Below are 57671 nucleotides of genomic sequence, written 5' to 3'. Positions count from 1 at the left end.
TCGCGGCGTACGGCGCGGGTGCTCCTGGCTCACCCCCACCAATTCCTATCTCAATCGAGATCGCCTTCACCGCGTCCCCGAGCAGCCGCTTCGCCATTGGCATGTGAACACCAATATAGTAATCCACATCAAACCGGTCCCCCGGCTTGCTCGGATACAGCACACTGATTTTGACCATTGCTTTACCCTTTACGATTTCGGGGGCCCGTCTCTTGCAGTTGGGGACCGGTGATCCGGATTCGACTAGTACTTCTGCACCTTGGGGTCGATCTCGTCACTCCACGCCAGAATCCCACCTGCCAGATTCACCACCTGGGGATAGCCACTCTGCTTCAAGAACTCCGCAATCTTCTGCGAACGCGCACCCGACCGGCACTGCACGATAATCTCCCGATCCTTCGGAATCTCGCTCAGCCGGTTCGGCACATCATTCTGCGGAATCAGCGTCCCGCCGATCTGCGCAATTTGATACTCATAGGGCTCGCGAACATCCAGCAGGTACACGCTCTCGCCCGCATCGCGCCGGCGCTTCAGCTCTTTCACCGTGAGCTGCGGAATCCCGTTCTTCACGGCCTTGTCTTCCTTCGACTCCGGCATGATCCCGCAGAACTGCTGATAATCGATCAGCTCCTTCACCGTCGGATTCTCGCCGCAAACCGGGCACTCCGGATTCTTCCTCAGCTTTAGCTCGCGGAACTTCATCCCCAGCGCATCCACCAGCAACAACCGCCCGATCAGCGGACTTCCCTTGCCCAGGATCAGCTTGATCACTTCCGTCGCCTGGATTACGCCCAGGAGTCCCGGCAGGATACCTAGTACGCCGCCTTCGGCGCAGCTCGGCACCAGCCCAGGCGGTGGCGGCTCCGGATACAAGCACCGGTAGCACGGCCCATCCTCCATTCCGAACACGCTTGCTTGCCCCTCGAACCGGAAAATCGACGCATACGCATTGGGCTTCCGCAGAAGCACGCTTGCATCGTTCACCAGGTAGCGCGTCGGAAAATTATCCGTTCCGTCGGCAACGATGTCGTAGTCCTTCAGGATCTCCAGCGCATTCGCGCTCGACAGCATCGTCTCGTGCTTCACCACGTTCAGCGCCGGATTCAGCGCCGTCAACTTGTCCGCAGCCGAGTCCAGCTTCTTCCGCCCAATGTCTTTCGTCGAGTGGATGATCTGCCGCTGCAAATTGCTCGCGTCCACTACGTCGAAATCGATCAACCCCAAGGTACCGATTCCCGTCGCAGCTAGGTAAAGCGCCAGGGGCGAACCGAGTCCGCCCGTGCCCACGCACAGCACCTTGGCAGCCTTCAGCTTGCGCTGACCTTCCATGCCCACCTCGGGCAGAATCAGGTGGCGCGAATAGCGGGATAAATCATCGGTCGTAAGTTCAGGCAGAGTGGTCGGTTCGGTAGCAATAGCCATCAGAATTTGATCTCATTCATTGGAGAATCAGGAGCGCTCTTTCGATTCGGAAAAGCCGCTCGACGCTAGTTAGCAGCGCCCTCTTAGGTTAACAAACAGAAGAACGGCCCCGGCGCAAACCGCAGCCGTCCTTGCACCAAACCGGGCCCTAACCCTTCAACATCTCAGCGCGATGCAGGTTTCGTAGCGGCCGCAGGTGCAGGTTTTGCGGTTGCCGCCACAGCCGATCTGGGGGCCTTCGGCTTCCAGAAGTCCGCATCGGCCTTCATCGTCGCCTCGTCCACATAGCTTTGTTTCGGATTGATGGAGAACAGCTCAGTTTGCACGCTCTCCACCGTCTCGCCGAGCATTTGATTCAGCTTGGCCGCAGCCTCGCTGTCCATACTTGCCCACATCTTGTTGACTGCCGCCATCTCCCGGTCGATCTCGGCGAGTGAATCCCTGTGCGTGAACGATAGGTATATACCGCCCTGGCCGCCGTACATCAATCCGTAGGTTCCCCAGTGTGTATTGACGCCGGCCTTCTCGCAGGCTTCCTTGTACAACTTCGTGAGCTCATGGAACTGCCTGTCGTGCCCAAGCTTCACGTGGAATGCCGTCACCTCGTAGTACCGTGCATGCGAAAAGTCAGGACGCGGGTGGAAACTCAAATCGTCGTCGTAGACAAGTACCGCCGAGTCCATACCCTCCAGCAATTCTCCATCGGCAGCAATCGCGCGATCCAGTTCCGCCCCCAGCGAAGCATTCGTCGCAAAGACCTTGTTGTCGTTCTCCCAAGCCTCAAACGACGGATACCGCGTCATGTAAAGAGCCCGCGACTTGCCCGACATCGAGGTCAGAGCTATATAGTGGCCCTGCAGTTTGCCCTTGTTCATCAAGTTCACAAAAGCTGCCTCAGATCTGTCGTGCACGGCTCCGCTCTTGCCTGGCTTCAGCCATTCACGGTTGATCTGGATCACGGCGGGTGGTTTCATCTCGCTCGAGTCCTGCGCAACAGCAATGCCGACTCCAGCAGCTAATAGCGAAACACAAAGGATCGGTCTGATTTTCATGCGTAACCTCCTGGCTTTCGCGGAGATCACTTGCAACCCCGGGGGGAGGTCCTCAAGTACGAAGCGCGGGTGATCTGGGACGTGGCCGAAGCATAGTCCCGGTCCCCGCGCTTGTAAAGAACAGTTTCCTACTTAGATTTCCGCCACTAGTGTCCGGCAAAGCACGGCTTCAGATCTCGCCGAAGCGTGTAGGTATGAATCACCAGACTCGAGTCATCAATCACCGCGCTTGATACCTGCTGCATGTCCTCAATCTGGGTCGCAATCAGTACACCGTTGACCACCTTCGTCTTCGTGATGACGAAATCCGCCGCGACATTCGCCGTCGCGCCGCCCGGAAGCGCGATCACCAGATTCATCGTCCCTCGGCCGTCGGCGTTCACCGTGTACGTTCCCGAAATCCCGATCTGGCTGATGCTCCGCGTCGTGCTGCTCGGACCGGGCTGGTTCGCAGTCGCTGCTCCGTGTATGTTGCCGCGCCCGTCCATCACCTCAAATCCGAGAGCCCGCGCAATGTTGGGTCCGTAAGTTGCAACTGCACCATAGTCTCCGCACACAGTCGCCACTGAAAACTGCTGGTCGCCGCGTCCGCGCTCCTGCGCCTGCGACTTCTCACACGCCATCACAGAAGCAACTGCAACCACCACGCAAATCCAACCACTAAAAATCTTCTTCATCATCGCCTCCGAGGTTTTTGGGCCATTCCAAGCGGACTTCGAGAATACCACCCGCCAAACGCAGTTCGGACCGTGCAATATCGGCCGGGTGCCCATGTTTCCTTCTTTGGGAGACATGGGAAACGACGACGGGAGATCTGACCTCATCCCCGTTTGCGACCGCCCCTGCAGCTATGCGACCCTAAAACAAAGGATTAAGCCGATGCCAAAAAAGCCAGTGCGCCCCACCTTCGACCAGTGCATGGGAACCCTCCGCGAGCGCGGGTTCGAGGTCTCCGCCTTCAACGGAACCCCCAACGGCACCCTCGTTGCAAAATACGGCGCTGCTGCCGTTTTGGTCCCCGCGGCGAATCCCGAAGGCGGTCCGGCCACCTTCTTCGAGGGCCCCGGCATCCTCGTCCGCGGCCACATCGCGCGCCTTCTCGATCGCGGCTACCAGAAATTCATCAAGACGGACGAATTCGAGTTCCCCGCGACCGCCGCACAGCTCCACGCCATCCATCAGTTCCAGGAAGAGCTCACGCAGGCCATCGGCGGCATCAGCCTGTACAACCAGTCTCTCGGCACCACCAGCGATCTCTACGAGTACGACCGCCTCCGCGGTCGCGAACAGGATCAGGAGTTAATCGGGAAAAGGCCTTGGGAGCTGACCCAGGGTCACTAGCAACCTCATGGTTTTCGCCTCTTCTCACCCCTGTGGGGAGGAAGCCACAAGAAGCTTGCCAGTAGAGGCCAGCGCTTCATGCAGTCGCTGATTTCCGCGCCTCGCCCTGCGGCTTCTTCTTCACCCAGTTCCAGATGGAAACCGCGCTAGCAATCACACAGATTGCAATGAACCCGATCATCGTCCATTCAAAAGCTGGCGATTTCGCGATTTCGAGTACAGCTTTGCCGAACTTGAGCGCCAGGATTGCGAGAATCGTGAACCGCAATCCCCGCGCGAGAAAGTTGACCGCGATAATGCGCCATATCGGGTAGTCTAGGGCGCCAACGGCCGCAATCACGGTTGTGAATGGAAACGGGGGCGGTGCAATTCCTGCAAGAAACACCGCGATCGCGGAACGCTCTCCCACACGCTTTCTCAGCTTCTCATAGCGGCGATCTCCGGCAATTCTCCGAATGCCTTCTTCGCCGAGTTTGCGCGACACCAGTGCGAGGAGGATTGCACCGAGACACGAACCGACTGCAGCCGAGATGACATACAGCGCTATTCCCTTCGGGTGCTGCGCCACAAGCCCAACAACGACGAGGTCATTGCCGAACGGCAACACGAGGAAAGACGAGTCTAAGATCCCCATCACAAGCGGTCCGAAGTACCCGATATGGAAGAGAAAATGGAGCAACGGAGCGAAGAACTTCATCTGGGCTCCGAAAGGGAAATACCTTCGAATCGCATGTAGTACTTCGATGCGGGCGTCGGCTCGTCTCAGCCGGAGAGTTTTGCGCCCCAGACGCTCGAGAGCTAGAAACTTTAAAAGGCCCGGAGGTGATCCGGGCCTTTTAAAGTTTGGTTTTTCCCCTGGCGACTACGAGGCCATACTCGCTACTCGATTTTTGACTTGATTGTTGATCCACTCGAAGGTCCTGCGAAGGCCTTCTTTCAGAGGGCGGGACGGAGCCCATCCGAGTTTCTCAGAGATGAGCCTGTTATCGGAGTTGCGCCCGCGCACACCGAGCGGCCCGGGAATGTGGCGGATGCGAAGCTTTTTGCCGGCAATCTGCATTGCCATCTCGGCAAGCTGATTGATCGAAACCATCTCTTCCGAGCCAATGTTTACTGGACCGGCGAAACCGGAGTCCATGAATCGCCGCACTCCCTCCACACACTCGTCGATATAGAGGAACGAACGCGTCTGCTTCCCGTCGCCCCAGATTTCGATTTCGCCCCCGTCGGGAGTTTCTGCCACCTTGCGGCAGATTGCCGCAGGCGCCTTTTCGCGGCCGCCTTGCCAGGTACCCTGGGGCCCGAAAATATTGTGGAAACGAGCCACATGGATCTCGGTACCGTAGTTGCGGGAGTATGCGGCATACAGGCGCTCGCTGAATAGCTTCTCCCATCCGTATTCGCTATCTGGCGCCGCGGGATAGGCAGAAGCTTCCGAACAGACCGGATTATCTGGGTCTTCCTGGTTATAGGCAGGGTAGATGCAAGCTGACGAAGAGTAGAAGAACCGCTTCACTCCTGCCTTGCGGCCCTCTTCCAGAATGTTGAGATTGATGCTGGCCGAGTTGTGCATCACATTCGCATCATGGTCGCCGGTGAAGATGTACCCGGCTCCTCCCATATCTGCCGCGAGTTGGTAGACGTCCTCAATGCTGTCTACTGCCCGGTGCGCCACTTGCGGGTCGCGGAGATCGGCCTGGATGAACTCGTGACAGGCAGTCTGGGAGAACTCTGGATGTTTCAGGTCCACGCCACGGACCCAGAATCCCTCACTGGCCAGACGCTTTGCGAGATGACTCCCGATGAATCCGCCGGCACCGCAAACTAAAACACGCTTCACAGATTGCTCCTCGATAGACAGCACGCCCGCGAGCGCTGCGAGAAGGATGTTGCACCTCCTCGTGCTTTAGGGGTGGTGTTCTGAATGGAAGACACAACGATGGTTGAGTTTGAGGGTACGTGCTCTTACAGAGCCAGTTCCCCTCCCGCTCAACAAGGCGGGCTGGTGCCTTCCTTTACAAGGTAACAAAGATGCGGAGCTCAGAACCAAATGTCGGCACGGACCCTGTAGACGGAGGTCACGATGCGCGCTCGAACTGGCTGGAATCGGCGGCCAAAGGCAGGCCCTTGAGGAATTGAGCCAGTTTGGTGAGATCGACTCGGCTGTTGGACCCAGTCGGACCTTCTGCCTCCTGTTCGGCTGCATCCTGAAGAAAGGTGAATCCCACCCCGTCATCGCCGGCTCGCACGACCGACGCCTGAACGGTCAGGCTCCGCCCAATACCGCCATCGTCCGTGCGTTCGAGGGTTACAGGAAACGAGGTGCCGGGTACCCAGCGTTCCTCGGTAATCATGTAAAAGCCAGCCACGCTGACGTCGCCTATCTTATATTCCTTGGACGAGCGCACCATCCCGAGCCACGCAATGAGAGGTGGCATGGTGTGACGGTTCGCAACGCGCTGATCCGGGCAGATCCAGCGGATCAGGCGTTTCATCAACGGCTCCTTTGCAGGGGGTAGCATAATGGTTCTCTCCGACGGGGGATTCGCAGAATCGATGGCCCTGATCTCAGCGAGTTTCGGATGCTTCTCAGCCGGTCGAATATCTTCGTTGGTTTCTAAATTCATAGTGGCAGATTCCTCTCCCACGCACCAGCGGGAAGTGATTGGATTTATCGGGTCAGCATTGAACGTAGCACCGTGCACGGTAAGCCTCCCATACCTCGTAAGTTGCGCGAAGGGAAGGACCTGGGGAACCATGCAGAAATTACTTCGGTGATATGAACTTTCGTGCGGCGGATGGGCTAGAGGAACCGGGCGAGAGCGAACTTATCCGTGGCTTGGGATGGCTGGATGTCGTGGCTAATGTGGTGCAAAGCCTCTGGCATGATGAACTCCGCGGCAACTCCATCGGACCCACGGCGGACGATGCGGGAAAGAACATTGATGGACTGCTTCTTCTCGCCGGAGGCGCACGGCTTCTGGAGCGTCATCTGAATCATGGTGCCGGGCATCCATCGGTCCTCGGTGAGCAGATACATGCCGCTCATGCTGATGTCGGCTACATTCTTGGGCCTTGGAGCTCCGCCCGTGAAGTAATGGGCCACCATGCCGGGGACATACCGTCGCCCGGCTCTGCGGCGATCGCTGGGAGAGGAAGTGGGATGAAGCCACTGCCGGAACTTCGAACGGAAGCCGCTGGCAGGGGGTTCCGCCTTCGGTTTGGCAGGTGCCGGGGTCGGCGCTGCTTTCGATTTGAAGGCCGGCAAACTTGCCTCTTTCGGCGGAGCCGGTTTAGGCACCGCAGGGGGGGCTTCCGCGGGAGAACGCTGGGGAGCCGCCGTGGGGGCGGACGCCGCGACTGACTTCGCAAGCGGGACCGCCGCTCCGGAGGCATCGGAGGCCCGCGAAGGCCTAGACTGCTGAACCCTCTGGAGCTTCTCCTGAAGCGATGCGACGAAATCTCCAGGCTTGTGGGCCTCACAGCCGGATGCGTTCCTGCCTGCTGGTCTAGCTGGACTCATCACCGGTTGCATCGCCGGTGCGACTACTTCGGCCTTTGGCCCCGATTCATCCGCGGGCAAAGAAGAAAGCGCGATCGGAACCTCTGCTGCCGGGGCTGCTTTGTCCGGCACCCTGGCGGTCCAGCGACTCTTTGCACTTTCTACCGGCTTTGTACCCACTTCCCCGCTTGGGCTCAGTGCTCTGGGCGCTGGCGGAGGCGATTTAGCACCTGTCGGCGCAACTGCCGTGGGCATACTGACTTGCCACATGCTGTACGGCGCGGCGGTGAACGTAGTGGCCGGGAAGGTTTGTGCGGCGGGGGCCTGAACGCTGGGAGACAGGTCGGTGTTCCTGGAGGAAGCCGGCTTCGCCACAGACCTCTCAGGAACCTCGCTTTCAGGTCGTTCGCCGGCCTGCGGCTTTGCGGCAGGCGACGACGTGCGAGGTGCTGCTGATGTATCTGAGTGTGATTTGCCTTTTCGCCCGTTCTGCTTTGTCGGCTCCGGAACAGCCTCCCGCGGAACTGGCGCGACCTTCGCGAGTTCGTGAGGTTCCGGACGAGCCGCTCGAGGCTTTGCGGGAGGCGGAGCAGCCGCGACCCAATTCGAAAACAGATCTTCGGGGTCGATTCGGTGCTCGATCACAGCCGGCAAGACAGCGCGGGACGGATCGAGAACCGCCTCTGTCACGGCCATGGATGGGCCGGGTACCGAATCATCAAGGCTGCTGGTGAAGGGCTTCGGCTCTGTGTTCCGGGTCTCCGCGACCTTTGCAACCGCTGTGAGAACCGACTGCTCGAACGGGGTTGCATGAGCCGCAGAAGCGATTGGCCTCTCCGGAGTGAGTTCAATGGTACCTGGTTTCTCTGGTCGGGCCCCGGAACTCAAGGCAGGTGCGGCGGCCCGAGGTACCGGTTCAGCCGCGTCCGGAGCTGGCATTGAGGATACGGCCAGCAATCCCTCAAGTTCATCCGACGCGCACACAATAAGATGGTCGCCTTCTGCGGTCTTCGTGCGATGCAGTGTGTCGGACGGAAGAATTAGCGCACTGGCGGCCTCCGCATTGAAAAGCGGGAAGTCGATTCCAGGGCCCATCTCGGCGGTCTGGAGAACCCGGTACTCCTTGTCGAGATAGATGAGGTCGAATGGAAAAACGCGGGGCACAGCAGGCGTCCCGTGAAGCGGCGTAAGCCAGAGGCCGGCGGTTGAGTCCATGCCCATCCCGCTCACCACGATGTCGAGCAGCCTGAGAGGCTGGTTTCCGCTGTCGGCTACGGTCAGCTTCGGGTTTAGGAGGATCCCGCGTGCCAAATTGTATGCAGAGAAGCCTCTGGTTTTCATATGCACGGTTTAGGGATTAGCCTTACGTCCCTTCGCACGGTCTCTGGGTGCCCGGTTTTGCCGCTTAGGCATCGGAGTGCCGGCGGGGTGCCTTCGGGCGGGCTGAAACCGATCGTAGGATCGGATTCTCTCAGGTTAGGCAGTCAAATTCAACCAGAACATGAGAAAGAGGATGGGAGATGCCACCGAGTAAGGAATTGCGGGCTGAGGAACGGCCCCCCCGGGGGGAGGGGGGTGGCCTGACGTACATCAGCCGGACGCGTCTGGGGTCGTGTCCGGCTGATGGGAGGGAAGATCTGGGAGAAAGGAGTTCAGGCTACAGCACAGTCAGACGGGTGACGACGGTGCAATATGGCAGGTGGGTCGTTCTCTTCACTTGCTTGCCGTCATCGGGATCTTCGGTCACGCCCACTTCGGGCTTGAGGACTTCCATGAGCTTTTCGACGCGAGTTTTTTGAGCACAGAGCTGCTCAAAGGCCTTGAGGATCTTGCGCAGTTCGGTAGATGCCTCGTCGTATGCGAAGCGGTAAACGTCTTTCCGTACATTCTCTTTCATGGGTCTCTCCAGCTGCTGCCTACGATTCAAAGTCTAGCTATTCAGGCCGAATCGTTCATCGCACGATCGTGGTAACAAAAGTACAACTAACATCGTGGGCCTTTTGACCCGTCGGGGCGGTCTGGGTGACAGGGAGCACCTGTGCACCGCACCGCGGTAATGTGCGGACGCCTAATGAACCTGGAAATCGCCCGTAAAGAGTCATTTCCCCGGCACCTGTTGCGATCGGAGTTGCTGCCAGCACATGGCGATGCGGAATCCGTCGGAACCCTCGATGGGAAGCATATTTGCGAGCGCGTAGCAGAAGTTGGCCAGCGCAAACAAAGGAATTTTGACGGCCAGGGCTATGAGTAGAACGTTCGCCAAGGGCCCAGCTGCGGAAACAAGCAGGTTTTGGAGAGGGGTACCGTGCTGACGCACCGTATAGAGCCCCTTGTTCCACTTCATCCCGACATTCTTAATCCGCAGCCCCAGTAGAAGAGCCGCCACGAGGTGTCCGCACTCATGCAGCAGCATTGCCAAGACACCGAGCCCCAGGCCCTGGGCGAACGGAAACAGCCATCGCACGACGGACATCTCGCCGGCCTCCAAGAAGGATGAGTTCATCATTGAACATCCGATCCGGATTTCTGCCGTAGGAGTGCGTTGAATCATGCACCAAAGTCAGAGTAGAAAAAATCAGGCAGGCGATTGTCAGATTGGGAAACGGCTGAGCCCCGGCAGAGGGTTTGCTGCCGAGGCTCCGATTTGCAACGCGACGCTGAGGTATAGATCTATCTAATATTCGGCCCTTTAGACCAAGACTATGAAGGTCGCCACAATCTCTCTGTTAGGACGCTGTGGTGGAGTGCTTGTCGGTCTTGATCTCGATCTCGTTGACGACCTGCTGCACGTTGGGAACCTTTTTCGCGAGATCCTCGGCTTCCTTCTTCTGTTTGGCAGTCTTCACGGATCCCTTCAGTACCAGGGTTCCGTTCTTTGCCGAAGCATGGATGCTCTGATCATTGAGGCCTGCATGGGCCTTGATCATTGCCTTGTAGTTGTCTTCGATGGCGCTGTCGAGGTTGGATGCTACTGAGCCCGCGTTGCCTTCTCCCGGAGGACGGACGCCGATCTCGTTGGCAATGGTGTAGTCGGGAGCTGCCTGCTTCGCCGCGTTCTCGGCCTGATTCTTCTGATCCTCAGTCGGAACGTCGCCCTTCAGGGTCATGACGCCCTTGTCGCGATCCTGAGACACGCTTACCGCGCTAAGGTTGTTATTTTTGAGAGCATCGTTGACCTGAGACTTCTCGTCGGGGTGGGCTGGCTTGTTGCAGCCGGCGACAATCAAAGCTCCGGCCAGCACGGCGGCCGAGCTGCGCAGGAAATGGCGGTGCGTGTTTGTAAGTTTCATATAGTCCTCTCCTAATTTCACTCTGGGGCAAAGGCACAACTTCTTACAGCAACTCAGATGTGAACCCGACTTGGGTTGGTTGTACCTCGTGAAATTACGAGGTGTGCGGAAATGCACAAGATCGCATTCAATCGCCCATTGTGCGTCGGTCCCACCAGCTCAACCTTTGTGACCGCACCTTCATTCGGCAACTTTTCGGGTGCGTTTTCTTCTGTTCTGCAGGTGAACGGAAGGGTCTGCAAATCTTGCTTTTGCAACACTCTCAGGTGATTGCCATCACAGTGCAGCAGATGCTCGCGAGAGCAACATGTACCGGGTTTCGGAGGATTCTCTCTAACGGTCGAAGTTCCCGCTAACCCTGCAGATGTTAAGTGTTTCACCTCGGAGACAAAACATCGTGAGCTGGCGTGAGGAATACCGGAGTAAGTGCCTGAGCGCCGCCGACGCCGTGAGGTCAATCCGCTCGGGTGACCGGGTCTGGGTCCAGCCCAGTTGCGGAACACCTAAGCCGTTGATCGAAGCACTGGTTCTACGCGCGCCGGAACTGTTTGACGTAGAGCTCGTGCATATGAAAACGCTCGGGGAAGCCGTGTACACACGGCCGGAGTACGAGGGCCATTTTCGGCACCGCGGATTGTTTCTCGGCGACAACGTGCGCGAGGCTGTTGCCGCAGGCCGGGCGGATTACACGCCAATATTCCTGAGCGAGATCGAGGGGCTGTTTGAATCGGGCGCACTGCCACTTGATGTTGTCCTGATGCAGGTATCGCCGCCGGACGCGCACGGATTCGTGAGCCTGAGCACGACGGTCGATTGCACAATGACGGCAATCCGCTGCGCGAAAACCGTGATTGCCGAAGTGAACGAGCGGGCACCCCGAACACACGGCGACACGGCACTCCACGTGAACCAGATCTCGATGTTCGTCGAGACATCGAGGCCTCTCCTTGAATTGCACACCGAGCCGTTTACCCCGATGCACATGAGCGTGGCGCGAAACGTGGCTTCGCTGATTCCAGATGGAGCTACACTGCAGCCCGGAATCGGAGGTATCTCGGAAGCCGTGCTGCATTGCCTCGGAGACAAGCGCGATCTGGGAATCCATACGGAAATGTGTCCCGATGGAGTGGTGGACCTTATGGAGGCGGGGATCATCAACGGAAGCCGCAAAACCCTCCATCGCGGAAAGGCCGTAGCGGCTTTCGTGCTGGGATCGCAGAAGCTATTCGATTACATCCACGACAATCCAAGCTTCGAATTTCGCTCGATCGCTTATGTCAATGATCCATTTGTCGTCGCGCAAAACGAGCGCATGGTGGCGATCAACTCGGCACTGCAGGTAGATTTGACGGGGCAAGTGTGCGCGGATTCGCTGGGCACGAGGCCCTTCAGCGGTTTTGGCGGGCAGGTAGATTTCATGCGCGGAGCAGCGCGATCGAAGGGTGGTGTGCCGATCATTGCGTTGCTGTCGACGGCATGCAAGGGCACTGTGTCGCGCGTTGTGCCGGTGTTGGAGCCGGGTGCTGGGGTGGTGACATCTCGAGCGGATGTGCACTACGTGGTGACCGAGCATGGGATCGCGTATTTGCATGGGAAGACGTTAAGGGAGCGCGCGGAGGCACTGATTGGGATTGCAGATCCGCGGTTCAGGCAGGGGCTGGAGGATTTTGCGGTGAGGTCGCACTACATGGAGCGGACGGCTGTGTGTGCTTAGTGGGATCGACGGAGATGGTCTCCCATGTCTCCAAAGGCGGGAGACATGGGGCACCCGGCATGGTTTCCCAAGTCCCCAAGTGCGAGGGACCTGGGAAACGGCTTCATGGGACATGGAGGCATGATGGACGCAGAGATCAGAGGCACGAAACGGGATCGAGGGTTGCTGCGTGTTGATGTGAACGAGTGCAAGGGATGCGGGCTGTGCATTGAAGCGTGCCCGCCGAAGACGATCCATCTGAGCGAGGGGCTCAATCACTACGGTTACCGGACCGCTACCTACAACGGCACGGGCTGCACAGGGTGCGGGATCTGCTTCCTGGCTTGTCCTGAGCCGGGCGCGATTACCGTGTTGCGGTTGCGGCGCGGTGTTGCTGCTCAGCAGGAGGAGGCTCTGGCGTGCGCAAGCAACTGATGAAGGGCAACGAAGCGATTGTGAAGAGCGCGATCCTAGCGGGGTGCCGGGCATTTTATGGCTATCCGATTACGCCGGCGAGCGAGATTGCGGAAGCGGCTGCGCTTTACATGCCGCAGACCGGCGGGGTCTTTCTGCAGGCAGAGAGCGAAGTTGCGGCGATCAATATGCTGTATGGCGCTTCGTCGGCGGGCGTGCGGTGTATGACCGCTTCGAGTGGGCCAGGAATCAGTCTGATGCAGGAGGGAATCAGCTACATGGCGGGCGCGGAACTGCCATGCGTGATTGCGGACATCACGCGGGGCGGTCCCGGGTTGGGCAACATTGCTTCAGAGCAGAGCGACTATCACCAGGTAGTGAAGGGCGGCGGCAACGGGAACTATCGGACGATTGTGCTGGCGCCTTACTCGGTGCAGGAGATGGCCGATCTGACAACGCTCGCATTCGAGCTGGCGGATCGCTACCGGAACCCGGTGGTGATTCTTGCGGATGGTTTCGTGGGGCAGATGATGGAGCCGGTCGAATTTGCCGCGAAAGCGATCTTGCCGGAGCGGCCTTACTGGGCAGTTGCCGGAACAGAAGAGACGCGAGCGAAGATGATCACCTCGTTGCACATGGGGGCGGACGATCTTGAGGGACACGTGCTTAGTCTGGAGGCCAAGTATCGGAGGGCCGAGCAGAGCGAGGCGCGCGCTGAGCACTGGTACACGGAGGATGCGGAGGTTGTGCTGGTCGGGTACGGGATTGTGGGACGCATTTTGAAAGCGGTCACGGCCGAGCTTCGCGCGAAGGGGCTGAAGGTCGGAATGCTGCGTCCGGTGACGTTGTATCCGTTCCCGAAGGCCGAGTTCCAGAAGCTGGCGGAGAGGGCGCACTCGTTTGTGGTGGTGGAGATGAGCAATGGGCAGATGATCGAGGACGTGCGGCTGGCGCTGAATGGTTCGCGTCCAGTGGAGTTTCTGAGCAGGGTGGGTGGCAACGTTCCTTCGCATGAAGAAGTGCTGAAGTTTGTGATGGCACATGCAGAGAGAGAGCAGGTGGCGCATGTCTAGCTTTGCGGCGATGGAGTACGAGGTGGTGCATTCGAAATCGAAGGTCTTCTACGAGACCTACAAGCGGAAGGACGAGCTGAAACACCAGACGCACTATTGCCCGGGATGCGGGCATGGGAACGCACACAAGCTGCTGGCAAAGGCAATTGAGGAACTGGGGATTCAGAATCGAGTTGTGCTGATCAGCCCGGTGGGGTGCTCGGTGTTCGCGTACAACTACTTTGATGTGGGGAACGTGCAGGCTGCGCACGGGCGGGCTCCGGCTGTGGGGACGGCTGTAAAGCGAAGTCATCCCGACAGCATCGTGATCAGCTATCAGGGCGATGGAGATTTGTCGGCGATTGGCTCGGCAGAGATTCTGCATGCTGCGAATCGCGGCGAGAACATGACGGTGATCTTCGTCAACAATGCGATCTACAGCATGACGGGCGGACAGGCAGCGCCGACCACGCTGCTGGGACAGAAGAGTCTGACGACGCCTTTCGGACGCAGCGCTGCGAATGAGGGATATCCGCTGCGCGTGAGCGAACTGCTGGCGACTCTGGAAGCTCCGGTCTACATCGAGCGCGTGGGGCTGGGAGACAACAAGCAGATTGCGCAGGCCGCGCGGGCGATCAAGAAGGCGGTGGAGAACCAGGTGAAAGGGCTCGGGTTCTCGCTGATTGAAGTGCTGTCGCCTTGTCCGACGATCTGGAAGATGTCGGCCGTGGACGCGCAAAGGTGGGTACGCGAAGTGATGGAGAATACGTATCCGCTGGGCGTGGTCGTAGATCGGACTAAAGAGCGGGAGCCGCGGGTCGCTGCAGAAAGGGCGCCGAGGTTGGAGGAGATTCCAGCGATTCTCGGGATCAAGCGTGACGATGAGCCGAAGGTTCCGCTTGCGTGCAATGAGCGCAAAGCTGTCGATCTGCATGTGCGGGTAGCGGGGTTTGGCGGACAGGGTGTGTTGCTGCTGGGTGAGGTGCTGGCAGAGGCGGGGCTCGACGCGGGACTAGAGGTTTCGTGGCTGCCGTCGTATGGGCCGGAGATGCGGTCGGGAACTTCGAACTGCCATGTGCGCGTGTCGCAGGCGCCGATTGATTCGCCGCTGGTGACGGTGCCGAACTTCCTGGTTGCGATGAATGAGCCTTCGCTGCGGAAGTTTGACTTGAGTGTGAAGCCGGGCGGATGGGTTATCTACAACGGCGATGAGTTTCCGGAAGACTGCGTTCGGGGAGACGTGAACGTGCTGGCGCTGAACTTTACGAAGGCCGCGAATGAATTGAGCGATCCACGCGCTGCGAACATGGTGATGCTGGGTGTGCTGCTAGAAATCTCGAATGCGTTGCCGCAGGCGAGTATCGATGCGGCACTGCGGACACTGGTGAAGAGCGCGAAGTGGTACGAGCTGGACGAGCGCGCGCTGGCGCGGGGGCGGGAGCTATTCCGTGAGTCGAGCAGAGGAGTTGCGGTGTGAACGCGAGTGCTGATCCGAGTCTGATTGTTTATTTCAATGGCAAGTACATGCCGCTGCGCGATGCGCAGGTGAATATATTGACACATGCGCTGCACTACGGGACGGGTGTGTTTGAGGGCATCCGGGCGCACTGGGTTCCGACGGAAGACGAGCTGTTCATCCTGCGGATGCATGAGCACTACGACCGCTGGAAGAAGAACTGCGGGATTCTGAGGATTGGTGTTCCGGCGTCGACGGCTGAGTTGTGTGCAATCACGGTCGAGCTGATGCGGAAGAACGGGTTCCATACAAATGTCTACGTCCGGCCCCTGGCGTTCAAGAGCGCTAAACGCATCGGAGTGAGTACGGATGACGAGAATGCGTTTGCGATTGTGGCGCTGCCGTTCGGGGAGTATCTGCACTGCGACAATGGAATTCACGCTGGAGTGAGCTCGTGGCGTCGCATCGAGGACAATGCTATACCGGCTCGGGCGAAGATCTGCGGTGCCTACGTGAACAGCGCACTGGCGAGCGATGATGTGCGGCTGGCGGGCTACGACGAGGCGATCTTCCTGAACGAGAGCGGGCATGTGGCCGAGGGCGCTACGTGCAACCTGTTCATGGTGCGTGATGGAAAGGTGATCACGCCGGCAGTGACGGAGAATGCGCTGGAAGGAATCACGCGCAATTGTGTGATGGAACTGGCGTTTCGCGAGATGGGGCTGCGCGTAGTCGAAAGACCGATCGATCGCAGCGAACTTTACGCGTGCGACGAATTGTTCTTTACCGGAACGGCTGTGGGACTGGCGCCGATTGTGCGCGTCGATCACAGGCAGGTGAAGGACGGAGTTACTGGACCGGTGACGCACGCGCTGCGAAGGCTCTACTTCGATGCGACACGCGGGCACCTCGAGGCTTACTGGAACTGGCTTACTCCGGTTTACCAATCGCGTATGAGGCACGAGCAGGAACTGGTCTCCATGGCAGATACGATCTGAAAGCGATGCGATCTGGTGCAGATCTGATCGATGGAGCGGTTCCGACTCCGGCCTGCGCTGCTGAGGTATTCGGTGCGGCCAAGGAGGAACATAATGCTGGCTACAAAACTGGTTGATAACGCCTACGACGTTGCACTGGAGAACTTCGATGCCGCAGCGGACGCCCTGGGCCTGGATAACGATACGCGGGAGATGATCAAGTATCCCGAGCGCGTACTGACGGTATCGGTGCCGGTGCGCATGGATGATGGAACAATCAAGCGGTTCCAGGGTTATCGCGTACAGCACTCAACGGCGCGCGGCCCCGCAAAGGGCGGAATCCGCTTCCATCCGCAGGTGACTCTGGATGAGGTGAAGGCGCTGGCTACGTGGATGACGTGGAAGTGCGCCGTCGTGAACATTCCGTTTGGCGGCGGCAAGGGCGGAGTGACCTGCGATCCGAAGCACATGTCGCAGCACGAACTCGAGCACATGACTCGCCGCTATACAAGCGCGATTCTGCCCCTGATCGGGCCGCAGCAGGATATTCCTGCGCCTGATGTGTACACGAATCCGCAGACGATGGCGTGGATCATGGACACGTACAGCATGACGAAGGGATACACGATTCCCGGCGTTGTAACGGGCAAGCCAATCAGTCTGGGCGGATCGCTGGGACGCAATGAGGCGACGGGACGCGGTGTGTTCTACACGATCGAGTGTGCGTGCGAGCACCTCGGTATTCCGCTGAAGGGCGCGACGATTGCGGTTCAGGGGTTCGGCAATGCTGGTTCCGTTGCAGCGCAACTACTGCATGAGGCAGGCGCGAAGGTCGTCGCAGTGAGCGACTCTGCGGGCGCGATCTACAACAAGGATGGGCTTGATATTCCCGAGCTGATCCACATGAAGACGATTGCCGGTCATGTGCATGGATTCCCGGGCAGCGAGCCAATCGATCCTGCGGCGCTGCTGGCCTTCAAGTGCGACATTCTGGTTCCAGCGGCGCTGGAGAATGCGGTGACGGCGGAGAACGCCAGTTCGGTAAGCGCACGGATTATTGCCGAGGCGGCGAACGGGCCATTGACTCCGGCTGCCGATCGCATTCTCGAGAGCAAGGGCGCGTTTATCATTCCTGACATTCTGTGTAATGCGGGCGGCGTGACTGTATCGTACTTCGAGTGGGTGCAGGATGAGCAGCACCTCTTCTGGGAGGCGCAGGATGTGTACAACCGGCTGGAGAAGGTGATGAAGACATCGTTCCGCGATGTGCTGAAGATTCACCTGGACCGCGTTGTGCCGATGCGGATTGCTGCGAACGTGCTGGGGATCGGGCGTGTGGCGGAGGCGATTCACATCCGGGGAATCTATCCGTAAGGCGGGGACGAGGGGACAACGTAACGACGAATTCATCCGTAATCGACGGACTTGTGTGACTACACCTGGGCGGCACGTGCCTGTGCCGCCCTGATTTCTTTACAGCAGGGAACAAGGAAACAAGTGACGAGGGAACCAGGACCGGCCCGTTTCAATCGGATTGCACTGGGATCGCTTGAACACTCGCCTCTACCCACGATTTTGTCTCGATTGTTGCGGCTGAGTTTGCGAGGCGGCGGTAGGAGTCGAGGCGGGCGTTGTGGTCCCAAGTGTCGGTTACCGCGATAACCTCGTCCGCGCCGGTGCGAGAGAGAAGATCTTTGAGGCCAGCTTTGACCGTTGATTCGGACCCGATGATGGCTTCGCGTAGACGGCTTTCGACGGCGGCTCGTTCGAAGTCGTTCCAAAGCGCGTCCATGGAGTCGACTGGAGGTAGGAGTTCGGCCGGCTGGTTGCGGATGAGGCGGAGGAAGCGCTGCTGCGGAGTTGTGAAGAGGCGGCCGGCGGCTTCGTCCGATTCGGCGACGATGACAGGGACGGCGACGATGAGCCAGGGCTGGTCGAGTGTATCGCTGGGCCGGAATTTCGTGCGGTATAGGTCCGCGGAGTGCTGAAGCATCTCGGGTGCGAAGTGGGCAGCAAAGGCGAAGGGCAGGCCGAGATGCGCGGAGAGGCGAGCGCTGAAGTCGCTCGAGCCAAGCAGCGTGATGGGGACGTCGCTGTTCTGGCCGGGGGTGGCTCTGACGGCCTGGTGTGGGATACCGGGGCCGAGGTAGGTGCGGAGCTCGGCGAGGAGTTCGGGGAAGTCATCGCCAGATTGGCGCAGGTCGCGGCGGAGGGCGCGCATGGTGTGGAAGTCGCCGCCGGGAGCGCGGCCGAGGCCGAGATCGATGCGGCCGGGGTAGAGGGCTTCAAGGGTGCCAAACTGCTCGGCTACTACGAGCGGAGCGTGATTGGGGAGCATGATGCCGCCGCTGCCGACCCGGATGGTGGAGGTCGCTGAGGCAATGTGTCCGATGAGGACGGCGGTCGCGGAGCAGGCTAGGCCGTCGATGGAGTGGTGCTCGGCGAGCCAGAAGCGGCGGTAGCCCCACTGCTCGGCGTGGCGAGCAAGATCGACGGATCTGGCAATCGCGGGAGCTGGCGTTTCGCCGGGGTGCATGCCGACGAGGTCGAGGATGGAAACGGGGAGAGGCATCAGGTATTGGATGTTTGCGGCTGTAAGGAGATTCATGGTGCGAAAGCAAAGCGAGTTCGCGCCTCATCGAACAGAAAGCCCGCCGATGAGGCGGGCTTTCTGGTAGTCAAATGCGCCTGAATGCTTACGGGGTGGTGGGTTGCACGCAGTAGCTCGGCATGGTGGTTGCGGTGTAAGCGGAGCAGTAGGTCTGGTACCAGAGGTCGGTGGGCTTCATGTGGAGCAGTTCCCAGCCGCCAAGCTGGTCTTCGTAGTTGGCGTTGATGGGCGGGTTCAGCAGGTTGAATGGGTTCGCTGTGCCGATGTAGAGCTGCGACCCGAGTTGCAGCATGTTGCGAACGCCGTAGTTGCTGAAATTTCCCATACCGTCCAGATCCACGACGTATGCCGGGTCACTGGAAGAATGGATCCGCAGCAGGTCAGCTCCCTCGAACTCTCTGGCGGCAGCGATGACCTCCGGCGGGATCGTGTTTGCATCGGCGGTCGAGATGGATGCCGCACCGAGATCAAGATCAGGAAGCGCCGCGGTGGACTGCTGACCGTTTGTGAGGTCGAAGAGAGACTCAAACAGAATGTACGACCAGTCGAAGGTGCCGATGAAGAGCTCTCCGTTATAAGTCGTCATCCACCAGGTGTAGCTGTTGAAGGGATTGTTGTAGCCCGCAAGTCCATACAGCGCGGGTGTTCCGCTCATGTTGTTGGGCACGATCGCCCACTCACAGGTGGGGCCGGTGTTTGTGCATCTGCTTGTAGTCCCCTGCTCGACGTATTTCGGCAACCTCTGGTTCCCGTAGAGGAGCTGGATCTGCGGGGTTGCTGAATCAAGGAACTTGCCCCGGAACATCGCAGTCGGTCGATAGCTGCCGAGGAAGGCGTAGTCGCTCGGAGCGTTCTTGTACATCGACGCGAAGGCCTGAGCCTGTGCTCCTGGCGGCGTCATGGTTGACCAATAGAGCCAGCCGTCGTGAGCGGCGAGCGCACCGCCGCCCATCGCACCTGAAGGTTCTACTTCATAGTCGGAGTACTTCCAGATCGGCTTCCATTGAGCGGCTGTCGCCGTTCCGATCTTGCTGATGCCCGGGCTCATGTAGAGTTGGGTTCCGTACGCTGTATCCGTGCCGCCGGGACCACTCTGGTTTCCACCCCAGGTGGTGACGAATAGCCTGTCTTGATAGCGAGCTAAATAGGCGGGATCGGCGTTCAGGATACCGACTGTTTCGAAATTGAACGGGTTTGCCGCACTCCCGATCCAGTGCAGGATGTATCCACTCGTTGCGCCGAAACCAATTTGATTGACCGTGTTTCCTGCAACTCCGACATAGAGGTTGTTGTTCGTTACGAGCCACTGGCGGATGTTGGTGTACTTCGGATGCGCTGCGTCAGAGCCGTTGTAGAAGGCAGAACCGATGAAGGTTCTTGTTCGGCCATTGAATGCGAACATGCTGACGCCGCCCTGCGCGATGCCGGCGATCAAGACAACGTCACCAAGCGAGCCCGCTGAACGAAGGCCGGTAGTGTGCATGAGGTTGTACTTGTCCGCCGGATTGATGCTGTTGAACACCTGCGGAGTCATATCGGTCAGCTGAGCGGTTTTGGTGTCATACAAGAAGATGCGAGGCGGACGCACGTCCTGGGCCAGACCCTGGCACTCCACCGTATTCATGGCGAAGTTGGCTGCACCCATTCCCTCGGCAACCAGACACAGTGTGTTGGCGATGGTGCCGAACCAGAGATCGTGTCCCCAGCTTGTGAACCCCCACAGGTAGGCCTGGTTCGTCTTAAGTTGGCCAGGTTTCCTGGACAGGCTGTTGGTACACGCGCCGTTCACAACGGTCGTCGGGTCAAGGTCGTTCGGATAGTTGGCAAAGAACGACTGCTGACTGAGCGTGGGGTTTGACGGGTCGAAGCACTCGTCGGGTTGCGCTTTGGCGAGGCGGCTGTACTGATAAAACTTGCCGTCGGGGGCGGGAACCGACACGCCGTAGTTGTCGCTCCAGTATTTTTGCACTACGTTCTGCGCCTGCGATGTGCAGGACGCGAGTGCGGCAATACTGAGAAGAACCAAAATTCGTCTGAGGCCCATAGCTTTCTCCTGCTGGGGGTTAAAGAAGTTCGCGTGTGGACACACGCCTGGGTTGGAGAGTTGGGCGAATCGTTCACCTGCATTGCGACACTCGACGATCGTCTGCGTTCTCGACGGCGGATGAGGTGAGCAGATAGTTTCGACTTTCTGTGATCGGGGGGTGTGCGGTACGAGAGAGGCGCTCTTCGGGGATCCAGAAGTCCGGCAGAATCAAAGCACCAAAGGCAATGCAGTTAAGTGACCGCGGATACGGGACGGTGTGACGAGCGCTGAATCATCGAGAAGGCGCGGCAAGTGAATCAGAGCCGGTTTAGCGATTCGAGCGACATGGGTGGAAGGTAGGTGCCGAGGAGTTGGCGGGACCACCACGCACCGGTCTGGCGTTTTTGTTCGGGGGTGGTGTAGCGGTAGCGATAGAAGAGGGCGCGAATGTTAGCGGGGGGCGCGTTGGGGAAGGGATTGGGGCCCATGAGGCTGAGGAGGGCGCGGTCGTTGGTGAGCAGGCGGTAGATCAAGTTGAAGAACCAGCGGCTATAGTCGGGGACGCGGATTCCGCTGGGGGTGACTAGGACGGAGAAAGGGAGGAACCAGATGAGCCAGTCGAGGCGGAGGTGGTAGGGAGCGACTTGGGGAGGGGTGCGATGGGGGTCGCCGGGCTTGGCTTTGAAGGCGTATTCGTGCCATTGGGTGGCGGGGGTGATGACGCGGTCAGTTGTTCCTTCGATGACGATCTCGTAGCGCTCACGGCCGACCTGGCCGAAGGCTCCGTAGGCTCCGACGAGGTGGAAGGGGTTGTAGCTGTAGTTCATCACCTGGTGCGGGGATATGAGATTGAGAGCGGGCTTGATGCTGAGGGCGATAGTGGCGGCGGCGAGCAGGGAGAGGAGGATGTCGAAGGCAAGAGGGCGCGGGGCGAGTGCTGATGTGTGAAGCGGAATTACTGCCGAGACAATGCGGTCGTCGAAGGCGGAGAAGCCGAGGACGACGGTGAGCCAGTTGAGCCAGGAATAGTTGCCGCTGATGATGAGGAGCAGTTGCTGTGCGATGAGGAGCGCGCCGGCGATGGCGGCGATAGGCTGTGGGGCAAAGAGGAAGAAGGGAATGATGACCTGGATGAAATGACTTACGAGCGCGGAGAATCGGTGCATTGACTTCGGCGCGCGGTGAAAGTACCAGCTGAGCGGGTTGGGGAGGGGTTGGGTTTCGTAGTGGTAGTAGAGGCACGTGAGGTCGCGCCAGCAGGGGTCGTGTCGGAGCTTGATGAGTCCGGCACCCATTTCGGTGCGGAAGAGCATCCAGCGAAGGATGAGGATGGGGATGATGGTGGGCTGCGTGTGGGTTGGGCCAAGGAATGCAGTGAAGAAGCCGGCTTCGAGGAGCATCGATTCCCAGCCGAAGCCGAAGAAGTTCTGGCCGACGTTCACGACCGAGAGGTATAGCACATACAAAACCAGCCATAGGGCCATCGACAGAGCGACCGGACAGCGTTCGGTGATGCCTGACAGGGCCAGCACCGAGAGGAGGAGGCCAGCCCAGCCAACTGCATCGACGAGCCGGTCAGAGTATCGCCAATGAAAGAGACTGGGAGTTTCGCGCCATGTAGTCCGGCGAAGGAAATCCGGAGCAGGAAGGAGACCGCGCTCCCCGAGCAGAGGCTTGAACTGATTGATGACCGTCAGGAAAGCTACCAGATAGACGACCGCCATTCCGCGTTGAATCAGCAGGCGGGCGAGGACGAGGTCGCCGAAGTAGTTGTGGAATGAGGCCATAGCTCCGGTCGAAGAAGTTGGATGAGCAAGTTCAGATTTTCGACGTCTCTTGTTCTGCTTCGATCAACTCTCCGGACGCGTGAATCATAGGACATTCAAGCTTGCACTCCCCACCCGACCCCTGGCGTGCAATCTGAGGCTAGTTCGTTAAGAATTGTTAAGGTGGGCGGGATTCAGCTTCGGCATGCGAGACTTGAATGCCGTAGAGGTATTTAATTTGCCGCTCGCGGTTGAAACAAAGCAGATGGAAGTTCTGGACCGCCAGAGACAGCTCTCGCTGTTGCTTGTAGACGACGACGTGGAGCTGTGCGGCATGATGTCGGAGTTCTTTGCTCAGGAGGGCCACCGACTCGAGTGCATTTATAACGGCCGCGAGGGCCTCACTGCGGCTCTGAACGGCTCCTTCGACCTGGTGATCCTGGATGTAATGCTCCCCATCCTTGATGGCTTCGAGGTCCTGCAACGCCTGCGTCGTCGCAAAGACCTCCCGGTCATCATGTTGACCGCCCGCGTCCAGCAGCAGGATCGCATTCGCGGTCTTGACGCGGGCGCGGATGACTACCTCCCCAAGCCATTCGACCCCGATGAGTTGCTGGCTCGGATCCGCGCCGTCTTGAGACGGTCCGAGTCCCTGGCTCGCGCAGAGGCAGAAGAGATCTCCATCGGCAACATTCGCTTGCGTCCCAGTACGCGCGAGACCTGGCTTAATGACCACCTGGTCGACCTTACAGCGGCTGAATTCGATCTGCTCGAGATGCTGATGCGAGCAGCCGGCCGTGTCGTCTCACGCGACGAGATTACAGCTGCACTCTTTGAGCGCCAGGCTACTCCCTATGACCGCTTTCTGGACGTGCATATTAGCCATTTGCGAAAGAAGCTTGAGGGTGGGCGCGGCTTGATCCGAACCGTCCGTGGAGTGGGATATGTCTTCACCGGCGCAGCCTAAGGTCTTGCTGCGGCACTCCCTTTATGTGTGGGTGCTGCTGGCGATGGTAGGAATCCTGTCCACTTCCTTCATTGTTTTCCGGGCCATTTCGCAAAAGGTACAGGCCGAGAGAATCGATCCGGTCTACGACCAGTTCGACGAGCTCCAACTCGAGAGTGCAAGAGCAATCCTGCAGCGCTGGGGTCAGGACTCGTTGGCGGGGTACATGCACCGGCTAGACGGGCTATTTAGTGGATCGCACTACCTTCTGGATGGGAACGGGAAAGACCTTGTCTCCGGGGTTGACCGATCGGACATGCTGCCGAAAGCGCCCGCTGTGAAGTCGCGCGAGGCCTTCCATGGCCATTGGGAGATCACCCATCGCTCCGCGGACGGCAAGTTCTGGTTTGCTGCCGAGGGCTCCCAGCCACGATGGAACATCCGGGGCTTTCTGCCCTACTACTTCCTCGTCATCGGAGCGACCGGTATTCTGTGCTGGATTGCTGCTGCAGGAGTGATCTCCCCCATTCGGCGGATCGCAAATAGTATCGCCCAGTTCGGGCAGGGCGATCTAAGTGTCCGCGTCGAGACGGACCGGCCTGACGAAATTGGTCAGCTCAGCCGATCCTTCAATGACATGGCAGAACGCATGGAGAGGCTCATTACCAGCGAGCGACGGCTTCTGAGCGACATCTCGCACGAATTGAGGTCCCCGCTCGCCCGGTTGAAGTTTGCCATGAAGCTGGCGCGTACCAGCAGCGATCCGGCCGCAGCATTGGAACGCATCGAGCGGGATGTCAACCGCATTGCCTCCCTGGTTTCCGACATCGTGGCCATTAACGGCGTAGAGGACAATCCAGCGCTCGGTGAGCAGAAGGAAATCTGCATTCGCGACATCATTGACGAGGTCACCGGCGACTGCAGCCTGGAAGCGCAAGCGCGCGGTTGCAGGATTGTGGTAAGCGGCGACGTGTGCGGACAGGTACATGGCAACCCTGAGCTCTTGCGCCGCGCCGTCGAGAATATCGTGCGCAATGCCATCCGGTACTCCCCGGAGAAAACAGCCGTCGAGGTCACGCTGAGCGAAGATCAATCTGACGCGCACATCACCGTCAGGGACTACGGCCCGGGGGTCCCAGACCAGGCCATGGAGCGCATCTTCGATCCATTCTTTCGCGTAGAAGAAGCCCGGAACACGAATGGCGGCGGCTCTGGACTGGGCCTCTCCATCGCCAAGCGCGCAGTGCGCGTTCACCGCGGAGAGATTGTTGCTAAAAATGCAACTCCTGGGTTGCGGGTCAACATAACAATCCCGTTGACACGCGCAATCGCGCATGTGAGCTAAGTCACTTCGAGTGTGTTCAAGCGCTTAATGTTTCTTAAGCTGCGATTTGCCAAACGTGTTGTTCACTATCCACAGTGCCTCTTCTTTTCTTATTTGGTCCTAAATCCATCGAGGCATCGGAGGAGAACATCATGAAGCGTGTGTTTGGATACGCCCTTATGCTCGCGCTCGCGGTCGCCCCGGCGATGGCAGCCAAAAATTCGCAGTCGTTCAACCTTGGTCAGGATGTGAAGGTGGGCAACACGGACATTCCTGCCGGAAACGTGAAGGTGAGCTGGACCGGTACTGGCGATGCGGTGCAGGTGACCCTGGCCTCGAACGGCAAGACGGTTACCGTTCCTGCAAAACTGGTTTCAGAGAAGAACGGACACAAGGGATATGTCGTCAACAACAAGGGCGGGGTGGATCAGCTTGAGACGATCCAGCTCAATGATCTGAGCCTTCAGCTGCAGGGCGGAACGGCGTCCGGTCAATAGTTCGACTTCCTAAGCTATCGAAACGAGCCGCAGACGAGGCTTTCTTTTCCTGGTTCTCATGTGACTGCATTCCTTTGATCCCCTTCCGATAACCGGAAGGGGATTTTTTGCAGGATAGGCGGCTGGAACTCTAACCAGTTCTGCGGCTTATCTTCGGGTCGCGCTCACAGATTCAGGCCCGATTTGGCCCTGCGGTAAGCTTCAAGGTATACTAGGGATTCGGCAAGCTGCAGGGTGGGTGTGTCTTCATTCGCCCATCGCCCGTCTCACGCGGACGGATGAGAGCTGCGGGTAGCGACTCTAGCTGGCGCGGAAATCTGAAGACAAGTTTGGAGCTAATGAGATGGCACAGGTTTGTGATGTTTGCGGCAAAGGGCCGCAGTTCGGTAATAACATTTCGCACGCGCACAACGTAACCAAGCGGCGCTGGAACGTGAATCTGCAGGCGGTGAAGGCGCTGGTGAATGGCGCTCCAAAGCGCATCCGTGTGTGCACAAGCTGCATCAAGAGCGGCAAAGTCCAGAAGGGATAGCCGGACGCGCTACGGCCCGATCTTCTTCAATTCCTGGCAAACAAATGAAAACCCCGTCTAATGACGGGGTTTTCTCGTTCCAGGGTCAGAACGCGAGTTGGGCTGAGTTGATCTTCCCAGCGCAACTCAGGACGGCGACGTCTCACCATCCTTTTCGCGGGTGAATGTCAGTGAAGCGGAGTTGATGCAGTAGCGGAGTCCCGTAGGACGGGGCCCATCCGGAAACACGTGCCCCAGATGCCCTCCGCAGCTGGCGCATGTGACCTCGACGCGGCGCATGCCGAAGGAGCGGTCCTCATGTTCGTCGATGGCCCGTGAATCGGCTGGAATAACGAAGCTGGGCCACCCACAACCGGAATCGAACTTCGCTCCGGATAGGAACAGCAGGGCCCCGCAGCCCGCGCAGTGGTAGTTTCCCGTCTCGTGGTTCTCCGTCAGAGATCCCGTGAACGGACGCTCAGTTCCCTTCTCTCGCAGAACGCGATACTGCTCTGGAGTCAGCATCTTGCGCCACTCAGCATCGCTGCGAGTGACTTTCGCGGACGCGTCGGGCGGCTGTGGTGTGTTGGTCATTCAGGCTCAGACCTCCGGGGAAGATAGATGTTCGATCCGGCTGAGAGGATTCAGCCGCCGATTTCGGCGATCAATTCGATCTCGACGAGAGCGTCCTTGGGCAACCGAGCCGCTTCGATTGTCGTGCGCGCAGGAGGAACAACGCCCTGCGGTGCTAAGTATTCAGCATAGACCGCATTCATCGCGGCGAAGTCATTCATGTCTTTGAGGTAGACATTGGCTTTGACCACGTGGTCGAGCGTGGTGCCGGCGGCTTCAAGAACAGCCTTGAGATTTTCGAGAGTTCGACGCGTCTGCTCCGTGATTCCGCCTGAAATGAGCTGTTGCGTGTTGGGGTCGAGCGCGGCCTGTCCGGCGGTGTAGACGAAATTCCCGCAGCGAACCCCCTGGGAGTACGGGCCTACGGCCTTTGGCGCTGAGTCTGTGAAAACGGCGGTTTTGCTCATGGAGCAATTCTAGTGGGCGAGGGGTGGAAGCACGGCAGACCGATTGGTTTCAATGGGCCAAATCGGGTCTGAAGTGCAACTCCCATCCGGCTCATGAGAGCCGGACGGGATGAAGTTGAGCAGCTTAGACGAGCTTTGCGTCGAGCGTGATTTCAGTGTTGTTGGCGAACAGCTTCGAAATCGGGCAGCCTGCTTTCGCGTTTGCAGCGGCCTTGTCGAAGGCTTCCTTCGAAGCATTCGGAACGCTCGCAGTCGTCGTCAGCGCGATCTTGGTCACCGCAAACCCTGCATCGGTCTTTGCCAGCGTGACGGCGGCCTGCGTCTCGATCTTCGAGGGGGTCAGGCCCGCTTCGCCAAGCTGGGCACCAAGCGCCATCGAGAAGCAGCTTGCGTGCGCTGCAGCAATGAGTTCCTCAGGGGTGGTGCCGCTGGCCGCGCCCTCAAAGCGGGTCGCAAACGAGTAATTCGCGTTGTTGAGTACGCCCGTTGCCGTTGAAATGGTGCCCTTGCCTTCCTTCAGTGAACCGGTCCAAACCGCACTTGCCTTGCTTGCCATAGATATCCTCCTTCGGGGATTGATCTTTGATCCATTGATCAAGTTGATCGATTTGTTCTGGGGGTAGCCGCCTGAGAGAAAACGATGACGGCGTTGCTTGAAAGTCGCCAGTTGCCGCCAAGTCAGGTGGCAGAACCGCTCCATTCCATGCTAAAGCATCCGGCCGGAGTGGCCCACCCGCGCTGTGGAGACCCGCCGTGGCGGCGCTGTCAGGCCGCAGGTATCAAGCTCGACATCGCGGTTATGTAAAGAATGCGTTAATCTCTGACCTATGCTTCCCCAAAGGCCGAGTGTCTTCGACGATCAGAGTGCTGCGCGTTCGGCGCAGAGCGCAACGGCTACCGCAATCAATCAGGACGACTCACCCATCGATCATCACTGTCAGATCTGTCCTACCTGCTCACATCGTCTGAGCGGGCATAAATGCAAGCTGGTGTGCACGCATTGCGGCTACTACCTGAGTTGCGCGGATTACTACTGAACAGCTGAAGGAACCCAGATTTCTGAAAAATTACACGCTCATCTTCCAGGGCGCTCGGTAGTCGCGCGTTGTCAGCTTGCTCGCTTCCGCATCGCCGACGATCTTCTCCTCCTTCGCGTCCCACCGAATCTTCCTGCCCGTAAGCATCGCGATCGTACAAAGATGACCTGGAATCGCTGAATGATGGCCCACCTCTACAGGTGTCACCGTTGATTGCCGTGTCCTGATGCAGTCGAGGAAGTTTTGCTGGTGGTTGTCAGACGTATAGAGCTTCACCTTGCGCAGTTCTCTCGGCAGATACTTGCCTCTTTTCAGATCGGGATTCGACACATCGAATCCATCGCGGTCCACCCACACCCAGCCTTCCGAGCCGATCCATTTGGTACCCATCTTGATACCCGGATCTCCACCGGCAATGATCATTGTGACTCCGCCCGGATACTTCAGCTCGAAGCGGTAATGCTGTCCGGTATTCCACACTGCATTCCGCGGGGGCAAATTGCCGCTTCCCTCCACCTCCAGCGGCCCCGTGTTGTCGAAATTCAGACCCCAATGCGCGATATCGCCGTGGTGGCCGATCCAGTCCAGGAGCTTCCCCCCGCCTGTGTTGTAGTTCAACCGCCAGCACTTGTGCGAACGTGCCTTCATGTATGGCTCCATGCGTGACGGCCCAACCCAGGTCTCGTAATCCAGTTCCGGCGGCGGCTCGCTCACCAGCAGATCCCAGGCCTTCGTTCCCGGTACGATCTGCTCAAGCTCCCCCTTCAATCCAGCTGCAGCCAGCTTCGCTGCTGTCTCCTCGCGGATGTGATCGTAGTTGGAGTTCTCCCCGGGTAGTCCCACCTCGACACGAGTTACCGTCCCGATCAGGCCGTTGCGAACGATCTCCGCAGCCTTATGAAAGATCGGGCTTGATCGCTGCCACGAGCCCATCTGCCAGATAACCTCGTTTTCCCTCGCTGCGCCCACGATGCACTGCTGCTCGGCGATCGTATGTGCCAGTGGCTTCTCCGAGTAGATATCTTTCTTATGGCGAGCTGCTGCTGTAGCGACAATCTCGTGCCAATGGTCGGGGACAGCAATCATCACCGCATCGATTTCGGGACTTGCCAGCAGTTCGCGATAGTCATGGTAGCCCTTGCAGTCCTGAGTCCCATATGCGTCGTTGATCAACTTCACCGCCGCATCCAGATGATTCTTGTCCACATCGCACGCTGCCAAAACGTGGCAATCTTCCAGCGCGAGAAACGCTTGCGTGTTCGAAGGACCCTGCCAGCCCATCCCGATCACACCAATGTTGATCCGATTATTGGCCGGCATCGTGCTCTTCGCCGTATGGCTAAGCGCTCCGGTGGTCTGACCGTGTGCTTGCATCGTAAGAACAGAAGGTAAAAACGCTGCACCGCCAGCCGTCTTCAGAAAATCTCGACGCCCCAACAATCTTTCGGCAATCTCCATAGTCGTGCGACGCGCCATCGCAAGATCCCTCCTTGCCCTATCCTTTTGGCTCCAGCCATTCTGACAGATCGTTCTATGACAGGAACATGCCGCAGCGCACATCGCAAGCTTCTCAGGGGGTGGGAATACGTGTGCGATAGGAACTCGGGGTGAGGGTTCAGACAGCTGCAAATCGGCGCGAGCCATGCGGAAAGCTATCTGAGAGTCTGCAGCTAAAAGGGCCGCCCAGATGGCGGCCCTCTCCGTGGTGAGATGGGTTCATGCGTGGAGCACGCCTAGATGTCGCCTCCGAGGGTGTTTTCGATGGCTGTGATGCTGCCGACGAGGCCGTCCTGTTCATCGTTCAGCCCTGCTGCAAAATAGAGCGTTGTAGCAGGCCCGGAAGATCCACCGCTGCCGAAAGAGATGCCCCACAGGCCATTGATCGTGATGGGATTGTTGCTGGCGTCGTTCAAGGTTCCTTTCAAGGCACCGGTGACTGGATCGAAAGCTAGAATCTGACCGCTTCCGAACTGACCCACGAGAATGTCGTGGCTATAGATTCCGAAGTCGCTGGGCGCCTGCGCTATGCCCCACGGGGCGTTGAACCACTTGGTCCATTGCAACCGATGCAGTAGACGTCCGGTCGGCGAGAAAACCGAAACGAACCCTAGACCGGCTCCATCGACCTCATCGTGCTTGGCGCCGTCCTGCTTTGCCCAGGCCACGTAGAGATTTCCGCCAATGTTCTGGATGTTAAAGGGGGCGAATCCGTGGGGGACCTTTCCGTCGCGGAACGCATCGTCGTCGTGCATGGAAATCAGATGGAAGTTGGTGTCGTAGACATTGACGCGGCCCTTGCGAAAATCCGCAACGTAAAGAAAGTTCGCAGATCCTCCATGAGAGTCATCAACCGTTGCGACAGCCATTCCCTTGAAAACGGAAGCGCTGTGCGTGTTCACTTTGATGACAGCTGTTTTGGGGCTCACCGCTGGATTCCATCCGGACACCGTGCCGTCCTCCGTGACGAACAGGAAGCGGGCGGGATTTCCCGGCGTCAGCTGGAAATCCTGAGTACCGTTGAAGATCTGCCCGGTCGGTGTGCCCGACCCAGAGTCGGCGGCGGGAATCGTCACGACCAGAGGAACTATCGAACCCGTTCCCGTGTAAAGGGTGGTTAGCCCGGTACCATTGTCAGACACCCACCAGGGCGTCGTAGTTCCGCGGGAAACTCCCCAGGCGTTGACGAGGTTGAGATCCGTTGTAGCGGCAACGCCGGGAACGTTGGAAACCAGATTCGTCTCTTTGTAGTGCTGGCCTTGCAGCATCGTGGGAAGGGACAGCAAAGCCAGGGATGCGATCGCCAATCGGGATCCGATAGCACGAGCGCAAAGGTGAGAGGTGTTCATAAGACTCCTTCTCCGCAACTTGAAGTGCGGCACTCTTCGTTCGCAACCAGCATGAATCGAAGAATGGAGACTGCTTGTCAGGGAATTGTCACCAGGTAGTCATCGCATTTAGGACCCGGGAGCAGCGCGCATACCATTGCTGGGCCTAATCCGCCCGGCAACAATGGAATGACAATCGCCTGACCCGCTTCTGACACTTGTCACGGAGTGGCCGCATAGCGTCGATCAGGTGACTGGGACTCTGACGCTTGCGGCGAGGCGGCAACTTTCAAATTCAATTTATGGCTTGCTGGACTATTCGGCGTTTCCGATCGGGATGCTGGTTGTCGCGCCAATCATCTTTCGTCATCTAGGCACTGAACAGTATGGGGTCTGGGCTGTGAGCGCGTCCGTATCCAATATCGGATCGATCCTGGCCTCTGGATTCGGCGATGCGAACACGCAGAGGCTAGCCGCAGAAAGGGGTGCGGCGCGCGGAGCAGATGTTGCCCGAGTGGTGAAGGCGGCAATGGGTATCCACCTTGTTCTCGGCCTCGTCGCTGGATGGGCGATATGGTGCTCCGCCACTTTCCTGGCAGAGAGGCTCGCACCGCACGATCAGGAGTTGAAGAGCACATGCGTCTGGTGCATACGAATCGCCGCCGCTTTGACCCTTGTGCGTGCACTTGAGACCGTCTGCGTCAGTACGCAGAGGGCATACGAACGATATGGCGCAGCTGTTCGCATCAGCATCGCAGGTCGCCTTGTCAGCCTTGCCGTGACGGCTATGCTGACGGCGCACGGGCTAAATGTGACCACCACGATGGCTGCCACAGCTGTTGTGATGGCAGCAGCACTGGCATTACAGATTCTTGCGCTGATACGACTGGTCGGCACACCCGTCGTCCCGTCGTTCGACCGCTCTATCAGCGCGGATCTGCTGCAATTTGGGGCCCTCACCTGGATTGTGTCCGCGGCAGGAGTCGTGTTCTCCCAGGTCGACCGAGTTTTGGGCGGAGCCTCACTGGGTGTGGCAGGCATAGTCGCTTACGCTTTGTGCGCACAAGTAGCCCAGCCCGTATACGGATTGACCGCCGCAGGGCTGCACTTTCTATTCCCATATATCGCATCCCGACAGGCAAGTAGCAGCGGAACCGCGCTGACTAGGACATTACTACTGGCCTGCACCGCAAACACGGCGTTTGTTCTGGCTGGTGCCTCTGCCCTCTTATTCGCTTCTGACTGGCTCCTCCATCTGATTTCGACTGCGACGCTCGCTGCGGCTGCGAGGCCGCTCTTGCCGTGGGTTCTTGCAGGCCCGGCTTTGATGGCGCTCAGCGTTACAGGAACCTACTTTCTGCTTGCTCTGGGAAGGGCGGGTACAGTGGCCGCTCTGCAGATCGCCGCTTCCATTGCCCTCGTGCTGGTCACGGGCGGGTGGCTACAGAGTCGTGGAGTAAGGGCCATTGCCGAGGGTCGCATCGCTTTCGCCCTGATCGCCATGTGCGTTTACGTTCCCCTGTTACGAGAACTTCGTGGTTCGGCTGCCGGCCTGAGACAGAACGTGCCCGGCGCAATGGTGGAGGAAGCATGACCTCACCTGCGGCGCCGTTGGCGAGATCTGATGTCGATGGCGAACTTGCCTATTCCCCCTCAATTTCATCCCAACGAATCAAGGCTCCCGGGTGCGCGAACGTGCTCGGAGTGCAGATCGATGCACTGGACATGTCTCGGACTCTCGCACGCATTCAGGATGCGCTCCAACGCGGCATTAAGGGGTACGTGTGCATGGCTGGGGTGCATGGCGTCATGGAGGCCCAGCGAAGCGCCGCTGTGCGTTGTGCCTTCCGGGATTCGCTCATGAACCTGCCGGACGGAATGCCCACAGTATGGGTCGGGCATTCGCAGGGATTCGCCGGCATGAGCCGGGTCGCAGGCCCCGACGTAATGCTCCAGGTACTCCGTAGCAAGCGCTTTGAAAACTGTCGCCATTTCTTCTACGGCGGAAAGCCCGGCACCGCACAGGAACTGGCCTTCAAGATGAAGCGGCGATTCCCGTGGATTCGAATTGCCGGCACCTATACTCCTCCGTTTCGCGACCTGAACGAAGAAGAAGGGAGCGAACTCATTGAAATCGTCCGGCAATCGAAGCCCTCGATCATCTGGGTGGGCATCAGCACACCTCGCCAGGAACTCTTCATGCGCAAATATCTCCCGATCCTGGACACCCAATTGATGTTCGGGGTAGGCGCTGCTTTCGATTTTCATACCGGAACAATCAAAGATTGCAACGAGTGGATGAAGCGTGCGGGGCTGCAATGGCTGCACAGGCTTTTTCAAGATCCGGGGCGTCTCTTTTGGCGTTACGTGCGCAACAACCCGGCCTTCCTGTGGCGCATTGCGATGCAGATGCTGGCGGGCAAGCTGTAGCGCTGGCCTCAACCGGCCATGCAGTAGGCAGAGGGTGTAATTCAATTCCTCATCCGTTCTGCGCAACAAGTCGGCGGCTCATCAATACGTCGGGGTGGCCTGCCGATCGTACGGCTTTCCATACATGTTTGTGTGCGATGGCGTTGTTGAAACTACTCCCGGCACTTCGAGCTTTCCCAGATTCAGACCACCTGTGTTGAGGTGTACGCGGCGTGTCAGACCGTTGAGAGTCGATTGCTGAACACCCTCGACCCAAAGGTGCATTTCGTAGTCGCCCGTAGCAACATCTGTAATCTGAAAATTACCTTTGGCGTCTGCGGCGGCGTACAGTCGCGTCGAGAGAGCCAGGATGGCAGCACTCATCTCCGGATGAATATTGCAGAAGATGTAGGAGACACCCTCTCGCGAAAACGTCACCGATTTCGTCGAGCCCGCCTCATAAAGACCGAGGTCGAAACGTTTGCCGTCGAACAGTGAGAAGACATTGTGAAAGAAGGGATCAGCATTCGGAAACTGCACAACAGCCCCTACTGGAACAATCAGTACATGCGGTTTGAACGTACGGTTCTTCTGTAGGAGCGTGTAGGCCTTGGACGAGACAAACGGCGTGGAAGGGGTTTGCAGGATCGGCTTAAGCCAGAGTACCGCCGCAGGCGTGCGGTTATGCTGTGGCGGCTTTGGATAGGCGAGTTTGGCACGGACCTCGGACGAGGTCGACATCTGAGAACTACTGGCCGCACCACTGAGCGACAGAATCGCGAGAGCCGCAATTGGCAGAAGTCGCATTAGAACCGATACCCAGTCGCGATTCCAATCACATCACCGGTCATTGTGTATTCAAAGACCGGCGAGCTCTGAATGTGCCGGTACTCCGTCGAGAACATCAGGTAGGTGCTGGGGCGGTAGATCACATTGGCTGTGTAGGTCCGGTTTCGTGTCTGGTTCAGGTAGTAGGACGCCGGATCGCCGGCGAATGGCCTGAGCTGTGACGCGGGAACCTGGTCGGTCCCGAACGCGACATTGAATTCGAGCCGCTCAGACGCGTGCTCAGAGAATTGAGCCCAGCCTCCCATCGCGTCGAGTGCCCGGTAGACATAACCGCCAGTCGGACTATAGGAGAAAACGTAATCCTTGTAGGCTCCTCCGCCAAGGCCGCCAAGTGCCTGACCGTAGTAGGTGCTGCCGCTGAACTCGACTCTACCGGGGAGTGGAACCTTGTAATCGGCTGTCGCACCCCAGGAGCTGTACTTGGTGCCTCCCAAACTTCTATGGGGAATGTACAATGCCCCAACGCCGATCTGCAGTCCGGAGTTCTCGATACCCTTCACTACAGCAATCCTGCTCTCGATCCCAGGCCAGCGGCTCATCTCAGATGTTGCGGGGCGGTTAATGCCTTGCGCCGCTGCCGGTGAAGCTGAGTAGACCTGCGGAGGATTTGCCGCATCAATCACTGCTCCTTGGAAACGAAAACGCGAGGAACCAGGCAGAGACACGTCTTGCGTCACACCAACCTGCGGATTCCAAGACCACAGGTTGCCAGACCACCCGAGACTCGGTACGGCAACAGCAGTGAGCGATGTGGGGGTATTCGGAGCCAGAATCGTCCGATCCAGAGAGAAAAAGACGGAGGTGTGGTCCCAATCGAGCGCGGCGTGCGCAGTTCGAAAACGCAGGATTCCACCTGAGTTTGAGTACACGCCAGATGCGTTCGAGCCGTTGCCATAGAAATCCGTGCGGAGATCCGCACGGCTCTGCGCATTGAAAAGCCGTGGGCCTCTTGCGTCAACCCCGAGCACCGTCTGCCGCACTGAAAGCCCTGTACTCCCTGAACCGGGAATTACTATGGTCGGTGCGGAAGGGTCATCAACTTGGGTCGTGTTCACAAAGCCATTCAGCAGAATCAATCCACTGAGCTTGAGAGGATACTTCGACTCGGATTCGACTTTGGCCTGTTCGTGTGTTGCAATCTGCGTCTCCTGGAGCGACTGTTGCTCGCGGATACTCTCTACGGCAGCGGCCAGGTCAGAAGCAGATGAATCGTTTGTTGTCGCTGCGTGGAAATCGGCAATCTGTTGACGCAAAGACGCGAGCTGCGACCGCAATTCTTCGAGTTCGTTCTGCGATCTCTCAAGCGCAGCCTGCGTGGCTGTCACTGAATCCGTCAATTGCTGAACCTTCGACGCCAGTTCGCTGCTGCTCTCCGATTGGGGATGCGCTAGCGGAGTAGACAAGCAGAGCAAACAACCGATCCCAATGCGAAGACGCGCTTGGCTTCGCGCATTCGACCAGATCCGAAATGCGAATGCTTGTGGTTGACTCATCCTGCTGCCCACCTTTTCTGGCTCGTGTCTTCTGATGCCGCTTGCTGAACGATGCCCCGAGCGAGCGTCATCCGGAAGATCGTCTCGCCAGAGCTCGTTTCCACGAGGATAACCTCCCCTCCGTGTTCCGCAGCGATGCTTTGGGCGAGAGTCAGTCCAAGCCCCGAACCTTTCTGTTTCCCTTCGCTCACGAAGGGCTGGAAGAGGCTGGTACGAATACCTTCCGGCACTCCCGGACCATTGTCCTGGACCTCGATGATGATGGTGCCTTCCTGTACCTTTAGACGCGCATCTACTTTGGGTTCCAGCTGGCCGGTTCGCGCCGACTGACAGGCATTCAGTAAAAGGTTGTAGATAGCGCGCTCAACCTGCTTGCCATCCACAAGTGCAGCCGTATCCGCAGGATCGCAGTATGTTGCGACTAACTGGACGCCAGCTGCATCGGGATGCGCACGCAACAGAGTTGTCGCGCGCTCCAGCAGTGCCGCTACAAGTTCATGCGAACGGCGAATCGCCGCACCGGTTCGGCTGAAGATCAGCATGGACTCAATGAGCTCGGTCGTTCCGTGAACCGCGGTGCGAATATCCGACAAAATCTCGATTCGCTCGTGCTCCGAAAGAGGAGACGACGCCAAGAACTCCGAGTTTGCATACACGCTGGCAAGGTAGTGGCGCAGGTCGTGCGAAACTGAGCTGGCCATTCGACCGATGGTGGCAAGGCGCTCAGCCTCGAGCAGAGCCTGATTCGTGCGCATGATCTCGTCCCGCATGCGGGCAAACGCAAGACTCAATTCGCGTACCTCGCGGGTACCCTCACTCGGTAGCAGATGCGAGCTGTCGCCAAGTCCAAAAGCGCGCACGCCAGTGGCAAGATTCTCAAGGGGGCGAGTCACGCTACGGGAGAGCCAAAACATCAGCAGCGTGCCGACAATCAATGCCAGGAATCCGGCGAATAGCACCAGACGGTCGATCTGTCGGATGGAAGCTTCTGCCGGCGCGAACGACTTAAGAACAACAAGCTGAAGCGGATCTGGAGCGCTGGCTGCCAGGTTCCTGGTTGCTGAAATGTACCGCTCATTGCCAAGGCGGACCGATACGGGTGCATCGAGATCGTTCGCGAGCGGAACCGGAGCCCGCATCATCGCGCGAAGAGTCTCATCGTCAAGCGTGCTGGTAAGCGCGCGTCCTCGTCCCAGAAAAACGGCCTCCACCGCCGTAGCCTGACTGATCTGACGCAGTAACTCTGGGCCGATCTGAAATCCACTGATCACGTATCCGAGCAAAACGCCATCTTCTTCGGTGCCGGAGTACAGGGGCAGGACGGAGCAGGCGTAGAGCCGATCGGAACTGACCAGGTAGCGAGGAGCCGGCCTCTCGAACAGATGATCGACATTCGTCGCCAATTGAGCTCCACCGTGAACTCCCTTCGCATACGCGGCAACAACATGCCCCTGGTTGTCCGCAAGCGCGAAAAGATCGCTGTCGCTGACCTTCCAGAATCGAACACCAGCGTCCTCGATCGTTGCGGCATCGCTGGTGGTCATCAACGCCTTGAGGCTGGGCAAATCGGCCATCAGCGCATTCTCCCTTTCAAGCGCATTCAGGCGTTGAGTCTGCAGGTTCTCGAAGGTCGCGACGGAGTGCGCTAGATCTCGACTTAGGTCTTGGGTGACCTGGCTTTCAAGCTGATGCCTTACGATCAGCAGGCTCCCGAAGGTAGCGGCAGCAATGATCAAAGCCATCGCTCCGACCAGCAGCATGCGGGTCCGAATCCCTCTATTCTCCCCCATGCACGCTACCCCTGATCGAACTGGAGCTGATACCACCTACGGAATAAACTTGTATCCCGCGCCATAGATGGTGAGCAAGTGGACCGGATTGGCCGGGTCTGGTTCGAGCTTTTGTCTCAACTTCAAAATCTGATTATCGACAGTCCGCGTTGTTGGGTATGAATTGTAACCCCAGACCTCATTCAATAGCAGGTCGCGGCTGAGGACGCGCTCTGGATGCTCAGTGAAAAACCGCAAGAGCTTGAACTCGTGCGACGTGAGAACCACCGCAACACCGGAGCGCTTGGCTGTCATCCGCTCGAAGTCGATTTCGCACTCTCCAAACCGATAAATGGCAGATTGGGTGGGCCGCTTCCTGCGCCGGATCGCCGCCTGGACACGCGCCATCAACTCCCGCGGGCTGAAGGGCTTGGTAACGTAGTCGTCTGCGCCGAGTTCCAGCAGCAGGACCTTGTCTACGACTTCCGTAATGGCGCTCAGAACAATCACCGGAGTGTCGGGCGAAATCGACTTCATGGTCTGGCAGAGTTCACGGCCTGAAATCTGGGGGAGGATCAGATCAAGCACGACCGCAACAGGATGACGAGTTCGAAACAAGTCGAGCCCCGCCTTGCCGTCTCCTGCCACTTCGATTGAGTAGCTTTGTTCTGCGAATATGCGTCTCAGCACCTTTTGCATACGCGGGTCGTCCTCTACGACCAGGATGGTGCCGAGCTCGAGCTTGGGCGCTACTACCTGCTCCATCTCTTCCAGAACCAAAACCTCACTGCTGCTCATGACATCAATTCTGCCTTTGAAATGCAATGGTTAACAATCGAAACTGCACAAATGACAATTGATTGACAATTGCTTTTCAGGGCCTAAGAGGGTTTGAAGCCCTGGCAGAAAGTGGGCGCGCAGTTTCCCCGCTTCCTTGATTTGGGGCCCTTTGCAAAGAGACCTCGGCAACCTCTCCGCGTCCCCGTCGCGCGATCACTCTTCCGTACAGTTCAATGTACTGTTTAGCGATTGGCGATGGAGAGAGACGTGGCATGTTAGCCGGAATGGGTCTCCTCGCACGAAGAGCCTCGCCTACAGCAACCACGAATTTCTCCTCCGCGTTGGAGTCGAGCGGAACGAATCGAGATGCAGGCGACGCGACTTCTCGAAAAGAGGGAATGTCGGAGCAGACCACGCGGCAACCGGCTAGCTGTGCTTCCAACACCGGCAGGCCAAATCCCTCAATCAGAGATGGCGCCAGCAGCAGTTCGGCGTTTCGATAGCACCACGCCAACTCCGCATCGGAAAGCCCATTCACGAAAACTACCGCTTCATCCAGATTCTCCGCCCTGGCGAAGCGATAGAGCGCACCCGACTCCGGACCGGCCAGTCCCACAACCAGAAGTCGCGTTCTCTGGCTGACGTCGCCCGCGGCCAGAGCCCGACGGAATACCTTCAGAGCGAGCAGCAGGTTCTTGTTGCGCCGATGCTGAGCCACGCATAATAAGAACGGCTCGCCGTTCCAGGAGGCAGCGAACGCTGGCTTCCGTGGCGACGGGCCACTCTCAGCAAAGTTGCCGATCGTAACAGCCTTCTCTGCAACGTTCGGCATGACCTCGCACAGGCGTCGCCTTGTCGCTTCAGAAACACAGGCGATCGCGCCAGCATTTCTCAAGCATTGGCGCAAAATCATGCGATTGAAGAAGACTTTCGGCAATCCGAAATTCGCCGGAATGTCGTAGGGGTAAAGATCGTGCAGGGTCGCTACGGTGGGACACAGAAAAGCGCTTGCCGTAATCAACGACGGGTAAGAGACGTGAACGACGTCCGCGTGTAGTTGCTGCACGATTGCAGGCAGCGTTTGCAGGTACCAGAGGTTTCGCGCGAGTGTTCCCGGTCGCATAGGTACGGGATGAACATGGAGACGCGGATCGTTCCGGCAGATGGCGTCCTTGACACAGCCCTCTTCCCACCGAGCCACAAGGACATGTAAGGCCGAGATCTCGGGTCGAATGAGCAGACACTTAGCGAGATTTGCCGCATGACGCGACACGCCCGACAGCGAGCGATTCGAAGAGACCGCGGCAACAACGACCTTCATCAGGCAGATCCTTCTGCCGTGGCTTCGGGCATCTCGCCGATTGATCCGACAGTTCCGACCGACGGTAGAGCAAGGGGTAATGCTCCGCTTAGAGTGATGCTGATCAGAGAGATCAACCAGAGGGGCAGAGACAAATCGAAGTTCTCTGTATCCGCCAAGCCGCGGATCAGAATGAAGACGAGCAGCGCAGTCAACCTCGCCCTTGTCTCCCTCGAACTGCTTCCGCGGACCTGCCGAAACAGGCTCGCATACAGAGTTCCAACAAGGACGACTCCGAGCAGCCCGTACGCGTAAAACTGCTGAAGAAGTTCATTGTGAGCGTGCCACGCCTCGAACGATCCAAATGGCGGAATGACATTGCGGAAGGAATGAAAGCCGTGTCCGAACCAGGGTTGTTCCAACGCTCTTGTCAGCACAAAGGCCCAGATGCCAATTCGCCCCGACAGTGTTTCAGACTGGTTGCCTAGATGGGTATAGACCTCGTAGTAGCTCTCGAACAATTGCCAGAACGAAGCGGCGACTACCATTGCAACCCCGACAGTCATGATCTTTGCACGCCGGCTTCGCGACTGGTCCAGCAGGAGTAGCGCGCCCTGCGACAGCACGAACGCAATGATTGTGGTCTTGCTCAAGCTGCGCAACAGGCTGATGATAAGGATTATCGCAGCTATCCGGAACGCAATAGTCCTGCGCCCGGCAATCTGGATCAGGAACACTCCGAGTGCACAGCAAAAACCTATCGCATTGGGGCTGAAAAAATCGTCATCACCGGGGCGGAGGTCATACATCGTCGGCGATAACCACTCGACTGCAGCAATCAGAAGCGCTCCGCAAATATAGCCCCGCATGATTGACAAAGCAGCCGAGTAAGGGTGCTCTGCTCGCATCGCTAAGACGATCATCACGACCTCGGACGCGAGTTCGCACCAATAAGCGAAAGCTACTGTTTCAGAGGCTGTGCTGCTCCAACTCAAGCTGCACAAACCCATCATCAGAAAGCCGAGAGTCAATTTAAATGGCCTTGCCGGCAACATCTCTCGAAGCGTGAACCGCGCGGGGCCCAATGAGTGGAAAGCCATGATGGCCAGCAGCAGAAGATGGATGGCGAAGTTCACGTAAGCGCCTGTCCTCGGATCAGACTGGAACGCCAGAAACGTGGTGCAGAGGCGCGCTGCGAGGTAGAACCCTACCGCAGCTGGTGCGATCGAAACGTTTCCATTGCGCAGCATTGCTGCTGTATCAGCCATGACGCAATCTCTGCAAAAAGAGCCTTTGAAAACCCCTGTGCAGTTCTTCCATGATCTCTGCGCCCAGGATCCTCCGTTCGTCGACCGGGCTCATCTCCCTCCATCTAAACCGGCCGATGATCAGGCCGGCAGTAATCATCATGGTCAGAGTCGTTAACACTACGCAGAGCACGGTTCTCGGTGGAAAAGACTTCTTCTCCGGTATGCCAGGAGCATCGATCACGCGCACTACAGGGACGTCCTTCGCTTCCTGAATCCTTGCGAGTTCGTACTGCTGCGTCAGCATTTCGTAGACGGCTTCCTGCACACGAACGTGACGATAGATGTCTGCGTACGGCACAGCGAGCCGCGGAAGTTGCCGGAGCGGGGGATAGTCCGCTCCCGCTCTGAGCAGACCATTATTGTCAGCGGAAATTGTGCCGTCGGCCTGCAGAGGCTCCGACGTACCGCCAATTGCCTGCAGTTGGCTCCGCAGACCCGAGATTCGGGCCCGAGCGGCACGCACACGCACGTTCTGGTCGCCATAGATTTGCAGCATTGAGTCGAGTTCTGTCTGCTCAAGAATCAGCTGTGCCTGCAACTTTGCTGCAGCATCCACTGTCGCTCGCGTCTGCTCCTTCATGTCGATGGTGGAGTGGGTGCTGGAGAACTCGCTTAAGGCATTCTGAGCGCGCTCTAACTCTGCTTCAGCACCTTTGAGACGACGTTCAATGAAAGTTCTTTCCTGACGGGCAGAGGAGGTGTTCGTACGGTTTACGAGAAGATTGAGTTCATCCAGGTAAGCCTGCGCGAGATCCCGTGCTCGCTGCGGATCTCCATCTTCGACTGTGATGGAAATGACGCCACTGCGTTTGTCTTCGACGACTGAAGTGCGGCGGGCAAGCTTCTTTGCTGCGTCAACCCGGTAGCGCTTGCTGTAGATCTGCTGCAGTTGAAATCGTTCAATCAGATGGTCACTTACGGTCGCACTGCGCAAAAGGTCAACGAACAATGGCCCGGTCGTGCGAACAGCTAAAAGATTGGCGGCAATGCTGCCGATGCTGCCGTATTCACTTGCGCCTCTCCCCGCGAGGGCTGCCAGCAGAGCAGCGCTCGATCCGGTGCTTTCGGGAGGCATAATGCGGGCAGTCGACTCGTACCGCTTCGGGATCAGAAAAGCAGCTGCGACGCTGATTAGAGCACCAATTGCGGCTGCCTTGAGAAACAAAGCACGATACTGCCACAAAAGGTTCGCATTTACGACCCAGTTTGGAGAAGCGCCGGCCGCAGTAGCCTCATTCTGATGCTCTCTCGTTGCTGCCGAACCCGTATGCACGCCGACCTCCTTTTCCTATAAGCCCGCTACAGCAGCGGTGATGGCGATAGAGGACGCGATCTGGGCGGTGCTCAGCAGATTGCGCCAGAAGAGGGATGCACCGATGATCTTCTGTGGAACTACAACGACGTCTCCAGGTTGCAGACGCGTAGAGAGCACGTCACGGTCGTACCACTCTCCTGATTGCCGACCTACCACCGCACCGTTCGCACGAACAACAAAGATCTCTTTGCGATTTGCGATGCTGGTCGCGCCGCCCGCATGCTGCAAGTACCACGCGGCCGTCTTCCCGGGCGTGAATGTAATAGCGGAAGCGTTGTAAACCTGCCCGCTCACAAGAACGAATCCAGGGCGCTTGGGAATGCGCAGCACGTCGCCTCTCCGCACTTCGATGTCGGCTGCCGTTCCTGCCCACGACTCAATGTCCGTCGTAACGTGGATGACCATGCGCCCCATTGCTGGCTGGCTCTTGAGTTGAGAAAGAATCTGGTCCTCCTGTTGCCGGATGAGACTCGCTTGTCCGGACAAGTCATTCGAAGCGAGATTCGAAGAAAGACGGGCAGCTGAAGCGCTCGTCTCAATCTGACGAATGAGTTCGGCCCGGCTCTTCTCTTCGAGTTCCTTAACCTGCTCTCGCGTAAGAATCGCACCGGCGGGGTAGGCAGTCTCACGGAAGCCTCCAGCGCGGCGCAAAACATCGCTAAGCCGCTCGCCGCTGCGGAATCCGTAGCTGCCCGGGTGCGCTACCTCGCCCTCGATTGTGATCGACTCGCCGATGTCATTCCAGCCGGTGATCTGGTGAACAGTAAGAACATCGCTGGGCTTGAGGGCGCGATCCGCGGAGAGGTCGCTTCGCCCGACAGCTTCTCCTATCCGTATGTCCGCGCGCTGGCTCTCTACTTTTGTTCCGTTCACCACCTGGTAGCTGATGAGGTCTGCTGTTTCCAACAGGGCATCTCTCTTGAAGCCTCCAGCCGCACGCACCAGTTCCGCAGCCGTCATTCCATCGGACAGGGGGTAGGATCCTGGACGCAGAACTTCTCCGCGAACCTCCACCCGTGGAGCGTCGACATCATATCGACCGAGAACTCGCACCGTATCGAAAGGCTGTAGCGCAATGTCGCCGTTGCCGATCAGCGCGTCAGCCAGGTTGAACTCAATCGTCTGCACGTGAAGATCCGGCGGCGCTAGGCGGATAATCTCACCAATGCTGGCCGGTTCAGGCAGAAGATCCTGGTAGCTTCGCAGCACGTCGCTGAGGTGCATGCCGTCTCGGTAGGGGTGGCGTCCGGGACGAACGACGTGTCCTTCGACATAGACCAGGCGCTCGCTAAATGGGGCGATAGGCGCGACGTGAATCCGATCCCCATCCCGAAGCTCGAAGTTCTCGATATCCTTTTCGTCCTGATCTGCCGATCCTAAGCTGATGGTCTCGCGATTCTGGTTGGCATTGATGCGCTCGATCGAAATATGTTCAAGGGACGCCGCTACCGTGATCCCTCCTGCAATCTGGAGCAACGCTCCGAGTGTGCTCGCATTGTTGAGTTCATAGATCGCTGGTCGCTTCACCGCCCCCGAGATCGCAACCTGCGGTCCCACCGCCGGGACAACCAGGGTGTCCCCTCCCAGCAGTCGCTGCTCGTCACTCTGGACCCCGCGCAGGAGGAAGTCGTACAAATCAACCGTGCCGATGAGTTCCTTTCCGCGATAGTGCTTCAGCATCCTCAGGGAACCAATAGAGGTCGGACCTCCTGATGCGTACAGTGCACTCAGAGGAGATGCCAGCGAACTCACTTCGTACGCGCCGGGTCTTTGCACGTCGCCGACAACATAGATGCGGATCGTTCGCAGGCGGGCAAGCGTGACGGAGGCCCGCACGTCTCGGTATTGGCGCCGCAGTTCCTGCTGCACCAGTTCCTGCGTCCGTTGCATTGACAAGCCCGCTACCTGAATATCTCCAGCCTCAGGTAGCGCGAGGTGCCCATCTGGATTTACGGTACGCGTGAATGACTGCGAGATTCCGCCCCAAAGATCGATGGTGAGTCCGTCGCCGGGACCGACTACGTAATCCGGCCCGATTGGGACATCGAGAGGAGCCTGACCTGTAGCCGCCCGATCGCGACGGGTAAAAACGTCCGACCCAAAGCGCTTCAGCTGATCTGAAGTGTCAGGAATTTGGGAGTAGAGATCACGCAGCGATCTCAAGTTGTACGGTGCTGGGCGGTGCAGCACCGGAGGTTCGCTCGTGATGTTGTCTGTATCGCGCTCCTGCTCAGCGGACTTCGGCTCCGCTTGCATCGCGCCTCCGGAACTCCCCTTGCCTTCGAGTTCCACCGATCGATGAGCTGCGGGCTGTTGCCCAGCTTCTTCGGCTGGCGGTTCGAGCCCTCTCGCAGGCTCTCGATTATTGATCTGTCTGCCCCCCGACAGCGGCGACAGTGGATCAGCAACTCGAGGCGCAGGCGTTTTCAGCCGAAGATCTCCAGCCTCCACATAGCCTCTCGCGCGCAAAAACATCGTGATCTGCTGGCGCAAATTCCTGTCGGAGCCGATCTGACTGTAAAGAGTCTCATCTGTAATGGCATCCGGCTGCGCAGCGATTGTCCCGGGTTGGGATTGAGCAACCATCGTCTTGATCTCAACAGCAACTTCCGGCCTGCTTTGAAGGATAGAGATGATCTGCGATGCTGAAAGCGAGAGCTGAGCGTCTTCGTCCTGAATGGCTTCAGCGTCACGCGTCTGATTGGCCGACGTGAAATCGTTTTGCGAGATCGGAGCTCCCGCGAATCCGTCCTGTGCTGTCGCGGTGCATGCGAACACAGAGATGAGAACTACCCATGGAATGAGCCATCGCGAAGGCGCGATCATTGCGGTAATCCCCCATTTCTGCGCTGCCAACGCGTCGATTCAACCGCGAAAACAAGTCCCTGCGAAACATGAAAATGCAGTCTTCGTGCCGCGAATCTCGTCTGAATCCAGAATCGGCGCGTCCGCTCGAATCGGGATTCATTCAGTCCAGCCTTCGTAATCTTCGGCGGCCAGTGAAGAGGCACCAGCAGACGCCGGAGTTCCGTCCTGCCTGCGTCGGCTCCGATGTTAAGTTCCTTGCGCAGCAGGAGGTAAAGTTTGCTCCCAGGACGGCCGGAGATAAGTACACGGCGGCCGTAGAGTTGAATCCACAAGCAAACCCCGGCGGGGAGCTTGTCTACGGACCAACCTGCCAGTTCAGCGGGTGCGCATTGACCGAATATCAGCGAGGCCAGCAGCACAGCTGCTCCCACCGCCATGGCCGCACCGGGTTGTTCCATCGCGAGGCTTTCAACCTGCCCCCAGAAGCCAGTGTCGTTGCGTCTTCCGCATATATGTCGCCAGAACTCCAGCACCCACGAAGCGCGAGTGTACTCGCTGCACATATGCTTGAACAGGTGTTGGCCTTGAAGAACGAAGATATCCGCGGGATCGAGCGCGGCCAACCAGCAGCTCTGCATAAGTCGCCATTCTGACCTTGCCAAACGATCCCCGCGCCCTACTTGCAGCTGCTGGCTCTCCAGATGTACTTCGAGTGCCCGCTCTGGGCGTTCCTGGTACAAATTCTTCAGAGAAGACGTTCCGCAAGGGCCCGCTTTGAATTCCCAGGTTCGTTCGCCTACAGCAGCGAGTGCGTAGCCGAATCTCGCAAGGCACTTCTCTGTTGCCCTGAGATCCGCCTTTCGGATCAACAGGTCAATGTCCATCTGATTTCGAAGTGCGGGATCCGGAACAGACTCGGACGGAAACGTAATTCCTTTGAGAACTGCGCATTCAATGTTGAGAGCCCGTAGCGCATGGGTGATCTCTACCGCCTCGCTCAGGAGAGCCTCAGTTCGTTGGCGATTCTCCTTAAGATTCGTTTGCAGCTGAGAAATTACCGATCGGGGAAGACATGCGAGTAGGGCCATCGCCTCTATGCGCGCGAGAAAGTAAAGGGCCAGCCCGCTTACATCGAGCCAGTACTTGGCGCGACTCCAATCGCGGGCGCCGAATTCTCGCAGACGAGCCTCGACCGACGGTGCAGGCTCGTGGAAGCTGGCCAGGACGGCCTCTTTCAAACGCGCTGCTCGACGCTCCTCGTTCATTTCGATTTGGAGTGGTCCAATTCTCATTTGGAATTAGTGCGCGTACATCTCGGGTTCGCCAAGACTGCCGGCGGGCGGAAGATGCCGCAGGTACACGACGATTGACCAGATCTCTTCATCGGCCAGCGTTCCCCGGGAACCAGGCATCCCGGACGGCCAGATTCCGTTGTCGATTACCCATTTCAATTGACCGTCGCTGTAGCCTTGCACATCAGGTGATGCCAATGAGGGCACAGGAGGCGACAATCTCTCTGCGAATGGAACCCCGGTATTCTGCCCATCCATGCCGTGACACGCCACGCAGTAGTGAGAGAACGCTTCTTTTCCGTCCGCGAGTGCATTCGGGCTGCCTGCTAGCGGGTTCTTCTCGTCTTTACCGGCCACCAGCACCTTGTGTTTCAAGGCCTCTATCGCTATGGTCTCCAGGTGAGTCGGTTCGGTCGCGCTCAATCCGTGACGGAGCACCAGAACCGGGAGCATTAGAGCGCCGGCCGCGAAAGCGACCCCCATGCCGAGCAGTGTTCGAATCATGTTCACGAGACCACATGGATGGTAAAAGTCATCACGCCATGTCCGGAGCCGCAGAACACGGAGCAGTGGCCTGTGAAGGTTCCAGTCTTCTGCGGTGTGAAGGTCGTCTGAGCGGTCTTTGCCTTGCTCGCGTTCAACTCGATCTTGAGCTCGCGGATTCTCAGCCCGTGAGCAACATCGGCGCTAGTCAGGACGAGATCGACGGCCTCTCCCTTCTTCACAGTTATCTCCGCAGGCTCAAATGCGAATCGCCTGGCTGTGACTTGAATATGGTGCGGAGTATCGGGCCTAACGGGAGGAACCACGATGTACAACAAGAGAAGGACTAGCGCCATACCTTGCGCAGCTGATCGCTTCCAACTCGAACTTGTTTTCCTGACTGTCCTCTGCGTACCGACCCTATTCACAGGCTGAGAAAGACTGATAACCACGATGACTCCGATAATCCGATATCAACTCTGCCCAACCTAATCGCGCGCACCCTGGGTCGTGTCATACATGTGTAAGAGGATTGTCATGGCTTTGTCGTCGCGAACGGGAACTGTCTGAAGTCAGTGGAGATCCCTGTTGGGCAAGAAATGTCCTGGGCGGGATTCCGGAGAAGTGACATTCCGCTTACAAATGGAAGACGCCCCTCTGACATGCGGCATTTCTTTGAGAGCTAGCGTGAGCACATGCCAAGGACGAAAGTGCTCCTATCTCCTAAGCGCGCGGGAATCTATGCGAGTGCACTGCTGGCTGCCTCGCTCCTGGTGATGAGTCGGCCCGGCACCACGCAGGACGTGCCCCTTATTTCCGGCGGAGTCGGTTTTGTCACCAGCACCAACGCCGGAAACACAACCTACATCCCCGTTATCTCTCCACTGCTCGCGGCGCCTCTAGGAAATCACATTCTGGTGGAGAGCCGCGCCACCATCCTCGATTCATACTTCCCTAAAGGTGGCGGACATAGCGGATATACCAGCTCATCATTTCTGGGCCTTTCATATCTGCAGATGGACTACATCGCGAGTTCGCACCTGACGGTCGTCGCAGGAGAGTTCCTCACTCCGTTCGGTACATACAACGAGCGACTTTCACCCATTTGGATCAGCAACTTCGAAAGCGCACCTCTCATATTCAACCTGGGAACGATGAACACCGGCTCCAGTGTCGGCGGAATGCTTCGCGGGTCCGCAATCTCGAACGACCACGTTTGGCTTGATTACGCAGGCTACTTTTCCGCTGCGAGCACCAATGAGCAGTTCAAATCCCAGCGCGCGTCCGGCGCCAGGACAAGCTTGTACTTTCCGCAAGCACGCCTGGAAGTGGGTGGATCGTACGGAAGGTTGCTGGAAGAAACACACGAGAATTTCGAAGGTTTGCATCTCTGGTGGCAACCTGCCGACGCACTCGTCAAGCTTCGATCAGAATTCGCCCACGGTCCACACTCCAAGGGGTACTGGGTGGAATCTGAATTCCACCTGGCGAGCGCATCATCCGGAATGACACTTCGTCGTGCCATCCAGCCCGTTTTTCGCTGGCAGCAGACCTTTCGCAGCAGCCCCGACCCCACCGACGGTTTACCCGGGGCGGATACAAAGCGCGCCGATTTCGGACTGGACATCCTCTTCCCGCATGAAGTGCGAATCAACAGCAGTTACTCAAGGCAATCGTCCACACAAGACACCAACATTTGGCAGACCGGGATCGTATATCGATTTCTGTTCCCCACCTGGAGAGGCAAATGAATACGGATTTGAAGATTCGTGCAGCCTGCATTGTCCTTACCTTTTCCCTTGCGTCTGCTTCCCTTCCAGCCTTCTCATGGCGAATCGAATCCATACAGGACTCCTCGGCTGGCGCACGCCAGAGCCAGGCTCGGCACCAGCCGGCAGCGCCGGAGTCAAAGGGTGCTATCAAGTTCAAGCAAAACTGCTCGCGATGTCATGAAGCGCCGCAGGGATTTTCCTCGAGGATCTCAGGAACGATCCTGCGCCATATGCGGGTTCGCGCTTCGCTCAGCCCTCAAGATGAGCGAGACATCCTTCGCTTTCTCAACCCGTGAGACTCGGTGTCTTGCGCTCGGACTCCACCTGCCCCCTGACGAGAGGATCCACATGAGAGCCGTTTCCACATTCTGCACGTTTGCATTGCTGTCTCTGCTGGAATATTCAGGCACACCGCTGCGGGCCCAGGCTCCCGGAACGGGCGCAATCACCGGCACCATCTACGATTCGTCGGGATCTTTGGTGCAGCAAGCTCAGGTCGCGCTAAAGAGTGAATCTACCGGTGCGGTTCGGGCGACATTCAGTAATGCCTTCGGAGTATTTACGTTTTCTCTGCTTCCGCCCGGGTCCTACGCTGCATCAGTCAAGGCCCCAGGCTTTTCCGAAGCAGTCGCGCAAGGCATCAGCGTCGTGGTGTCCGAAAGAAGCGCGGTGGACTTTCATCTTTCGATAAGCAGGGCCAATGACACCGTTACCGTTGAACCAGCAGTTGAGTTGGCACAAAGTGAGTCGTCCGCCCTGGGTCGGGCAGTCGATCGCGAAACCATCGAAGCGCTCCCCCTTTCAAACCGCAACTATACTCAGATTCTTTCTTTGTCCCCAGGGGTCGTGGTTGAACTGCCGAATGCCGGCGCACTGGGCCGAGGCACGCAGAATGTCGCGGCGAATGGAAACAAGACGACAGGCGACAACATCCAGTTCAACGGCGTAGACGCGAACAATCTCTCGCAAAACTCCGCAGCGAACGATGGCGAAGAAGTCGGTGTCGCAGCCCCAGCTCCAGACACCCTGCAGGAATTTAAGGTTCAGACCGGAAACTACGATGCAAGTTACGGCAGGGGAACCGGCGCCAATGTCGACGTAATCAGCAAAACAGGAACGATGCATTATCACGGTTCCGCGTGGGAGTTTCTTCGCAACGATCTCTTAAATGCAAACAATTTCTTCTCCAAGCTGACAAATCAGCCGCGTGCCGTGTTGAAGCAGAATCAGTTCGGCGCTTCCTTCGGCGGTCCATTCCGACACGACACCTTGTTCTTCTTCGGAGCCTATCAAGGCCTTCGATCCAGCAACGGCCTGGGTGACCAGGTCACCGTCAACCTGCCTCAACTTACTTCGGACCGCTCAGCACAGACGCTCGGCGCGCAATTCTGCGCATATGCCACAGCAGCGGGTGGGACCCAAGTCGCGTGTGATGGTTCCAACATCAACCCGGTTGCCCTGGCACTGCTCAACTTCAAGCTTCAGAACGGGCAATATGCCATTCCAAATCCGCAGATCCTCTTGCCCTCGACAGATCCGACGCAGATGCCGATCGGAGAGTCGACATTCGCTACACCCGCCAGATACGACGAAGATCAATTCACGCTGAACGTTGATGCCAGACCCGCTGACCGGAACCAGTTCGCGGCGCGATTCTTCTACTCGCACGCACCGACAATCGAACCCTTCTCACCAAACGCAGCGAACGTTCCCGGTTGGGGGACAACAGAACTAGACCAGAACACAATGCTGGTTCTCTCCGACACGCACGAGTTCAACCCGCATTTCGTCAATGTCGCGCGCTTTGGATTCATGCGTTTCGATGGCGATTCTGTGGTGGCCAATCCGATCCTGGCGTCTGATCTCGGCACGACGTCGCCCACAGGTACGGCGGGCGGCAGAATTCCTGCCCCCGGAATCACGATCGATGGTCTGTTCACAGTTGGCGATGCAGGGACACCTTCTCAGTGGCAGGTCACAAACAGCTTCATCTTGCAGGACACCCTCTCGTTTAGCTGGAACAGGCATTCGTTGCGATTTGGCGCGGAGTTCAAGCGTCACCAGGTCGATGTGAATGCACCCTTTTCAACAGACGGCTTACTCGATATCCGTACCTTCAGCGATTTCCTGCTGGGTCAGAGTGCCGAGCAGAACGGCAGTCCCACCGGGAGCAGCAACGTAAGCCTTAGCAACGGCAGTTCCGGCCTGTTTCGAAAAGATGAGCGTTACATCGATCTCGCGGGATTTCTGCAGGACGACTTCAGGATTTCGAACCGACTCATGCTCAATGCGGGATTGCGCTACGAAGTGTTCGGTGCGCCCTCAGATGTAAATGGCAGGCTCGTTACGTTTGATCCGACCATCGCCACAAGGTCTGCGTCTGCCGAAGGAACACTGAGCGGTTTCGTTGTTCCTTCAAATTTCAAGCGCGCGGTCCCAGATGGCGTGGTCCGATCCTCCATCCCGGGCTTGTTCCCGACAAGGCATGTCGATTTCCAACCTCGCCTCGGCTTTGCTCTCCGGCTGGACGAACATCCAGAGATCGTCATTCGCGGGGGTTACGGCCTCTACTTCGACCGGCTCTCTGCGGGCTTGGCGGAAAGCCTCCTCGCGGTTGAACCCTTTTCAACGTTTCAGTTTTTCGCCGGGTCAACAAACGGCGGGGCGACCTTGCAGGATCCGTTTGTTCCTCAGCTTCCGCCAAACAGTACCTATCCCACCTTCCTCCCGCGGGTTCCCGGCGCAGGTCCAAGCCTGAGTGCCGTCGCCAGGCACATGGTTGACCCATATACAGCCGAGTACAACTTGAACGCGCAGATCGCTTTCGCTCGCGATTATCTCCTTGAGATTGGATATGTCGGCACGCACTCATTCCACGAGAGCGGATGCACCGAGTTCAACCAGGCCCTTCTCGCCAGTCCCGCGAATCCCATCAACGGAGAGACAACCAACTCCGCCATCAATGTGATCCAGCGGCTTCCATTCGCGGGAATCAGTCCGGGATCACTCTTGTGCGAGTCTTCGTTCAATGCCAATTACAACTCACTGCAAACCAGCATCACGAAGAAGCTGGGCTATGGGCTCGAATTCCTCGGCAGCTATACGTGGTCGCGCAATCTCGACCAGACCAGCGGCTCTTCCGGAAGCAATGTCTTCGAACAGCATCTTGTTACAAATGACCAGACCAACTTCCGGCAAGCATATGGACCGACGGACTTCGATCGGACACACCGGGCTGTACTCAGTCTCGTCTACAACACTGCATTCGCTCGCCGCCTTCCCCGATTCGCAGCTGGGGTGGTAGGTGACTGGCGCGTCTCGGCGGTCGGCGTATTGCAGAGCGGCACTCCAATAACGATCCTCGATGACAGCGCGGGGGCCGTATACGGCAACTTTCCCTTTGAGAATCGCGCGCAGCTTAGCGGAGCGGCAAAGCCGGCGACATCAGGCTCCTTGTTCTCACGAGTACTCAACGGCTATCTGAATCCAGCCGCATTCACCTCCGCCCCTGAAGCACCGAATAGTACCGGACCAGGAGATACCGATTTTGGAGATAGCGGCGAAGGCCTTGTCCGCGGTCCAGGCCAGCGCAACCTCGACATGGCATTCGAGCGTGCCATCCCGATCAGCGATTCGCAATCAGTGCATATGCGAGCAGAGTTCTTCAACCTCACGAACACCGCACACTTCAACAACCCGGTCAACAACGTCAGCGCAGGTCCTGCTTTCGGAGTCATCACATCAACATCATCAAACCCGCGCATCATTCAACTTGCCGTGAAATACGAATTCTGATGAAGACATTCGCATCATACCGCCAAAGTCTCCGATCCTATGTTGACCATTGAAGAGATACGCACCGCCTTTGCGCGATCGGAGCCGGTGCAACTTGCTGACCCGGTGCTCGCGCGCTTTTCGATGCCGCTGCGGGAGGTGTTTTATCCACTCGGCTTTCCGCTGCAAATTGAGACCAATTCCGAAGAGGTGTTGAACTCGGCTGCGGTAAGCTGGCAGGGTTTCACCAAGCTCTTCGATACTCCGCCGATCAAACTGAGGGTCGGCGTTACCGGTGGGAGCGGTTCGGAGTGCCCTCCAACTCCCACGTGTCGAGTTCAACAGCATCTCGCCACCAACATTGCGGACCAAGAGAACTTTTCCGTTGTAGACCTCTCCCGAAGCAGCGGCCAGATCTGGCTGACGGAAGCTGCCGTTTCGCATCGCGGATACCTTCGCTACTTCTTCCTCGAATCTGCTGCGATGGCCATTCTCGCAACCTCCTATACCACCGCAATCCACGCGGCATGCATTGAATACAAAGGATGCGGCATCCTGCTGTGTGGTGATTCTGGCGCAGGTAAAACCTCTCTATCGTACGCCTGTGCAAGGGCAGGCTGGACCTATATCACGGATGACGCGAGCTTCCTCGTCAACAACCGGACTGACCGCTTGATTGTGGGCAATTGTAATCAGGCGCGATTTCGCCCATCCGCCGTCGAGCTCTTCTCTGAGCTCGCCGGCAAGCAAGTGGTCCAGAGAGCGCAAGTCGGCAAACCGTCCATCGAGCTGACACTTCAGCCACTCCGGCACATCTCCGCAGCCTTCACCTCGCGGATCAACTACGTGGTGTATCTGAACCGGCGGACGTCTCCTCATCAGGAGTTGCTTTCATTCCCCATCGAAGTCGCGAGGCTCTCCATGGAGCAGACCCTATTCAGTCTTCCCGCGACTCGACTAACCCAGTGCGTCATGATCGACCATCTTCTGGATGATGGGGCTCTGGAGCTTCGCTATACGAAGTTGGACTGGGCTGTAGATCGATTGGCACGGCTCGCTGAACGGGGGCATTGATGAGTACTCCGGCCCCATCTGTTGACGCTTCGATCGTGCCCGCTCTGCAGTCAAAGCCGCGTATCCGCGCTCGCTGGCCCATTGCGAGCCTTGGCAGGCCGTTCTGGATATTCTTCGTTGCCGCGCTTTTTATGGACTTCGGTTTCGATCTTTACTTCTTTCTCTACAATCTCTTCCTGCTGAGCCTGCACTACGATGAGCGCGCAATCGGCATCATCAGCAGCTCGTTGACCCTGGGCAATCTGATCGCCACCCTTCCGGTGGCCATGCTAGCGCGCCGGTATGGTCTACAGAAGCCCTTGCTCTTCTGCTTCATCGCTGCACCGATCATCTGTATAGTTCGCGTACAGCTGCCCTGGATGGCCGCGCAAATCGTTTTCGCATTTCTCACCGGCGTCGCTCTCAGCGCCTGGCCTGTATGCTTCGCCCCAATGGTGGCCAAACTCACGACCGATGACACGCGAGTCTTCGCGTTCAGCTTCACCTTCGCGACGGGTATCGGAACAGGCACGCTTGCTGGTCTGGCAGGCGGTTACCTGCCCATCGCCTTCCGCTCGATCAGCAAACTTGCCTCTATGACCGCAGGGATGCGTATCGTTCTGATCGGAGCAGCTGGAATCGTCATGTTCGGAGTACTTCCCATTTCAAAACTTCGCATGGCAACTCCTCCCCCACCCGACTCGTGCAAGCTGCGCGTACCTCATCCCTTTCTGCTGAAGTTTCTAGCAGCGTTCGCAATGTGGAGCCTGGTTACTGGCTCCTTTGTTCCTTTCGCACCTGTGTTTTTCGAGAAGCAAAAGGGTGTTTCGCTGCAGCACGTCGGTTTGATCTTCTCTGCCTCCGAGTTCGTCCAGTTCTGCGCAGTGCTGCTCGTTCCATTCGTTTACCAGAGGATTGGAATAGTCGGCGGGATCGTCATGGCACAAATTGCTACCGCGGCGGCGGCAATATTCCTCGGCCGCGCTCATTCGGCCGGATATGCGGTGTGCTGGTATTTGGCGTTTTCAGGCGCACAGTTTACCGCCGGTCCCGGCTTTTATGGCATGCTGATGAGCAGAATGAAGGACTCTGAACGCAGCAGTGCCTCTGCATTGCAGAATATCGCCGGTGCTCTGTCTCAGGCAGGAGCCTCAGCCTTGACCGGCATCCTGATCGTACGGTCTGGTTACACCAGCGTTTTCGCAGCCAATGTGGGACTCATCATCGTCTCCACAGCAATTGTGATGATGTTCCTCAGCGACAAAACCGCACCGCATATCGCGGAGGAAGCACCGGGGCCCTCCTCACGACTTTGATAGCTACTCATTGAGCAACGCGAGCTGAAGCCAGTACATTTCGCAGGTCGTCTCGCTTAACGCTGACGGCGAATCGACGGCGCCCTCGCCGTCGGCCACACTCCTATCGACGCACGCTGCATTCAAATCGAGCATTCGCCAGCGCCACACGAAACCGTGCATTGTTCCGATCAGCCGGGGGGAGCCGTTCTAAAATCTCGAGGGAAATGCTTGATTCCTCGAAAGCCTCATCGCGGTTTGCCGGTCCTAATGCTTTTGCCAGGTTCGTGTAACTTTCAGCTAATGCGATCTGATTCGCCGCGCTTGAGACTTCCTTTGATAGCGACTGGCGCGAAGCTACCGCCTTTCGATAGTACTCAATTGCTGCATACTTTTCTCCTCGTTCGATCAGCAGACTGGCGAGGCTCGAATAGCTAGTGGCCAGATGAGCATAAACGAAGAAATGCTGGGCATCGTGGCCCAGCAGCGATTCCTGCCTTGCTATCCCACTTCGCAAAACATTCACCGCCTGTGCGGCCTTGCCCAGCTTCCCCAGAGCCATTCCGACCTTACCCTCGCTGAAAGATAGATCGAGACTTGCTTGAAAGTTGTTCGGATCTATCGCCGCAAGGTCGCGATCAATCCTAAGAGAAGCTTCGTACTCTGCAAGTGCGCGCGGAAATTGGCGTTCGCGCATGAATACGTCCCCGATCATCTTGTGCGCGAGAGACAGGTTTCGGCGGCCTTGCGCATCCTTTGGGTCGGCGGCGTTCAGCGATCCGAAGAGAGCCAGTTCTTGCCGAAAATGAGCCAGTGCTGCAGCAGTGTCATTCGTTGCCAGCAGAGACAATCCTACGTTCTGATGTGAAAACGCTAACTGCCTTCTGTAGTGCGAATTATTCGGATCGACCTTGACCAGACCTTCGCGAATGTTCAGACCCGTGCGGAGATTGTCGAGCGCCTCCGCCGTGTCACCCGTCTGTTGAAGTACATAGCCAAGGCCGTCCACACTTGCCGCCAAATGGATTTTGCCGTCTGGATCGGAAGGACTCGCGGCGACAATCTGCCGACTGAGTTCTGCTGCTTTCCTGTATTCGACCGCTGCTTCGTTCAGTGCGCCGGATGATTGCAACAGATTGGCGTAGTGGTAAGTCTGAGTCGTTCGTGCCTTCTGAAACTGAGTATCGCCTGTCAAGTTCGTGGGAGACGTCTCGTACATTGCCAATGCAATCCTCGAATGCTCGAGCGCACCGGCAGTATCACCGGAAAAGCTGAGGACATCACTGATCTGCTGGTGCGTTGACGCTAGCGCAAGACGCGCCTCCTCATTCCCCGGGTCTGCCCTCGCGATTGGTTCCAAGATCGCCAATGCCTTGCAGAAACTATCCAAAGCTCCTCCGGAATCACCCAGGTTCGGATAGATGGGATCGCCCTGGACTTTACCCACTTTCTTATACGCCGCGGCTATTTCCATCTGGAGCGCGCGGTCTCCTGCTGCCTCGGCGGCAAGTCCCCCCAGATACTCCATGGCACGCTTCACCACCAGTGCACGGGCTGGCGTAGATCCAGGCAGAAACTCGATGGCATCATCGAACTCGAAGAGGAACGAATCCGCGAGCTTCCTTACATCCGCAAAGCGCCTTTCGGCCCGGCGAGCGTTCGCCGAAGCAATGCGCGCTTCACGTACCGTTGCCGCTACACCACCCGCCACGGCAAGCAATACGAATGCAGTTGCCAGTACGCCCACCTTGTGTCGCCGCACGAACTTGCGGGTCCGGTAAGTTACGGAATCCGGCGTTGCCGCAACAGGTAAGCCCTCAAGGTGTCTGCGGATGTCCGCCGACATCTGTTCTGCAGAGGCATAGCGTCGCTCCGGCTCCTTGTTCAGTGCCTTCAGAACAATGTTGTCGAGATCGCCTTTTAACTGCTTCTTGCGCTTTTCTGCTCCCAGAGACGCTCGCGCAACGTCGACCCCGTCACGCATACCGCGTCTACCTGGAACGGCGCTGCTGGGCCGTCTTGGCTCGATGTCGCAAATCGATCGCGCAAGCTCATGAGGGGCAAGCGTTCCCTCCGAATAGGGAGACTTGGCTGTCAATAGTCGATAGAGCACGACGCCAAGAGAATAGATGTCGGTGGCGGTGGTGATCGGCGCGCCGCGAATTTGCTCGGGACTGGCATACTCCAGAGTCATTGCGCGGTAGAGAGTGGTGTCCAGCTTACTCCCTGAGGTATCGAGGATCTTCGCTATCCCGAAGTCAAGCAGCTTCGGAGCGCCATCTTTCGTAACCAGGATGTTGCTCGGCTTGATGTCGCGATGTATTACGAGCCGCTGGTGTGCATACTGGACTGCAGCGCAGATTTGCGTAAACAGTTGCAGGCGTGCTCTGAGTTGGAGATCGTGTTCATCGCAGTATTGGTCAAGAGGAGTGCCTTCAATCAACTCCATTACCAGGTAAGGCACGCCGGCTTCAGTCGTTCCCCCATCGTATAACCGCGCGATATCCGGATGATCGAGCGACGCCAGAATCTGCCTCTCCATGTAGAAACGTTCCAGGAGGCGCGGCGTCTCAAGGCCTACTCGCACGAGTTTCACTGCCACCTGTTTATCGAACTGGCCATCCACGCGTGATGCGCGATAAACCTCGCCCATGCCTCCTCGGCCAATCTCTTCAACAATTTGGTATACGCCGATTCTGCAGCCGATGTAGCTGTTTTCGTATGCGCTAGGAACAAGGCTGCGAACATCGATTACAGGAGTGTTCAGGAATTCCTCACCTGCCTGCTCATAGCAGCACAGGAGCGACTCCACCTCGACCTGCAACTCCCGATCACCTGCACAAGCCTCGGCGACGAATCCGGATCGTTCGTCGACAGAGAGATCGATAGCGCGATCCAGGACCTCACGCACCGCTTGCCAGCGGCCCGTGTTCACGGCGCAGAACTCCGATCGAGTTCGCGAAAGAGCCATGCCCGTGCGCTCGCCCAATCGCGCTTCACAGTCGACGGCGAGACCTTCAACACCTCAGCGGCATCGTCGTTCGATAGGCCAGCGAAGAACTTTAGTTCCACGACTCGGCATTGCTGCGGATCCATCTGAGCGAGTTCCTTCAACGCGTCGTCCAGTGCAACCATATCCACGTCTGGTGCCAGTGCCTGACCTAGCGCTTCGTCCAGACTGACTCGC

At 57.9% G+C, this 57671-nt stretch carries 49 protein-coding genes (2 of these 49 cut by a window edge); 17 read left to right on the top strand and 32 right to left on the bottom strand.

Annotated features, from left to right (window positions below; translation table 11 throughout):
- From DHV10_RS10865 to DHV10_RS10850, 4 genes are all read right to left on the bottom strand, one after another.
- Positions 1 to 178: the 5' portion of an EthD family reductase gene (locus tag DHV10_RS10865; RefSeq protein ID WP_109486347.1), read on the bottom strand. It extends 137 nt beyond the left edge of the window; the window shows 178 of its 315 coding nt (coding positions 1-178); the start codon lies at positions 176 to 178; its stop codon lies beyond the left edge, outside the window.
- A 65-nt stretch (positions 179 to 243) separates the two neighbouring features.
- Positions 244 to 1422 carry a molybdopterin-synthase adenylyltransferase MoeB gene (gene moeB, locus DHV10_RS10860; RefSeq protein WP_109486346.1) on the bottom strand — a complete coding sequence of 393 codons (1179 nt, stop codon included), beginning with the start codon at positions 1420 to 1422 and terminating at the stop codon, positions 244 to 246.
- A 164-nt stretch (positions 1423 to 1586) separates the two neighbouring features.
- The gene (locus DHV10_RS10855; RefSeq protein ID WP_109486345.1) at positions 1587 to 2474 is read right to left on the bottom strand and encodes a hypothetical protein; all 888 of its coding nucleotides are present in this window, start codon (positions 2472 to 2474) and stop codon (positions 1587 to 1589) included.
- A gap of 146 nt (positions 2475 to 2620) precedes the next feature.
- Positions 2621 to 3151 (bottom strand): hypothetical protein, encoded by a 531-nt coding sequence (locus tag DHV10_RS10850; protein WP_162601424.1) that lies wholly within the window; start codon positions 3149 to 3151, stop codon positions 2621 to 2623.
- A 202-nt stretch (positions 3152 to 3353) separates the two neighbouring features.
- Between DHV10_RS10850 and DHV10_RS10845 the strand changes: the two genes are divergently transcribed.
- A complete protein-coding gene (locus tag DHV10_RS10845; RefSeq protein ID WP_109486343.1) occupies positions 3354 to 3815 on the top strand; it encodes a hypothetical protein in 462 nt (153 codons plus the stop codon).
- A 76-nt stretch (positions 3816 to 3891) separates the two neighbouring features.
- On the opposite strand, the gene DHV10_RS10840 is transcribed toward DHV10_RS10845, so the two are convergent.
- From DHV10_RS10840 to DHV10_RS10810, 7 genes are all read right to left on the bottom strand, one after another.
- Positions 3892 to 4512, bottom strand: coding sequence for a YqaA family protein (locus DHV10_RS10840; protein WP_109486342.1), 621 nt, complete (start codon positions 4510 to 4512; stop codon positions 3892 to 3894).
- A 165-nt stretch (positions 4513 to 4677) separates the two neighbouring features.
- Positions 4678 to 5655 carry an NAD-dependent epimerase/dehydratase family protein gene (locus tag DHV10_RS10835; RefSeq protein ID WP_109486551.1) on the bottom strand — a complete coding sequence of 326 codons (978 nt, stop codon included), beginning with the start codon at positions 5653 to 5655 and terminating at the stop codon, positions 4678 to 4680.
- 238 nt (positions 5656 to 5893) lie between these two features.
- Positions 5894 to 6310, bottom strand: coding sequence for a hypothetical protein (locus DHV10_RS10830; protein WP_162601423.1), 417 nt, complete (start codon positions 6308 to 6310; stop codon positions 5894 to 5896).
- A 308-nt stretch (positions 6311 to 6618) separates the two neighbouring features.
- The gene (locus tag DHV10_RS10825) at positions 6619 to 8658 is read right to left on the bottom strand and encodes a PilZ domain-containing protein (protein ID WP_109486340.1); all 2040 of its coding nucleotides are present in this window, start codon (positions 8656 to 8658) and stop codon (positions 6619 to 6621) included.
- Positions 8659 to 8974: 316 nt separating this feature from the next.
- Positions 8975 to 9214 carry a hypothetical protein gene (locus DHV10_RS10820; protein WP_109486339.1) on the bottom strand — a complete coding sequence of 80 codons (240 nt, stop codon included), beginning with the start codon at positions 9212 to 9214 and terminating at the stop codon, positions 8975 to 8977.
- Between the two features lie 201 nt (positions 9215 to 9415).
- Positions 9416 to 9790, bottom strand: a complete 375-nt coding sequence (locus tag DHV10_RS10815) for a M50 family metallopeptidase (protein ID WP_204101386.1) — start codon at positions 9788 to 9790, stop codon at positions 9416 to 9418.
- Positions 9791 to 10043: 253 nt separating this feature from the next.
- Positions 10044 to 10607, bottom strand: a complete 564-nt coding sequence (locus DHV10_RS10810; protein WP_109486337.1) for a BON domain-containing protein — start codon at positions 10605 to 10607, stop codon at positions 10044 to 10046.
- Positions 10608 to 11004: 397 nt separating this feature from the next.
- Between DHV10_RS10810 and DHV10_RS10805 the strand changes: the two genes are divergently transcribed.
- From DHV10_RS10805 to DHV10_RS10780, 6 genes are all read left to right on the top strand, one after another.
- Positions 11005 to 12321, top strand: coding sequence for an acetyl-CoA hydrolase/transferase family protein (locus tag DHV10_RS10805; protein WP_204101385.1), 1317 nt, complete (start codon positions 11005 to 11007; stop codon positions 12319 to 12321).
- A 24-nt stretch (positions 12322 to 12345) separates the two neighbouring features.
- Entirely contained in the window at positions 12346 to 12735 is a 390-nt protein-coding gene (locus tag DHV10_RS10800; protein WP_204101384.1) for a 4Fe-4S dicluster domain-containing protein, read from the top strand.
- On the top strand, positions 12720 to 13787 hold the full coding sequence (gene vorB, locus DHV10_RS10795; RefSeq protein ID WP_109486335.1) for a 3-methyl-2-oxobutanoate dehydrogenase subunit VorB: 1068 nt from the start codon (positions 12720 to 12722) through the stop codon (positions 13785 to 13787). Before DHV10_RS10800 ends, vorB begins: the two co-directional genes overlap by 16 nt.
- The gene (locus tag DHV10_RS10790; RefSeq protein WP_239461481.1) at positions 13780 to 15243 is read left to right on the top strand and encodes a 2-oxoacid:acceptor oxidoreductase family protein; all 1464 of its coding nucleotides are present in this window, start codon (positions 13780 to 13782) and stop codon (positions 15241 to 15243) included. Before vorB ends, DHV10_RS10790 begins: the two co-directional genes overlap by 8 nt.
- Entirely contained in the window at positions 15240 to 16220 is a 981-nt protein-coding gene (locus DHV10_RS10785; RefSeq protein ID WP_204101383.1) for a branched-chain amino acid transaminase, read from the top strand. Before DHV10_RS10790 ends, DHV10_RS10785 begins: the two co-directional genes overlap by 4 nt.
- A gap of 93 nt (positions 16221 to 16313) precedes the next feature.
- Positions 16314 to 17573 carry a Glu/Leu/Phe/Val family dehydrogenase gene (locus tag DHV10_RS10780; protein WP_109486334.1) on the top strand — a complete coding sequence of 420 codons (1260 nt, stop codon included), beginning with the start codon at positions 16314 to 16316 and terminating at the stop codon, positions 17571 to 17573.
- Between the two features lie 151 nt (positions 17574 to 17724).
- Here DHV10_RS10780 and DHV10_RS10775 read toward each other — a convergent pair whose 3' ends face one another.
- From DHV10_RS10775 to DHV10_RS10765, 3 genes are all read right to left on the bottom strand, one after another.
- Complete coding sequence (locus tag DHV10_RS10775; protein ID WP_239461478.1) at positions 17725 to 18807, bottom strand: LLM class flavin-dependent oxidoreductase; 1083 nt, start codon at positions 18805 to 18807, stop codon at positions 17725 to 17727.
- An 88-nt stretch (positions 18808 to 18895) separates the two neighbouring features.
- Positions 18896 to 20854, bottom strand: a complete 1959-nt coding sequence (locus tag DHV10_RS10770) for a hypothetical protein (RefSeq protein WP_109486333.1) — start codon at positions 20852 to 20854, stop codon at positions 18896 to 18898.
- 299 nt (positions 20855 to 21153) lie between these two features.
- A complete protein-coding gene (locus DHV10_RS10765) occupies positions 21154 to 22623 on the bottom strand; it encodes a lipase maturation factor family protein (RefSeq protein WP_109486332.1) in 1470 nt (489 codons plus the stop codon).
- A gap of 184 nt (positions 22624 to 22807) precedes the next feature.
- Here DHV10_RS10765 and DHV10_RS10760 point away from each other — a divergent pair, with 184 nt between their 5' ends.
- The 4 genes from DHV10_RS10760 (at position 22808) to rpmB (ending at position 25901) form a co-directional block, all read left to right on the top strand.
- Entirely contained in the window at positions 22808 to 23569 is a 762-nt protein-coding gene (locus DHV10_RS10760) for a response regulator transcription factor (RefSeq protein ID WP_239461476.1), read from the top strand.
- Complete coding sequence (locus DHV10_RS10755) at positions 23547 to 24893, top strand: ATP-binding protein (protein ID WP_109486331.1); 1347 nt, start codon at positions 23547 to 23549, stop codon at positions 24891 to 24893. The genes DHV10_RS10760 and DHV10_RS10755 overlap by 23 nt, the downstream gene beginning before the upstream one ends.
- 131 nt (positions 24894 to 25024) lie before the next feature.
- Complete coding sequence (locus tag DHV10_RS10750) at positions 25025 to 25369, top strand: hypothetical protein (protein WP_109486330.1); 345 nt, start codon at positions 25025 to 25027, stop codon at positions 25367 to 25369.
- A gap of 343 nt (positions 25370 to 25712) precedes the next feature.
- Positions 25713 to 25901, top strand: coding sequence for a 50S ribosomal protein L28 (gene rpmB, locus DHV10_RS10745; protein ID WP_109486329.1), 189 nt, complete (start codon positions 25713 to 25715; stop codon positions 25899 to 25901).
- Between the two features lie 126 nt (positions 25902 to 26027).
- Here the strand turns inward: rpmB and msrB are convergent, their stop codons facing one another.
- The 5 genes from msrB to DHV10_RS10720 form a co-directional block, all read right to left on the bottom strand.
- Positions 26028 to 26474, bottom strand: coding sequence for a peptide-methionine (R)-S-oxide reductase MsrB (gene msrB / locus DHV10_RS10740; protein WP_109486328.1), 447 nt, complete (start codon positions 26472 to 26474; stop codon positions 26028 to 26030).
- Between the two features lie 50 nt (positions 26475 to 26524).
- Positions 26525 to 26920 carry a RidA family protein gene (locus tag DHV10_RS10735; RefSeq protein ID WP_109486327.1) on the bottom strand — a complete coding sequence of 132 codons (396 nt, stop codon included), beginning with the start codon at positions 26918 to 26920 and terminating at the stop codon, positions 26525 to 26527.
- A 124-nt stretch (positions 26921 to 27044) separates the two neighbouring features.
- A complete protein-coding gene (locus DHV10_RS10730; protein ID WP_109486326.1) occupies positions 27045 to 27476 on the bottom strand; it encodes an OsmC family protein in 432 nt (143 codons plus the stop codon).
- A 511-nt stretch (positions 27477 to 27987) separates the two neighbouring features.
- Positions 27988 to 29433, bottom strand: coding sequence for a Gfo/Idh/MocA family protein (locus DHV10_RS10725; RefSeq protein ID WP_204101382.1), 1446 nt, complete (start codon positions 29431 to 29433; stop codon positions 27988 to 27990).
- 257 nt (positions 29434 to 29690) lie between these two features.
- Positions 29691 to 30761 (bottom strand): TIGR03118 family protein, encoded by a 1071-nt coding sequence (locus tag DHV10_RS10720; RefSeq protein ID WP_162601421.1) that lies wholly within the window; start codon positions 30759 to 30761, stop codon positions 29691 to 29693.
- A gap of 421 nt (positions 30762 to 31182) precedes the next feature.
- Here DHV10_RS10720 and DHV10_RS10715 point away from each other — a divergent pair, with 421 nt between their 5' ends.
- Complete coding sequence (locus DHV10_RS10715; protein WP_239461473.1) at positions 31183 to 32376, top strand: MATE family efflux transporter; 1194 nt, start codon at positions 31183 to 31185, stop codon at positions 32374 to 32376.
- Between the two features lie 266 nt (positions 32377 to 32642).
- On the top strand, positions 32643 to 33212 hold the full coding sequence (locus DHV10_RS10710; RefSeq protein WP_239461470.1) for a WecB/TagA/CpsF family glycosyltransferase: 570 nt from the start codon (positions 32643 to 32645) through the stop codon (positions 33210 to 33212).
- An 81-nt stretch (positions 33213 to 33293) separates the two neighbouring features.
- Here the strand turns inward: DHV10_RS10710 and DHV10_RS10705 are convergent, their stop codons facing one another.
- The 11 genes from DHV10_RS10705 to DHV10_RS10655 all read right to left on the bottom strand — a co-directional run bounded on the left by DHV10_RS10705 (position 33294) and on the right by DHV10_RS10655 (position 46946).
- Complete coding sequence (locus DHV10_RS10705) at positions 33294 to 33998, bottom strand: hypothetical protein (protein ID WP_109486321.1); 705 nt, start codon at positions 33996 to 33998, stop codon at positions 33294 to 33296.
- On the bottom strand, positions 33998 to 35443 hold the full coding sequence (locus tag DHV10_RS10700) for a coiled-coil domain-containing protein (protein ID WP_162601420.1): 1446 nt from the start codon (positions 35441 to 35443) through the stop codon (positions 33998 to 34000). Before DHV10_RS10700 ends, DHV10_RS10705 begins: the two co-directional genes overlap by 1 nt.
- A gap of 86 nt (positions 35444 to 35529) precedes the next feature.
- Entirely contained in the window at positions 35530 to 37275 is a 1746-nt protein-coding gene (locus tag DHV10_RS10695; RefSeq protein ID WP_239461468.1) for a sensor histidine kinase, read from the bottom strand.
- An 84-nt stretch (positions 37276 to 37359) separates the two neighbouring features.
- Positions 37360 to 38100, bottom strand: a complete 741-nt coding sequence (locus DHV10_RS10690) for a response regulator transcription factor (RefSeq protein ID WP_338042591.1) — start codon at positions 38098 to 38100, stop codon at positions 37360 to 37362.
- A gap of 76 nt (positions 38101 to 38176) precedes the next feature.
- On the bottom strand, positions 38177 to 39403 hold the full coding sequence (locus tag DHV10_RS10685; RefSeq protein WP_109486318.1) for a glycosyltransferase family 4 protein: 1227 nt from the start codon (positions 39401 to 39403) through the stop codon (positions 38177 to 38179).
- Positions 39403 to 40650 carry an O-antigen ligase family protein gene (locus DHV10_RS10680; RefSeq protein WP_109486317.1) on the bottom strand — a complete coding sequence of 416 codons (1248 nt, stop codon included), beginning with the start codon at positions 40648 to 40650 and terminating at the stop codon, positions 39403 to 39405. The genes DHV10_RS10685 and DHV10_RS10680 overlap by 1 nt, the downstream gene beginning before the upstream one ends.
- Positions 40643 to 41965: a GumC family protein gene (locus tag DHV10_RS10675; protein WP_109486316.1), complete on the bottom strand. Its 1323-nt coding sequence runs from the start codon at positions 41963 to 41965 to the stop codon at positions 40643 to 40645. Before DHV10_RS10675 ends, DHV10_RS10680 begins: the two co-directional genes overlap by 8 nt.
- Positions 41966 to 41980: 15 nt before the next feature.
- Complete coding sequence (locus DHV10_RS10670) at positions 41981 to 44863, bottom strand: SLBB domain-containing protein (RefSeq protein ID WP_239461466.1); 2883 nt, start codon at positions 44861 to 44863, stop codon at positions 41981 to 41983.
- Positions 44830 to 46080, bottom strand: coding sequence for a nucleotidyltransferase family protein (locus DHV10_RS10665; RefSeq protein WP_239461465.1), 1251 nt, complete (start codon positions 46078 to 46080; stop codon positions 44830 to 44832). The genes DHV10_RS10670 and DHV10_RS10665 overlap by 34 nt, the downstream gene beginning before the upstream one ends.
- A 33-nt stretch (positions 46081 to 46113) precedes the next feature.
- Positions 46114 to 46611 (bottom strand): c-type cytochrome, encoded by a 498-nt coding sequence (locus DHV10_RS10660; protein ID WP_239461464.1) that lies wholly within the window; start codon positions 46609 to 46611, stop codon positions 46114 to 46116.
- Between the two features lie 2 nt (positions 46612 to 46613).
- On the bottom strand, positions 46614 to 46946 hold the full coding sequence (locus DHV10_RS10655) for a cupredoxin domain-containing protein (RefSeq protein ID WP_109486313.1): 333 nt from the start codon (positions 46944 to 46946) through the stop codon (positions 46614 to 46616).
- A gap of 339 nt (positions 46947 to 47285) precedes the next feature.
- On the opposite strand from DHV10_RS10655, the gene DHV10_RS10650 reads away from it, so the two are divergent.
- The 4 genes from DHV10_RS10650 (at position 47286) to DHV10_RS10630 (ending at position 54505) form a co-directional block, all read left to right on the top strand.
- A complete protein-coding gene (locus DHV10_RS10650) occupies positions 47286 to 48341 on the top strand; it encodes a hypothetical protein (protein WP_239461462.1) in 1056 nt (351 codons plus the stop codon).
- 369 nt (positions 48342 to 48710) lie between these two features.
- Complete coding sequence (locus DHV10_RS10640) at positions 48711 to 52157, top strand: TonB-dependent receptor (protein ID WP_109486311.1); 3447 nt, start codon at positions 48711 to 48713, stop codon at positions 52155 to 52157.
- A gap of 39 nt (positions 52158 to 52196) precedes the next feature.
- Entirely contained in the window at positions 52197 to 53210 is a 1014-nt protein-coding gene (locus tag DHV10_RS10635) for a phosphoenolpyruvate carboxykinase (ATP) (RefSeq protein ID WP_109486310.1), read from the top strand.
- A complete protein-coding gene (locus DHV10_RS10630; RefSeq protein WP_109486309.1) occupies positions 53210 to 54505 on the top strand; it encodes an MFS transporter in 1296 nt (431 codons plus the stop codon). Before DHV10_RS10635 ends, DHV10_RS10630 begins: the two co-directional genes overlap by 1 nt.
- A gap of 103 nt (positions 54506 to 54608) precedes the next feature.
- Here DHV10_RS10630 and DHV10_RS10625 read toward each other — a convergent pair whose 3' ends face one another.
- Together DHV10_RS10625 and DHV10_RS10620 are read right to left on the bottom strand one after the other, a co-directional pair.
- On the bottom strand, positions 54609 to 57455 hold the full coding sequence (locus DHV10_RS10625; RefSeq protein WP_275425908.1) for a serine/threonine-protein kinase: 2847 nt from the start codon (positions 57453 to 57455) through the stop codon (positions 54609 to 54611).
- Positions 57416 to 57671, bottom strand: the final stretch of a protein-coding gene (locus DHV10_RS10620; RefSeq protein ID WP_109486307.1) for a sigma-70 family RNA polymerase sigma factor. The gene runs 320 nt beyond the window's last position; only the last 256 of its 576 coding nucleotides appear in the window; the start codon falls outside the window, past its right edge; the stop codon is at positions 57416 to 57418. Before DHV10_RS10620 ends, DHV10_RS10625 begins: the two co-directional genes overlap by 40 nt.

The organism is Occallatibacter savannae (assembly GCF_003131205.1).
GTDB classification, from domain to species: Bacteria; Acidobacteriota; Terriglobia; order Terriglobales; family Acidobacteriaceae; genus Telmatobacter; species Telmatobacter savannae.
This window is presented reverse-complemented; position numbering and strand designations above follow the sequence as displayed.

What these genes read in the sequence shown, in the direction of transcription:
- moeB (WP_109486346.1), bottom strand. Translation starts at nt 1,422, where the DNA reads ATGGCTATTGCTACCGAACCGACCACTCTGCCTGAACTTACGACCGAT.
- DHV10_RS10855 (WP_109486345.1), bottom strand. Translation starts at nt 2,474, where the DNA reads ATGAAAATCAGACCGATCCTTTGTGTTTCGCTATTAGCTGCTGGAGTC.
- DHV10_RS10850 (WP_162601424.1), bottom strand. Translation starts at nt 3,151, where the DNA reads ATGAAGAAGATTTTTAGTGGTTGGATTTGCGTGGTGGTTGCAGTTGCT.
- DHV10_RS10845 (WP_109486343.1), top strand. Translation starts at nt 3,354, where the DNA reads ATGCCAAAAAAGCCAGTGCGCCCCACCTTCGACCAGTGCATGGGAACC.
- DHV10_RS10840 (WP_109486342.1), bottom strand. Translation starts at nt 4,512, where the DNA reads ATGAAGTTCTTCGCTCCGTTGCTCCATTTTCTCTTCCATATCGGGTAC.
- DHV10_RS10830 (WP_162601423.1), bottom strand. Translation starts at nt 6,310, where the DNA reads ATGAAACGCCTGATCCGCTGGATCTGCCCGGATCAGCGCGTTGCGAAC.
- DHV10_RS10825 (WP_109486340.1), bottom strand. Translation starts at nt 8,658, where the DNA reads ATGAAAACCAGAGGCTTCTCTGCATACAATTTGGCACGCGGGATCCTC.
- DHV10_RS10820 (WP_109486339.1), bottom strand. Translation starts at nt 9,214, where the DNA reads ATGAAAGAGAATGTACGGAAAGACGTTTACCGCTTCGCATACGACGAG.
- DHV10_RS10815 (WP_204101386.1), bottom strand. Translation starts at nt 9,790, where the DNA reads ATGTCCGTCGTGCGATGGCTGTTTCCGTTCGCCCAGGGCCTGGGGCTC.
- DHV10_RS10810 (WP_109486337.1), bottom strand. Translation starts at nt 10,607, where the DNA reads ATGAAACTTACAAACACGCACCGCCATTTCCTGCGCAGCTCGGCCGCC.
- DHV10_RS10800 (WP_204101384.1), top strand. Translation starts at nt 12,346, where the DNA reads ATGTCTCCAAAGGCGGGAGACATGGGGCACCCGGCATGGTTTCCCAAG.
- DHV10_RS10790 (WP_239461481.1), top strand. Translation starts at nt 13,780, where the DNA reads ATGTCTAGCTTTGCGGCGATGGAGTACGAGGTGGTGCATTCGAAATCG.
- DHV10_RS10780 (WP_109486334.1), top strand. Translation starts at nt 16,314, where the DNA reads ATGCTGGCTACAAAACTGGTTGATAACGCCTACGACGTTGCACTGGAG.
- DHV10_RS10775 (WP_239461478.1), bottom strand. Translation starts at nt 18,807, where the DNA reads ATGAATCTCCTTACAGCCGCAAACATCCAATACCTGATGCCTCTCCCC.
- DHV10_RS10770 (WP_109486333.1), bottom strand. Translation starts at nt 20,854, where the DNA reads ATGGGCCTCAGACGAATTTTGGTTCTTCTCAGTATTGCCGCACTCGCG.
- DHV10_RS10765 (WP_109486332.1), bottom strand. Translation starts at nt 22,623, where the DNA reads ATGGCCTCATTCCACAACTACTTCGGCGACCTCGTCCTCGCCCGCCTG.
- DHV10_RS10760 (WP_239461476.1), top strand. Translation starts at nt 22,808, where the DNA reads ATGCGAGACTTGAATGCCGTAGAGGTATTTAATTTGCCGCTCGCGGTT.
- DHV10_RS10755 (WP_109486331.1), top strand. Translation starts at nt 23,547, where the DNA reads ATGTCTTCACCGGCGCAGCCTAAGGTCTTGCTGCGGCACTCCCTTTAT.
- DHV10_RS10750 (WP_109486330.1), top strand. Translation starts at nt 25,025, where the DNA reads ATGAAGCGTGTGTTTGGATACGCCCTTATGCTCGCGCTCGCGGTCGCC.
- rpmB (WP_109486329.1), top strand. Translation starts at nt 25,713, where the DNA reads ATGGCACAGGTTTGTGATGTTTGCGGCAAAGGGCCGCAGTTCGGTAAT.
- msrB (WP_109486328.1), bottom strand. Translation starts at nt 26,474, where the DNA reads ATGACCAACACACCACAGCCGCCCGACGCGTCCGCGAAAGTCACTCGC.
- DHV10_RS10735 (WP_109486327.1), bottom strand. Translation starts at nt 26,920, where the DNA reads ATGAGCAAAACCGCCGTTTTCACAGACTCAGCGCCAAAGGCCGTAGGC.
- DHV10_RS10730 (WP_109486326.1), bottom strand. Translation starts at nt 27,476, where the DNA reads ATGGCAAGCAAGGCAAGTGCGGTTTGGACCGGTTCACTGAAGGAAGGC.
- DHV10_RS10725 (WP_204101382.1), bottom strand. Translation starts at nt 29,433, where the DNA reads ATGGCGCGTCGCACGACTATGGAGATTGCCGAAAGATTGTTGGGGCGT.
- DHV10_RS10710 (WP_239461470.1), top strand. Translation starts at nt 32,643, where the DNA reads ATGAACCTGCCGGACGGAATGCCCACAGTATGGGTCGGGCATTCGCAG.
- DHV10_RS10705 (WP_109486321.1), bottom strand. Translation starts at nt 33,998, where the DNA reads ATGCGACTTCTGCCAATTGCGGCTCTCGCGATTCTGTCGCTCAGTGGT.
- DHV10_RS10695 (WP_239461468.1), bottom strand. Translation starts at nt 37,275, where the DNA reads ATGGCTTTGATCATTGCTGCCGCTACCTTCGGGAGCCTGCTGATCGTA.
- DHV10_RS10690 (WP_338042591.1), bottom strand. Translation starts at nt 38,100, where the DNA reads ATGAGCAGCAGTGAGGTTTTGGTTCTGGAAGAGATGGAGCAGGTAGTA.
- DHV10_RS10685 (WP_109486318.1), bottom strand. Translation starts at nt 39,403, where the DNA reads ATGAAGGTCGTTGTTGCCGCGGTCTCTTCGAATCGCTCGCTGTCGGGC.
- DHV10_RS10680 (WP_109486317.1), bottom strand. Translation starts at nt 40,650, where the DNA reads ATGGCTGATACAGCAGCAATGCTGCGCAATGGAAACGTTTCGATCGCA.
- DHV10_RS10665 (WP_239461465.1), bottom strand. Translation starts at nt 46,080, where the DNA reads ATGAACGAGGAGCGTCGAGCAGCGCGTTTGAAAGAGGCCGTCCTGGCC.
- DHV10_RS10660 (WP_239461464.1), bottom strand. Translation starts at nt 46,611, where the DNA reads ATGATTCGAACACTGCTCGGCATGGGGGTCGCTTTCGCGGCCGGCGCT.
- DHV10_RS10655 (WP_109486313.1), bottom strand. Translation starts at nt 46,946, where the DNA reads ATGGCGCTAGTCCTTCTCTTGTTGTACATCGTGGTTCCTCCCGTTAGG.
- DHV10_RS10650 (WP_239461462.1), top strand. Translation starts at nt 47,286, where the DNA reads ATGCCAAGGACGAAAGTGCTCCTATCTCCTAAGCGCGCGGGAATCTAT.
- DHV10_RS10640 (WP_109486311.1), top strand. Translation starts at nt 48,711, where the DNA reads ATGAGAGCCGTTTCCACATTCTGCACGTTTGCATTGCTGTCTCTGCTG.
- DHV10_RS10635 (WP_109486310.1), top strand. Translation starts at nt 52,197, where the DNA reads ATGTTGACCATTGAAGAGATACGCACCGCCTTTGCGCGATCGGAGCCG.
- DHV10_RS10630 (WP_109486309.1), top strand. Translation starts at nt 53,210, where the DNA reads ATGAGTACTCCGGCCCCATCTGTTGACGCTTCGATCGTGCCCGCTCTG.
- DHV10_RS10625 (WP_275425908.1), bottom strand. Translation starts at nt 57,455, where the DNA reads ATGGCTCTTTCGCGAACTCGATCGGAGTTCTGCGCCGTGAACACGGGC.